40 protein-coding genes, 2 pseudogenes and 1 riboswitch (2 of these 43 cut by a window edge) are annotated in these 57,671 nt (G+C 73.2%); of the genes and pseudogenes, 24 read left to right on the top strand and 18 right to left on the bottom strand.

From position 1 onward, the window contains the following. Together ACZ6C1_RS19070 and ACZ6C1_RS19065 are read right to left on the bottom strand one after the other, a co-directional pair. A protein-coding gene (locus ACZ6C1_RS19070; protein ID WP_469242323.1) for a FecCD family ABC transporter permease crosses the window boundary here: on the bottom strand, positions 1-564 show its 5' portion. 396 nt of this gene lie to the left of the window's left edge; only the first 564 of its 960 coding nucleotides appear in the window; it begins with the start codon at positions 562-564; its stop codon lies beyond the left edge, outside the window. 139 nt (positions 565-703) lie between these two features. Next, positions 704-2,110: an MFS transporter gene (locus ACZ6C1_RS19065; protein ID WP_469242255.1), complete on the bottom strand. Its 1,407-nt coding sequence runs from the start codon at positions 2,108-2,110 to the stop codon at positions 704-706. A 164-nt stretch (positions 2,111-2,274) separates the two neighbouring features. Here ACZ6C1_RS19065 and ACZ6C1_RS19060 point away from each other — a divergent pair, with 164 nt between their 5' ends. After that, complete coding sequence (locus ACZ6C1_RS19060) at positions 2,275-10,170, top strand: amino acid adenylation domain-containing protein (RefSeq protein WP_469242254.1); 7,896 nt, start codon at positions 2,275-2,277, stop codon at positions 10,168-10,170. After that, positions 10,167-17,174: an amino acid adenylation domain-containing protein gene (locus ACZ6C1_RS19055; protein ID WP_469242253.1), complete on the top strand. Its 7,008-nt coding sequence runs from the start codon at positions 10,167-10,169 to the stop codon at positions 17,172-17,174. The genes ACZ6C1_RS19060 and ACZ6C1_RS19055 overlap by 4 nt, the downstream gene beginning before the upstream one ends. 82 nt (positions 17,175-17,256) lie before the next feature. On the opposite strand, the gene ACZ6C1_RS19050 is transcribed toward ACZ6C1_RS19055, so the two are convergent. Further along, positions 17,257-18,624, bottom strand: coding sequence for a lysine N(6)-hydroxylase/L-ornithine N(5)-oxygenase family protein (locus tag ACZ6C1_RS19050; RefSeq protein WP_469242252.1), 1,368 nt, complete (start codon positions 18,622-18,624; stop codon positions 17,257-17,259). Between the two features lie 649 nt (positions 18,625-19,273). Then, positions 19,274-19,774, bottom strand: coding sequence for a DUF1360 domain-containing protein (locus ACZ6C1_RS19045; protein WP_469242251.1), 501 nt, complete (start codon positions 19,772-19,774; stop codon positions 19,274-19,276). Positions 19,775-20,103: 329 nt separating this feature from the next. On the opposite strand from ACZ6C1_RS19045, the gene ACZ6C1_RS19040 reads away from it, so the two are divergent. Next, on the top strand, positions 20,104-20,667 hold the full coding sequence (locus ACZ6C1_RS19040) for a hemerythrin domain-containing protein (protein ID WP_469242250.1): 564 nt from the start codon (positions 20,104-20,106) through the stop codon (positions 20,665-20,667). Positions 20,668-21,013: 346 nt separating this feature from the next. Here the strand turns inward: ACZ6C1_RS19040 and ACZ6C1_RS19035 are convergent. Then, a pseudogene (locus ACZ6C1_RS19035) lies at positions 21,014-21,433 on the bottom strand (cupin domain-containing protein); the annotation flags it as partial. 169 nt (positions 21,434-21,602) lie between these two features. Here ACZ6C1_RS19035 and ACZ6C1_RS19030 point away from each other — a divergent pair. Both ACZ6C1_RS19030 and ACZ6C1_RS19025 read left to right on the top strand, forming a co-directional pair. Further along, a complete protein-coding gene (locus ACZ6C1_RS19030) occupies positions 21,603-21,797 on the top strand; it encodes a hypothetical protein (RefSeq protein WP_469242249.1) in 195 nt (64 codons plus the stop codon). A 44-nt stretch (positions 21,798-21,841) separates the two neighbouring features. After that, on the top strand, positions 21,842-22,561 hold the full coding sequence (locus ACZ6C1_RS19025) for a B3/B4 domain-containing protein (RefSeq protein WP_469242248.1): 720 nt from the start codon (positions 21,842-21,844) through the stop codon (positions 22,559-22,561). Between the two features lie 14 nt (positions 22,562-22,575). On the opposite strand, the gene ACZ6C1_RS19020 is transcribed toward ACZ6C1_RS19025, so the two are convergent. The 6 genes from ACZ6C1_RS19020 to ACZ6C1_RS18995 all read right to left on the bottom strand — a co-directional run bounded on the left by ACZ6C1_RS19020 (position 22,576) and on the right by ACZ6C1_RS18995 (position 28,605). Beyond that, the gene (locus ACZ6C1_RS19020) at positions 22,576-23,352 is read right to left on the bottom strand and encodes an alpha/beta fold hydrolase (RefSeq protein WP_469242247.1); all 777 of its coding nucleotides are present in this window, start codon (positions 23,350-23,352) and stop codon (positions 22,576-22,578) included. Positions 23,353-23,475: 123 nt separating this feature from the next. After that, positions 23,476-24,267: a hypothetical protein gene (locus ACZ6C1_RS19015; protein ID WP_469242246.1), complete on the bottom strand. Its 792-nt coding sequence runs from the start codon at positions 24,265-24,267 to the stop codon at positions 23,476-23,478. A 14-nt stretch (positions 24,268-24,281) separates the two neighbouring features. After that, positions 24,282-25,562: a CHAT domain-containing protein gene (locus tag ACZ6C1_RS19010; RefSeq protein ID WP_469242245.1), complete on the bottom strand. Its 1,281-nt coding sequence runs from the start codon at positions 25,560-25,562 to the stop codon at positions 24,282-24,284. Next, a complete protein-coding gene (locus tag ACZ6C1_RS19005) occupies positions 25,559-27,517 on the bottom strand; it encodes a hypothetical protein (RefSeq protein WP_469242244.1) in 1,959 nt (652 codons plus the stop codon). The genes ACZ6C1_RS19010 and ACZ6C1_RS19005 overlap by 4 nt, the downstream gene beginning before the upstream one ends. 129 nt (positions 27,518-27,646) lie before the next feature. Next, positions 27,647-27,883 carry a helix-turn-helix transcriptional regulator gene (locus ACZ6C1_RS19000; RefSeq protein ID WP_469242243.1) on the bottom strand — a complete coding sequence of 79 codons (237 nt, stop codon included), beginning with the start codon at positions 27,881-27,883 and terminating at the stop codon, positions 27,647-27,649. Positions 27,884-28,038: 155 nt separating this feature from the next. Beyond that, the gene (locus ACZ6C1_RS18995; RefSeq protein ID WP_469242242.1) at positions 28,039-28,605 is read right to left on the bottom strand and encodes a cupin domain-containing protein; all 567 of its coding nucleotides are present in this window, start codon (positions 28,603-28,605) and stop codon (positions 28,039-28,041) included. 185 nt (positions 28,606-28,790) lie between these two features. Here ACZ6C1_RS18995 and ACZ6C1_RS18990 point away from each other — a divergent pair, with 185 nt between their 5' ends. From ACZ6C1_RS18990 to ACZ6C1_RS18975, 4 genes are all read left to right on the top strand, one after another. Beyond that, positions 28,791-29,798, top strand: a complete 1,008-nt coding sequence (locus ACZ6C1_RS18990; RefSeq protein WP_469242241.1) for a hypothetical protein — start codon at positions 28,791-28,793, stop codon at positions 29,796-29,798. Between the two features lie 70 nt (positions 29,799-29,868). Then, positions 29,869-30,369: a hypothetical protein gene (locus ACZ6C1_RS18985; RefSeq protein WP_469242240.1), complete on the top strand. Its 501-nt coding sequence runs from the start codon at positions 29,869-29,871 to the stop codon at positions 30,367-30,369. A gap of 5 nt (positions 30,370-30,374) precedes the next feature. Then, entirely contained in the window at positions 30,375-31,130 is a 756-nt protein-coding gene (locus tag ACZ6C1_RS18980; protein ID WP_469242239.1) for a trypsin-like serine protease, read from the top strand. Positions 31,131-31,241: 111 nt separating this feature from the next. After that, a complete protein-coding gene (locus ACZ6C1_RS18975; RefSeq protein ID WP_469242238.1) occupies positions 31,242-31,439 on the top strand; it encodes a hypothetical protein in 198 nt (65 codons plus the stop codon). A 58-nt stretch (positions 31,440-31,497) separates the two neighbouring features. Here ACZ6C1_RS18975 and ACZ6C1_RS18970 read toward each other — a convergent pair whose 3' ends face one another. Further along, positions 31,498-34,323 carry a SpoIIE family protein phosphatase gene (locus ACZ6C1_RS18970; protein ID WP_469242237.1) on the bottom strand — a complete coding sequence of 942 codons (2,826 nt, stop codon included), beginning with the start codon at positions 34,321-34,323 and terminating at the stop codon, positions 31,498-31,500. Between the two features lie 249 nt (positions 34,324-34,572). Further along, the gene (locus ACZ6C1_RS18965; RefSeq protein ID WP_469242236.1) at positions 34,573-36,297 is read right to left on the bottom strand and encodes a SpoIIE family protein phosphatase; all 1,725 of its coding nucleotides are present in this window, start codon (positions 36,295-36,297) and stop codon (positions 34,573-34,575) included. A 177-nt stretch (positions 36,298-36,474) separates the two neighbouring features. On the opposite strand from ACZ6C1_RS18965, the pseudogene ACZ6C1_RS18960 reads away from it, so the two are divergent. Continuing rightward, positions 36,475-36,847 (top strand): annotated as a pseudogene (locus ACZ6C1_RS18960) (SAM-dependent methyltransferase); the annotation flags it as partial. Positions 36,848-37,570: 723 nt separating this feature from the next. Beyond that, positions 37,571-38,044, top strand: coding sequence for an SMI1/KNR4 family protein (locus ACZ6C1_RS18955; RefSeq protein WP_469242235.1), 474 nt, complete (start codon positions 37,571-37,573; stop codon positions 38,042-38,044). 220 nt (positions 38,045-38,264) lie between these two features. Here the strand turns inward: ACZ6C1_RS18955 and ACZ6C1_RS18950 are convergent, their stop codons facing one another. Next, positions 38,265-38,774: a hypothetical protein gene (locus tag ACZ6C1_RS18950; protein ID WP_469242234.1), complete on the bottom strand. Its 510-nt coding sequence runs from the start codon at positions 38,772-38,774 to the stop codon at positions 38,265-38,267. Between the two features lie 110 nt (positions 38,775-38,884). Here ACZ6C1_RS18950 and ACZ6C1_RS18945 point away from each other — a divergent pair, with 110 nt between their 5' ends. Continuing rightward, entirely contained in the window at positions 38,885-39,988 is a 1,104-nt protein-coding gene (locus ACZ6C1_RS18945; protein WP_469242233.1) for an AI-2E family transporter, read from the top strand. A gap of 60 nt (positions 39,989-40,048) precedes the next feature. Beyond that, positions 40,049-40,693, top strand: coding sequence for a dihydrofolate reductase family protein (locus ACZ6C1_RS18940; RefSeq protein ID WP_469242232.1), 645 nt, complete (start codon positions 40,049-40,051; stop codon positions 40,691-40,693). 22 nt (positions 40,694-40,715) lie between these two features. Here the strand turns inward: ACZ6C1_RS18940 and ACZ6C1_RS18935 are convergent, their stop codons facing one another. Genes ACZ6C1_RS18935 through ACZ6C1_RS18925 form a run of 3 tightly spaced genes read right to left on the bottom strand, consistent with a single transcriptional unit; the run spans position 40,716 to position 43,551 of the window. Continuing rightward, complete coding sequence (locus tag ACZ6C1_RS18935; protein ID WP_469242231.1) at positions 40,716-41,516, bottom strand: ABC transporter ATP-binding protein; 801 nt, start codon at positions 41,514-41,516, stop codon at positions 40,716-40,718. Next, positions 41,513-42,526, bottom strand: coding sequence for a FecCD family ABC transporter permease (locus ACZ6C1_RS18930; protein WP_469242230.1), 1,014 nt, complete (start codon positions 42,524-42,526; stop codon positions 41,513-41,515). Before ACZ6C1_RS18930 ends, ACZ6C1_RS18935 begins: the two co-directional genes overlap by 4 nt. Beyond that, positions 42,523-43,551 (bottom strand): ABC transporter substrate-binding protein, encoded by a 1,029-nt coding sequence (locus tag ACZ6C1_RS18925; RefSeq protein WP_469242229.1) that lies wholly within the window; start codon positions 43,549-43,551, stop codon positions 42,523-42,525. The genes ACZ6C1_RS18930 and ACZ6C1_RS18925 overlap by 4 nt, the downstream gene beginning before the upstream one ends. A 39-nt stretch (positions 43,552-43,590) precedes the next feature. Then, a riboswitch (cobalamin riboswitch) is annotated at positions 43,591-43,787 on the bottom strand. Positions 43,788-43,941: 154 nt separating this feature from the next. On the opposite strand from ACZ6C1_RS18925, the gene ACZ6C1_RS18920 reads away from it, so the two are divergent. From ACZ6C1_RS18920 to ACZ6C1_RS18885, 8 genes are all read left to right on the top strand, one after another. Next, entirely contained in the window at positions 43,942-45,504 is a 1,563-nt protein-coding gene (locus tag ACZ6C1_RS18920) for an ABC transporter substrate-binding protein (protein ID WP_469242228.1), read from the top strand. A 2-nt stretch (positions 45,505-45,506) separates the two neighbouring features. Then, entirely contained in the window at positions 45,507-46,454 is a 948-nt protein-coding gene (locus ACZ6C1_RS18915) for an ABC transporter permease (protein WP_469242322.1), read from the top strand. Then, on the top strand, positions 46,451-47,308 hold the full coding sequence (locus ACZ6C1_RS18910; protein ID WP_469242227.1) for an ABC transporter permease: 858 nt from the start codon (positions 46,451-46,453) through the stop codon (positions 47,306-47,308). Before ACZ6C1_RS18915 ends, ACZ6C1_RS18910 begins: the two co-directional genes overlap by 4 nt. Then, the gene (locus ACZ6C1_RS18905; protein WP_469242226.1) at positions 47,305-48,873 is read left to right on the top strand and encodes an ABC transporter ATP-binding protein; all 1,569 of its coding nucleotides are present in this window, start codon (positions 47,305-47,307) and stop codon (positions 48,871-48,873) included. The genes ACZ6C1_RS18910 and ACZ6C1_RS18905 overlap by 4 nt, the downstream gene beginning before the upstream one ends. A gap of 42 nt (positions 48,874-48,915) precedes the next feature. Further along, entirely contained in the window at positions 48,916-49,683 is a 768-nt protein-coding gene (locus tag ACZ6C1_RS18900; protein ID WP_469242225.1) for a class I SAM-dependent methyltransferase, read from the top strand. 16 nt (positions 49,684-49,699) lie between these two features. Next, on the top strand, positions 49,700-50,734 hold the full coding sequence (locus tag ACZ6C1_RS18895) for a pyridoxal-phosphate dependent enzyme (RefSeq protein WP_469242224.1): 1,035 nt from the start codon (positions 49,700-49,702) through the stop codon (positions 50,732-50,734). A 98-nt stretch (positions 50,735-50,832) separates the two neighbouring features. After that, positions 50,833-51,654 (top strand): Rossmann-like domain-containing protein, encoded by an 822-nt coding sequence (locus tag ACZ6C1_RS18890; RefSeq protein ID WP_469242223.1) that lies wholly within the window; start codon positions 50,833-50,835, stop codon positions 51,652-51,654. Beyond that, positions 51,651-52,949 (top strand): MFS transporter, encoded by a 1,299-nt coding sequence (locus ACZ6C1_RS18885; RefSeq protein WP_469242222.1) that lies wholly within the window; start codon positions 51,651-51,653, stop codon positions 52,947-52,949. Before ACZ6C1_RS18890 ends, ACZ6C1_RS18885 begins: the two co-directional genes overlap by 4 nt. A 217-nt stretch (positions 52,950-53,166) precedes the next feature. On the opposite strand, the gene ACZ6C1_RS18880 is transcribed toward ACZ6C1_RS18885, so the two are convergent. After that, the gene (locus tag ACZ6C1_RS18880) at positions 53,167-54,549 is read right to left on the bottom strand and encodes a cryptochrome/photolyase family protein (protein ID WP_469242221.1); all 1,383 of its coding nucleotides are present in this window, start codon (positions 54,547-54,549) and stop codon (positions 53,167-53,169) included. Between the two features lie 269 nt (positions 54,550-54,818). On the opposite strand from ACZ6C1_RS18880, the gene ACZ6C1_RS18875 reads away from it, so the two are divergent. The 3 genes in view from ACZ6C1_RS18875 to ACZ6C1_RS18865 are tightly spaced (each overlapping or abutting the next) and all read left to right on the top strand, a layout consistent with a single transcriptional unit that may run on beyond the window. Next, the gene (locus ACZ6C1_RS18875; RefSeq protein ID WP_469242220.1) at positions 54,819-56,327 is read left to right on the top strand and encodes a phytoene desaturase; all 1,509 of its coding nucleotides are present in this window, start codon (positions 54,819-54,821) and stop codon (positions 56,325-56,327) included. Further along, positions 56,314-57,270, top strand: a complete 957-nt coding sequence (locus ACZ6C1_RS18870) for a phytoene/squalene synthase family protein (RefSeq protein ID WP_469242219.1) — start codon at positions 56,314-56,316, stop codon at positions 57,268-57,270. The genes ACZ6C1_RS18875 and ACZ6C1_RS18870 overlap by 14 nt, the downstream gene beginning before the upstream one ends. After that, positions 57,267-57,671, top strand: partial view of a DUF5914 domain-containing protein gene (locus ACZ6C1_RS18865; RefSeq protein ID WP_469242218.1) — the 5' end (the start) only. It continues 591 nt past the right edge of the window; 405 of the gene's 996 nt are visible here — the first part of the coding sequence; the start codon lies at positions 57,267-57,269; the stop codon falls past the right edge of the window. The genes ACZ6C1_RS18870 and ACZ6C1_RS18865 overlap by 4 nt, the downstream gene beginning before the upstream one ends.

Below are 57,671 nucleotides of genomic sequence, written 5' to 3'. Positions count from 1 at the left end.
GGCGATGAAGGGGAGGACGTCGGTGAGGATCGCGGCCGGTTGTCCGGTCAGTGACCCCACGGCCCAGAAGCGGTAGTCGCCGAGCGCGGCGGCGTCGAACAGGAGGATGGCGCTCACGAGGGACTGGAGCAGTGCGGAGACGGCGGCCCCGGCGAGGGCGAGCTTGGCGGGTGTCGCCCCACCGCTGCCTGCGCCGCCCAGCGCGTACACCAGGGCCATCGCCGCCAGTGCCCCGGCGAAGGCGAACCACACGAAGCCGTGCACGGCGGTGATGCCGAGCAGTCCGGTGGTGAGGACGACGCCGAGCGATGCACCGGCGCTGATGCCGAGGAGGCCCGGGTCGGCGAGCGGGTTGCGGGTCAGGCCCTGCATCAGGGCCCCGGACATGCCGAGCGCGGCGCCGACGACGATCCCGAACTCCGTGCGGGGCAGCCTCATCTGATGGACGATTCCCGATTCCTCGGATCCGTCCGGGTTCAGCAGCAATTCGAGGACGCGGTCCGGGGCGATCGCCTTGGTGCCCAGCGCCATGGAGAGCAGGGCGAGCAACACGAGCACGCCGATGCACGCCGGTACGGCGACGAGATGCGGGGTGGTGCGTCGCGGAACCGTCTCGGGCGGTCGAACGGGCGCCGCGGATCGGCCCTGCGAGGTGAAAAACACATGGAAAGGATAGCCATACCTAAGTACTTGCTATCAAGGCTCAGGGCGCCGCCGTTGCGTCACTGTTACTCCCTACCGCCGAGTCACCCGCCGTTTTGTCCGGTCGCGGGGTGGGGGCGTCGGGGCCTTTCCACAGGGCGCGGTAGCGCAGCATGACCAGGGCCAGGGTGCCGACGCAGACAGCGCCTCCGGCGGCGACGGTGGTGGCCGGGCCGACGACCGAAGCCACAAGTCCGGCCAGGACACCGCCGAGTGCGGGCGCGGTCATGGCCTGGGCGAGCCAGAGGCTGCTCACCCGCCCCTGCAGGGGATCCGGGGTGTGCCGCATCAACAGCGTGCGGCGCATGATCTCCGAGATGGTGTCGGCCACACCGCCGAGCGCGAGGAAGAGCAGACCGAACCCGAGGAACGGGCTGAGTCCGAACCCGAGGCAGGCCAGCCCCCACGCGGCGACCGCCCCGCACAGCACCCGCCACTGGTGGCGCGTCCGGCCGGTCCACCCCGAGGCGAGCGAGGCCACCGCGGCGCCGATCATCGGAGCGGTGGTGAGCAGACCCACCAACTCCGCCCCTCCGCCGAAACGTTCCTCGGCGAACTGCGGGTAGAGGGCGGTCGGCGTGGCGAAGAGGGCGGCGCACAGGTCCACGACCAGCACGGCGGCGACGACGTCGCTGCCCCGGATGAACGCGAACCCCTCGCGCAGCGAGTGGAGAACACCGGGCCGGGTCGCGGTCCCGGACACGACGGCCCCGGTCCCGTCCTCGTCGGGCTTGCCAGTGTCGTCCTTGGTCAGGGGCACGGCACCGGCGTCCGCGACGGGGGCGGACTCGGCCTCCGGCCCCGTCGGCGGCATCGGCCCGAGCCGGGTCAGCAGCAGCGTGGTGGCCGCCGTGCCGGCCGCCGCGAGCGCGAAGGTGGTGGCGAGCCCGGGGCCGGCGATCAGTACGCCGCCGAGCATGGGTCCGGCGATCGAGCCGAGCGTGGTGGTGACCGTCACGAGGGCTCCGGTGGCGGGGATGTGCTCCTCGCTCACCAGCGTGGGCACCACGGCGGTGAGGGCGGTCTCCGCGACGCCCTCCGTGAAGCCGAACAGGGCCCCCGAGACATAGACGACCCACAGCGCCGGGCGGTCGGCCGCCGCGTTCGCCGACAGGGCCGCGAAGGTGACGACGGCCCAGCCGCTACCCACCAGGATGAGGCCCTTGCGGTCCCTGCGGTCGGTGAGCACTCCGCCCACCATGAAGCCGAGCAGCAGGCCCGTGCCGAGGACCAGGCTGACGGCCCCGACCTGCGCCGACGAGCCGGTCCGCTCGTAGACCTGCACGACCACGCCGACCGAGGTCAGCCCTATGCACAGCAGGGCGAGGACGCGGGTGGCCAGTACGAGCCCGAGCGGGCCGCCCGCCCTCAAGGGGGACAGATCCAGGGCCAGTTCTCTGATGCGCAACGCCGGTCCTCCGCCTCGGGGCCTCGACCCACCGGGCGGCGGCCCGGCGAGCGGGCTCACGATAGCAAGATAAGGCTATCCTAAGTTATGGTTCGGCCCATCAGTCAGGCCTTGAGGGGACGTGAACCTTCTTGTCGGGTGCGAACATCGGCCACAGCAAAGATGTGAATGAACGACGCCGTGAGCTGTTGCGTCGTCAACTGGCTGCTCGCGGCATCGCCCGGAAGCCGGACAACGAGGATCAAACCACTCAGGGCACGGCATCGGCCCTGACCGAGGGACCGGCGCCGCTCTCCTCCGCACAGCGCAGGATGTGGCTGCTGCACCAGTTGGAGCCCCGTGGCACCGCCTACAACATATGTGTAGCGGTACGCCTTTCAGGGGAGTTGTCCGTTCCGGGGCTGCGGCAGGCCCTGCGGACCGTGATCGAGCGGCACCACGTGCTGCGTACCGTCTACCGCGCCGGGGACGACGGGGAACCGGTCCAGGTCCTCGCCCCGGACACCGAGCCGGTCATCGGCGAGACCGATCTGACGGCGGTCGCGCCCGAGGACCGGCAGACCGCCACGGACGATGCGGCGGCCCGCCTGGCGGAGCGCCCGTTCGACCTGTCGGTGGACACGCCCGTCAGGCTGGAGATCCTGCGGTTCGCGGCGGACGAGCACGTTCTGGTGCTGGTCGCCCACCACATCGCCTGGGACGACGGCAGCTGGCAGGTCCTGCTCCAGGAGGTCGCCTCCGTCTACAAGAACGATGCTCCGCCGGAACTGCCCCTCCAGTACGCCGACCTCGCCGTGCGCGAGGCGCAGCGCGCGCCGTGGAACATGGCGGACCTCGACCACTGGCGCGAACGTCTCGCGGCCCCGCCCGCCCCTCTCCCGCTGCCCACGGACTTCCCCCGCTCCCCCGCCCGCACCGAGAAGGGCGGGCGGCTGGTCCGTACGCTGCCCGCGCCGCTGCGCGAGCGGATGCACGCGCTGTGCCGCGCCGAGGGCGTCAGCCCCTTCATGGCCCTGCTCGCGACCTTCAACGCGCTGCTGCACCGGACCGCCGGCGCGCCCGACGTCCTCGTCGGCTCGCCCGCCGTCCTGCGTACGGAAGGCGGCGCGGAACGGCTGGTGGGCAACTTCGGCAACACGCTGGTGCTGCGCACCCTGGCCGGCCCGGACACCACCTTCCGCTCGTTCCTCCAGCACGTCCGCGAGGTGTGTCTGAGCGCCTACGCGCACCAGACCGTGCCCTTCGACACGCTGGTCCAGGAGCTGCGCCCGGAGCGCGCGGCGGGACACCACGTGTTCTTCGACGTGATGTTCTCGCTGCGCAGCGACGTCTGGGAAGGTTTCGAACTGCCCGGTGTGAGGCTGACCGAGTGTCCGGTACCGGGCGGCGCTGCCGCGTTCGACCTGGCGGTGTCCGCCGTCCTGGACGGCTCGGGCACCCTCACTCTCGACACCACGTACCGCCGCGACCTCTATGCGCGGTCCACGGTCGAGCGCCTGCTCGGCCGGTTCGAGCGGCTGCTGGAAACGGCGCTGGACGCCCCGGACACGCCGCTCGGCGACCTCGACCTGCTGGATCCCGACGAGCGCGAACAGGTCCTGACGACCTGGGGCAGCGACCGGCGGCCGGTGGAGGGCGCCACCATGCCGGAGCTGTTCCGGGCCCGGGCCCGCCGCGATCCCGGGGCCACCGCGCTGGTCTGGGAGACCGAGGGCGGGCGGGAACACCGGCTGACCTACGCGGAGCTGGACGAGCGCTCCGACCGGCTCGCCGGTGACCTGGCGGCGCTGGGAGCCGGACCGGAACGCGTGGTGGCCGTGGCCCTCCCGCGCTCCGGTGACTTCCTGGTGGCCGCGCTCGCCGTGATGAAGGCCGGAGCCGCCTACCTGCCGGTCGATCCGGAGTACCCGGCCGACCGCATCGCGCTGATGCTGGAGGACGCCCGGCCCGGCCTGCTGGTGACGGACTCCGCGTCCGCCGCCCGGCTTCCGCGGGGTGACGTTCCCCTGGTCCGCCTCGACGACGACACGCGGCCCAGCCGGGACGCGCGGGCCGCCGTACACCCCGTGACACCCGGTCACGCGGCCTACCTGATCTACACCTCGGGGTCCACCGGGCGTCCCAAGGGCGTCGTGGTGACCCATGAGGGCATCCCGAGCCTGGTCTCCACCATGGCGGAGGAACTCGGCGCCGGCCCGGGCAGCACGGTGCTCCAGTTCGCGTCGTTCAGCTTCGACACCTCGGTGTGGGAGTGGACCATGGCCCTGCTCACCGGGGCGACGCTCGTGATCGTCCCCACCGAGAAGCGGCTCGGGCCGCCACTCGCCGAGTTCTGCGCACGGCACGCGGTCACCCATCTGACGCTGCCCCCCGGCGTGCTGGCCACGCTGCCGGACGAGCGGTCGCTGCCCGCCGGGACGACGCTGATCGTGGCCGGCGAGGCCTGCCCCGCCGAGCTCATGCGGCGCTGGTCGGCCACCACCCGGATGTTCAACTCGTACGGCCCCACCGAGACCACCGTCGACGCCACCCTGTGGACCTGCGCCCCGGATCACTCCGGTCCCGTCGTGCCCATCGGCGGCCCGGTGCACAACACGGCCGTACGGCTCCTGGACGACCGGCTCCACCCGGTGCCGCCCGGCTCGCCCGGTGAGCTGTACGTCTCCGGTGACGGGCTCGCGCGCGGCTACCTCGGCCGGCCGGGGCTCACCTCGGAGCGGTTCGTCGCCGATCCGTTCGGCGAGCCCGGCAGCCGTATGTACCGGACCGGCGACCTGGCCCGCTGGACCGCGGACGGGGTCCTGGAGTACCTGGGCCGGGTCGACCACCAGGTCAAGATCCGCGGCTTCCGGATCGAACCCGGTGAGATCGAGCAGCTCCTGCGCCGTGACCCGGCCGTCGCGCAGGCCGCCGTCATCGCCCGCGAGGACCAGCCGGGCGACCCGCGTCTGGTCGCCTACGTGGTGCCCCCCGAGGGAACTGCGACGCCCGACACCGCCCGGCTGCGGGACGAGCTGGCGGCCACGCTGCCCGCGCACATGGTGCCCGCCGCCATCGTCGTGCTGGAGCGGCTGCCGCTGACCAGCAACGGCAAGCTGGACCGCCGGGCGCTGCCCGCGCCGGTGTACACCCGCACGGACGGCCGGGAGCCCGCCACCCCGCGCGAGGCGAAGCTGTGCGAGCTGTTCGCCACCGTGCTCGATGTTCCCGGGGTCGGACCGGACGACGACTTCTTCCTGCTCGGCGGCCACTCGATGCTCGCCGCACGGCTGATCACCCGCGTCCAGACCGAGTTCGGGACCCGGCCCGCCCTGCGCGCGCTGTTCGACGCGCCGACGCCCGCCGCGCTGACCCGCGTACTCGACGAGGCCGAGGGCCGGGCCGAGGACACCGAACACCCGCCGCTCACCGCCGGTCTGGCGGGCGAGCCCGCGCCGCTGTCGTTCGCGCAGCAGCGGCTGTGGCTGCTCCACCGCCTGGAGGAGCCGGGTCCGGCGTACAACATCCCCACCGCCCTCCGCATCAAGGGCCCGCTGGACCGCGCCGCCCTGGCAGGAGCCGTCGCGGACGTCGCCGTACGGCACGACATCCTGCGTACGGTCTTCGTCGAGCGTGACGGAGTACCGTGCCAGGTCGTCCTGGAGCCGGAGCGGGGCCCGCGACTGGAGGTGCGCCGCTCGACCGCCGCCGGTGTGGAGGCGGAACTGGCCGCCGCCGCGGCACACGTGTTCGCCCTCGCAGAGGAACCGCCGCTGCGCGTCGTGCTGTTCGAGATCGCTCCCGAGGAGCATGTGCTGCTGCTTCTGCTGCACCACATCGCCGGGGACGGGCAGTCACTGCCGGTACTGGTCCGCGACCTGGCCGACGCCTACCGGGCGCGGTCGGCCGGCCGGTCGCCCGACTGGCCCGAGCTGCCCGTGCGGTACGCCGACTTCGCCGTCTGGCAGCGGCGGTTGCTCGGAGACGCCGATGACCCGGGCAGCATGACCGCGCGGCAGGCCGCGTTCTGGAAGGAGGCCCTGCGGGGCGCGCCCGACGAACTGCGGCTGCCCACCGACCGGCCGCGTCCGCCCGAGTCGTCCAACAGGGGCGGGATGGTCCGGTTCACCGTCGAACCCGAACTGGCCCTCCAGGTGCGTACGCTCGCGGCCACGCTCGGCGTCACCCCGTTCATGGTCTACCAGGCGGCCGTGGCGGCCCTGCTGAGCAGGCTGGGTGCCGGCGACGACATCCCGATCGGCACGCCCGTCGCGGGACGCGGGGAGGAGTCGCTCGACGACCTCGTCGGCTTCTTCGTCAACACGCTCGTCCTGCGCACGGACGTCTCGGGCGCCCCGTCGTTCGAGGCTCTGCTGCGGCGGGTCCGGGACACGGCAGTGGCCGCGTTCGAGCACCAGGACCTTCCGTTCGAGCGGCTGGTGGAGATCCTCAACCCGCCGCGTTCCACCGCCCGTCACCCGCTGTTCCAGGTGATGGTGGTACACCAGAGCGGCACGGCGTCGCAGCTCCCCGTCGAGGGTCTGCGAACCCGGCCGCACGTGGTGTCCACCGGCACGGCGACGTTCGACCTGAGCCTGACGTTCATCGAGCGGTTCGACCCGGTCGGTGAGAGGGACGCGGTCAGCGGCTTCGCCGAGTACAGCGCGGACCTGTTCGACCCCAGCACGGTCGAGGAGCTGACCGGTCGCCTGGTGCGGCTGCTCGCCGCCGCCGTCGCCCGGCCGGACCTGCCCGTCGGTGACCACGACCTGCTGACCGAGGAGGAGCGGGGCACGCTGCTGGCCCGCCCCGTGCCGGCACCCGAGGCGCCCCTGCTGCACGAGGCGTTCGCCCGGCAGGCCCGGGCCACCCCGGACGCGGTCGCTCTGGTTCTCGGTTCCGGCTCCGGTGCCGTCGAGCGGATCGATTACGCCGAGCTCGACGCCCGGGTGGAGCGGATCGCCCGGCTGGTCGCCGCGCGGGGGGCGGGCCGGGAGCGGCTCGTCGCACTGGCGCTGCCGCGCCACGAGATGGTCGCCGCGCTGCTCGGTGTCCTGCGTGCGGGCGCGGCGTTCCTGCCGCTGGACCCCTCCTACCCGGTGGAGCGGCTGGCGCAGACCCTGGACGACGCCGCTCCCGTGTGCCTGCTGACCACGCGCGAGCTGGCGGACGGCCTGCCGCGGCGGCCGGAACTGCCGGTGGTGTTCGTGGACGCCGAGGCGCCGGAGACACCCGTGCCCCCGACGCCCGCCCGGCCCGGCGACGCCGCGTACGTGATCTACACCTCCGGGTCGACCGGGCGCCCCAAGGGCGTGGTGGTGACCCACGCGAACCTGGCCAACCTGTTCTCCGCGCACACCTCGACGCTGTTCCCGCCCGAGGTGCCCGAGACCGGCGGCCGCAGGCTGCGGGTGGGGCACATCGCCTCGTTCGCGTTCGACGCCTCGCTCGACCCGGTGCTGCTGATGGTGGGCGGGCACGAGCTCCACGTCCTGGACGAGCTGAGCTATCCGGACGCCGAGGCCGTGGCCGCGTACGTCGCGGAGGAGCGGATCGACTACCTGGACCTCACGCCCGCCCATCTCCAGCAGCTCATCAAGCACGGCCTCCTGGAGGAGGGCAGGCACCGCCCCGCCCTGCTGGGCCCGGGCGCGGACGCCATGCCGGACTCCCTGTGGCGGGAGCTCGGCGCCCATCCGGCGACGACGGCGTACAACTTCTACGGCCCGACCGAGTGCACCGTGGACTCGGTCGTCGCCCGGGTCACCGGTGAGGGCACGCCCCGCATCGGACGGCCCATCAGGGGCGCGACGGCGTACGTGCTGGACGAGCGGCTGCGGCCGGTCCCGCCGGGCGTGACCGGCGAGCTGTACCTCGCGGGCGCGGGTCTCGCCCGCGGCTACCTCGGACGGCCCTCCCTGACCGCCGAGCGGTTCACCGCCGACCCGTACGGACCGGCGGGGTCCCGCATGTACCGCACGGGCGACCTGGCGCGCTGGACCTTCGACGGGGAGCTGGAGTGCCTCGGCCGGGCCGACCACCAGGTCAAGATCCGCGGCTTCCGCATCGAACCGGGGGAGATCGAGGCCGTCCTAGGGCGGCACGAGAGCGTCGCCGAGGTCGCGGTGATCGCCCGCGACGACCTGCCCGGCTCGCGCCGTCTGGTGGCCTACGTGGTCGCGGCACCCGGCCACCCGGCCGAGCCCGCCGTCTGGCGGGCCCATGCGAGCGCCCTGCTGCCCGAGCACATGGTGCCCGCGCTGTGGGTGCCGATGGAGCGGCTGCCGCAGTCGGCCAACCGCAAGCTGGACCGTGCCGCGCTGCCGGTGCCCGAGCTGCCCGAACAGGGCGGTGGACGGGCACCGGTGACCGAGGTGGAGAGGCTGTTCTGCGACCTGTTCGCCACCCTGCTCGACCAGGAGACGGTGGACGCCGACGGCAACTTCTTCGAGCTGGGCGGCGACAGCATCATCTCCCTCCAGCTGGTCGGCCGGGCCCGGGCGGCGGGCTGGGCGCTCGGGCCCCGCGACGTCTTCCGCCACCAGACACCGGCCGCGCTGGCCACCGTCGTCCAGCGGGTGCAGGACGGCCCGGACCGGACGCCGGACGACGGGGTCGGGCGCGTTCCGGAGACGCCGATCATGGCGTGGCTGCGGGAGCTCGCCGAATCGGCCTCTCCCGTCGCCTCCGTCGACGGCTACAGCCAGGGCATGACGCTGCACACCCCGGCGGGGCTGACGTTCGACCGGCTCACCGCCGTGCTCCAGGCGGTGCTCGACCGCCACCCGGCCCTGCGGGCCCGCCTGGTGCGCGCGGCGGACGGCTCCTGGCAGCTCGACGCCCCGCCGCCCGGCGCGGTACGTGCCGGGGACGTGCTGCGGCGCGCCGAGGCGGACCCCGCCACGGAGGCCGCGGCCGCCCGTGACCGGCTGAGCCCCGCGTCCGGCGTCATGGTGCAGGCGGTGTGGTGGGAACCGGACGGCGCGGACACGAGCGGCCGTCTGGTCCTGGTCATCCACCACCTGGTGGTCGACGGCGTGTCCTGGCGTGTGCTGTGCGCCGATCTGGCCGCCGCGTGGCGGGGCGAGCAGGCGCCACCGGTCGGCACGTCGCTGCGCGCCTGGGGCGAGCTGCTGCGCGCGTACGCCCGGCGCGACGCGACCGTCCGGCAGGCCGACGACTGGGCCCGTGCCCTGGGCTCCGGTGGTACGCCGGTGGCGGGCCGCGCCCTCGACCCCGCCCGGGACACCGCCGCGACCTCCCGCAGGCACACCGTGTCCGTGGGCACCGACGACACCGAGGCGCTGCTGACCCGCGTGCCCGCGGCCTTCCACGCGGGGGTCGAGGACGTCCTGCTGACGGCCCTGGCCCTCGCCGTGGCCGAGCACCGGCGGGCGTCTTCGGGCAGTGGCGCCGCGGACCCGGGGGTGAGCGTGCAGCTTGAGGGTCACGGCCGTGAGGAGTCCGTCGCGGACGGCACCGATCTGGCCCAGACCGTGGGCTGGTTCACGACCGTGCACCCGGTGCGGCTCGATCCCGGGCCGGTCGACCTGGCCGAGGCCCGCGCCGGCGGCCCGGCGGTGGGGCGGGCGCTGAAGGCCGTCAAGGAGCAGCTGCGGGCCGTGACCGACGGCGGTCTTGGGTTCGGGGCGCTGCGCCACCTCAACCCGGAGACCGCGGGCCGCCTGGCCGGGCTGCCCGTACCCGAGATCTGCTTCAACTACCTGGGGCGGTTCGGCTCCGGCGGTGCCGGGGAACCGTGGCAGCCGGTGGCGGAGGACGACGGCCTGTTCCACGGAGTGGACCCGGCCCTGCCTCTCGCCCACGCCCTGGAGATCGACGTCCATGTCGCGGCCGGACCCGAGGGGGCGCGGCTGAGCGCCACGTGGTCGTACGCGGGCGAAGCCGTGGACGTCGACGTCGTGCGGTCCCTCGCCGACGGCTGGCTGGCGTACCTGGCCGCTCTGGTCGCCCACACCGACGAGCCCGACGCGGGGGGCTGGACACCCTCCGACCTCTCCCTGATCTCCCTCAGCCAGGACGAGATCGACGATTTCGAAGCCGACTGGAGGCTTTCGTGACTGCCCGCTCCAAGCTGGAGGACATCCTCCCGCTGACCCCGCTGCAAGAGGGACTGCTGTTCCGCGCGGAGCTCGACACCGACGGCCACGACGTCTACGTGGGACGGCTCACCCTGACGCTGCGCGGGCCGCTGGACGAGCCGAGGCTGCGGGCCGCCGCCCAGTCCCTGCTGGACCGCCACCCGGGCCTGCGGGCCGCGTTCCGCCGCAACCGGCAGGGCAAGGCGGCGGCGCTCATCCCCTCCCGGGTGCAGGTCCCTTGGAGCTTCACCGACCTGGCGGGGCTGCCCGACGGCGAGCGGGACCGGGAGGCCGAACGCCTCACCGCCCGGGACGGCGAGCGGGGGTTCGACCTCGGGCAGCCGCCGCTGGTCCGGTTCACCCTGCTGCGCCTGGCGCCCGGGCTGCACAGGCTGGTGCTCACCAACCACCACATCGTGCTCGACGGCTGGTCCCAGCCGCTGCTGGTCCAGGAGCTGTTCGCGCACTACGCGGCCGACGGCCGCCGCCCGCTGCCGCCGGCGGCCTCCCCGAGGGTGTACCTGGACTGGCTCGCCGCCCAGGACCGTGCCGCCGCCGAGGCCGCGTGGCGGACCGCGCTGGCGGACGTGGACGGTCCGGCCCTCGTGGCACCCGGCGCGTCCGAGTCGGTGACGGTCCCGCCGCGCAAGGTCGTCGTCGAACTCGACCGGGAGCTGACCGCCTCGGTCACCGCCGCCGCCCGGTCCCGCGGCCTGACCCTGGGCACCGTGGTCCAGGGCGCCTGGGCGCTCACACTGGGACGTTCCCTCGGCCGGGAGGACGTCGTGTTCGGCACCACGGTGTCCGGGCGGCCCGCGGACCTGCCCGGGGTCGAGTCGATGGTCGGCGTGTTCGTCAACACCGTCCCGGTACGGGTCACCCTGCCCCCGGACGAGCCGTTCGCGAAGGCCCTGGCCCGCCTCCAGGAGGAGCAGTCGGCGCTGGTCGCGCACCAGCACCTGGGCCTGGCCGAGGTGCAGCGCGTGGCCGGCGGACGGGAGCTGTTCGACACGCTGGCCGTGGTGGAGAACTACCCGTTCGACCCCGAGTCGCTGGCCGAACTCGCCCCCGGGCTCCGCCTGGAGGCCGCCGGCGGCGACGAGGGCGTGCACTACCCGCTGGCGCTGACCGTGCTGCCGGGCGCGTGCCTGCGGCTCGAACTGGGGTACCGGCCCGACGCGTTGGACGAGGAGCGGGTACGGGCCGTCGCCGAGCGGCTCCACCGCGCCTTCGAGGCGTTCGTCACCGCACCGGACGGCCCCCTGGGGCGCGTCGACCTGCTCGGGCCGGACGAGACGCGGCTGCTGACCGCGCCCGGCCCCGCCCACGCCGTACCGGACACCACCCTGACCGCGCTCCTCGCGGAGCAGGTGGCCCGCACCCCGGACGCGACCGCCGTGGTGTTCGAGGGCACGGAGCTGAGCTACGCCGAACTGGACGCCCGGGCCGAGCGGATCGCGGGCCGGCTCGTCCGGCAGGGGGCGGGGCCGGGCACGGTGGTCGCCGTCGCGCTGCCCCGCTCCACCGACCTGGTGGTGGCGCTGGCCGCCGTCCTGCGCGCCGGTGCCGCGTACCTGCCCGTGGACCCCGGCTACCCGGCGGACCGCATTGCCTACATGCTGCGCGACGCGCGCCCGGTCGCCGTCCTGACGGACACCGCGACGCTGGACCTGCTTCCCCCGGCGGAGGGTGTGCTCACCCTCGACGGTCCGGAGGCGGCGGCTCTCCCGCTCCCCGAGGGCGCGCCCCCGGTGTCCGTCTCCCCGGCGGATCCGGCGTACGTCATCTACACCTCCGGTTCGACAGGCCGCCCCAAGGGGGTCGTCGTGCCCCACTCGGCGATCGTCAACCGGCTGCTGTGGACGCAGGACGAGTACGGCCTGACGGGGGCCGACCGCGTGCTCCAGAAGACGCCCTCCAGCTTCGACGTGTCGGTGTGGGAGTTCTTCTGGCCGCTGATCACCGGAGCGACGCTGGTGGTGGCCCGCCCCGGGGGTCACCTGGACCCGCAGTACCTGGCCCGGCTGATCCAGGAACAGGGCGTCACCACCGCCCACTTCGTCCCGTCGATGCTGCGCGCGTTCCTCGCCGAGCCCGACGCCGCCGGCTGCACGGGCCTCACCCGGGTGCTGTGCAGCGGTGAGGCGCTCACGCCCGACCTGGTGCGCGGGTTCCACGGGCTGTTCGGCGGCTCGGTGGAACTGCACAACCTGTACGGCCCCACCGAGGCGGCCGTGGACGTCACCTCCTGGCAGTGCGCCGGCGACGGCCGGGACCGTGACGGTGTGCCGATCGGCCGTCCGGTGTGGAACACCTCGGCGTACGTCCTGAACGCGGCGCTGCGTCCGGTCCCGACCGGTGTACCGGGCGAGCTGTACCTGGCGGGCCCTCAGCTGGCCCACGGCTACCTCGGGCGGGCGGGGCTGACCTCCGAGCGGTTCGTCGCCGACCCCTTCGGGCCGCCCGGGAGCCGCATGTACCGCACGGGCGACCTGGCCCGGCGCGGCGCGGACGGGGTGATCGAGTATCTCGGCCGGACCGACGACCAGGTGAAGATACGCGGGTTCCGCATCGAGCCCGGTGAGATCGAGGGCGTACTGGCCCTGCACCCCGGCGTGCGGGAGGCGGCCGTGGTGGCCCGGCGCGACCTCGGCGCGGACGGCGACCCGGTGCTGGTCGCCTACGCGACGGGGGCGGCCGGTCCCGCGGAGCTGCGCCGTCACCTGGCGGCGGCGCTGCCGGAGCACATGGTGCCGTCCGCGTTCGTCGTGCTGGACGCGCTTCCGCTGACGCCCAGCGGGAAGCTGGACCGCCGCGCCCTGCCCGCGCCCCAGCTCGACCGGCCGGTCGCCGGCCGCCGCCCGCGCAACCCGTCGGAGGAGATCCTCTGCGACCTGTTCGCCGAGGTCCTCGGCGTGCCGGAGGTCGGCGTCGACGACGACTTCTTCGCCCTGGGCGGGCACTCGCTGCTCGCGACACGGCTCGCCAGCCGGGTCCGCTCGACCATGGGTGTCGAGCTGGCGCTGCGGACGGTCTTCGACGCGCCCACGGTCGCCGCCCTGGCGCAACGGCTGGGCACTCGCAGCAGCCGGCCGCCGCTGCGGGCCGGGATGCGGCCCGATCCGCTGCCGCTGTCGTTCGCACAGCAGCGCATGTGGTTCCTGTACCGGCTGGAGGGGCCGAACCCGGCCTACAACATGGCTTTCGCGGCCCGGCTCACCGGCGCCCTCGACGCCGCCGCGCTCCGGTCGGCGCTCGGTGACCTGACCGACCGGCACGAGGCGCTGCGCACCGTGCTGCCCGACGAAGCCGGTACGCCCCGGCAGGTCGTCCTCGGCGCGGAATCCGCACGGCCAGAGCTGCCGGTCACTCCGGTGACCGAGGCGGAGCTGGCCGGGCGGCTCGCGGACGCGGCGGCGCGGCCGTTCCGCATCGACGAGGAGGCGCCCTTCGCCGCCGAGCTGTTCGCCCTGGGTGCCGACGAGCACGTCCTCATCCTGGTGCTGCACCACATCGCGGCCGACGGCTGGTCCGCGCTGCCGCTGCTGCGGGACCTGGCGGACGCCTACACCGCGCGTGCCGGGGGCGAGCGGCCCGGCTGGTCGCCGCTGCCCGTCGGTTACGCCGACCACGCCGTGTGGCAGCGACAGCTCCTCGGTGACGAGGGGGACCCGAACGGGGTGCTGCACCAGCAGGCGGAGTTCTGGCGCAAGGCGCTGGACGGCCTGCCGGAGGAGCTCCCGCTGCCCACGGACCGGCCCCGGCCCGCCGTGCCGAGCCTGCGCGGGGCCACCGTCGACGTCGACGTCCCCCCGTCCCTGCACCGGGCCGTGCGGGCCTTGGCGCGCCGCTGCGACGCCAGCGTGTTCATGGTGCTGCACGCGGCGCTGGGGGCGCTGCTCAACCGGCTGGGCGCCGGTGCGGACATCCCCGTCGGGACGCCGATCGCGGGGCGCGGTGACGACGCCGTGGACGACGTCGTGGGCTTCTTCGCCAATACGTTGGTGCTGCGCACCGACACGTCCGGCGATCCGGGCTTCCGGGAGCTGGTGGCCCGTGTCCGGGAGACCGACCTGGCGGCGTACGCGCACCAGGACCTCCCGTTCGAGCGTCTGGTGGAGCTGCTCAACCCGGCCCGTTCCATGGCCCGCCACCCGCTGTTCCAGGTGATGCTGAGCCACCAGGCGAGGCCCTCGATGGACCTGGCGCTCGGGGACGTCTCCGTCCGGCAGGAGCCGGTGGACATGGGGACCGCGAAGTTCGACCTGGCCTTCGAGATCGTGGAGGAGCACGGTGTCGACGGAATGCGGCTGGGCGTCGAGTACAGCACCGACCTGTTCGACCACGACACGGTCGCCAACATGGCCACCCGCTTCCTGCGGGTGCTCCAGGCCGTCACCGACGACCCCGACCGGCCGCTGGGCAGTCTGGACCTGCTGTCCGCCGACGAGCGCCGCCACGTGCTCGTCGACTGGAAGGGCGACGTGGTCGAGGCGCCGGTCGCGACGCTGACCGAGCTGTTCACCCGCCAGGTGGAGCGCACGCCGGACGCCACGGCTCTGGTGTGCGGCGACATCGCGTACACGTTCGCCCAGTTGGAGCGGCGTACGGCGCGGCTGGCCCGCGTTCTGAGGGACCGGGGTGTGGGGCCCGAGCGGATGGTGGCGATGCTGCTGCCGCGTGCCGCGGACACGGTGGTCGCGCTGCTGGCCGTCATGCGTGCCGGTGGGGCGTACGTACCCATCGACCCCGGCTACCCGGCGGGGCGTATCGCGCACATCCTCGGCGATTCCCGGCCCCGGCTGCTCATCACCACCGGGGAGCTGGCCCACCTGGCCGGAGAGGGCGGGACCGAGACGCTGGTCCTGGACGCGCCGGAGACACAGGCGCTGCTGGCGGACGAGAGCCTGGAGACGGGCGAGAGCCTGGAGACGGGCGAGCTGCCGCACCCGCTGCCCCAGCACCCGGCGTACGTCATCTACACCTCCGGTTCCACGGGCCTGCCCAAGGGCGTCGTGGTGGAGCACCGGAGCATCGCCAACCTGTTCCACAGCCACCGCGAACTCCTCTACCGGCCCACCGTCGCGGCGGCGGGCGGGCGGAGTCTGCGGGTGGCCCACGGCTGGTCGTTCGCCTTCGACGCCTCGTGGCAGCCCCAGCTCTGGATGCTCGACGGGCACGCGCTGCACATCGTCACCGAGGACACGCTGCGCGACCCGGACCTGCTGGTGTCTTTCATCACCGAGCACCGCATCGACTTCATCGAGGTCACCCCGTCGCACGCGATGCAGCTCGCGGGCGCCGGACTCGTCCAGGACGGCCGCTGCCCGCTGCTCGCGCTGGGTGTCGGCGGCGAGGCGGTCCCGTCCCCGCTGTGGCGGGACATGCGGGCGCTTCGGGGCACGGCGGGGTACAACCTGTACGGCCCCACCGAGTGCACGGTCGACGCGCTGGCCGCGCGGGTGTCCGACGGTGAACGTCCGCTGGTGGGACGGCCGACCGCGAACACCACCGCGTACGTCCTGGACGCCCGGCTCCAGCCGGTGCCCGCCGGGGTGATCGGGGAGCTTTACCTGGCGGGGGCCGGCCTCGCCCGCGGCTACCTGGACCGGCGCTCGCTGACGGCGGAGCGCTTCGTGGCGGACCCGTTCGGCCCGCCCGGCACCCGGATGTACCGCACGGGTGACCTGGTCCGCTGGATGCCGGACGGCACGATCGACTACCTGGGCCGCACGGACGACCAGGTGAAGATACGCGGCTTCCGGATCGAGCTCGGCGAGATCACCGCCGCGCTGGCGGCCGATCCGTCGGTCGTCCAGGCGGCCGTGGACGTACGGGAGGACGGACCCGGGGGCAAGCGCATCGTCGCCTACGTCGTCCCCGCGGCGGGCGCCGTCTTCGATCCGGGCGCGCTGCGGGCCGAGCTGACCCGGATGCTGCCGGACTACATGGTGCCGTCGGCCTTCGTGGAGCTGGACGCGCTGCCGCTGACCGACCACGGCAAGCTCGACCGGCGGGCGTTGCCGGCGCCGCAGGAGGCGGAGCGGCGTACGGGCCGGGGCCCGCGGGACCTCACCGAGGCACTGGTCTGCGAGGTCTTCGCGGAGGTGCTGGAGGTGCCGGAGGTGGGCGTCGACGACGACTTCTTCGGTCTCGGCGGCCACTCGATGCTGCTGGTGCGGCTGCGGGACCGGCTGCACGACGCGACCGGGCTGCAGGTGGCGGTGGCGGACCTCTTCCGTCACCCGACGGCGGCCGCGCTCGCCGGGCGGCTGCGGACCGCGGCGGACGCGGGGCCGGGCCTGGACGTGCTGTTCACCCTCCGTCCGGCCGGGGACCGTGCGCCTTTGTGGTGCCCGGCGCCCGCCACCGGCCTCGGCTGGCGGTACGCGGCCCTGCGGGCCCATGTGCCGGACGACGTACCGATCCACGCCCTCCAGGCACCCAACCTGGCGGGCGGACCGGCGGTGGAGTCGCTGGAGCAGTTGGTCGACGTGTACCTGGCGGAGCTGACGCGGGTTCAGCCGCACGGGCCCTACCGGCTGCTGGGCTGGTCCTTGGGCGGTGTGGTCGCCCAGGCCCTGGCCTGCCGTCTGCAGGAGCGGGGTGAGGACGTCGGCCTGCTGGCGCTGCTCGACGCCTATCCGGGCGCGGGTGACGCGTCGGTGGAGGAGCCGGGCACGGAAACCGTGGACGCCGCGGTGGAGGGGCTGGGCCTGGTGGAGTCGGCGGTGACGGCGATGCGCGCGAACCACGCGGCGGCCGGCCGGCTGCTGTCGTCCTTCTCCCCCGCCCGGTACCGGGGCACCCTGCTCCACTTCAGGGCGTCGGACGCGCCGCGCCCGGCGGAGGACTGGGAGCCGTACACCGACGGGGAGGTCGTGGTTCACACGGTCGCGGAGGACCATGACGGTCTCCTCGACCCGGCGGCGGTGCGGCGGATCGCGGCCGTGCTGTCCGGGCACGACCGGGCGTGGCAGTAGCCGGCCGACGAAGGACGCCGCCCCCCGCACCGTTTCGGTGCGGGGGGCGGCGTCCTTCGTCGGGCGCGCTCGGCGCTCGGCCTCAGCCGAGGAGCGCGTCGATCTCCTTGTCCCGGTCGGCGCGCAGGGCCTCGGCGGTACGGCGCAGCAGGAGCGAGTCGCAGATCTCCCCGGAGCGCACGGCGAGCGTGGACAGCAGCGAGGAGGTGATGCCGTGGGTGTGCTCCGTACCACCCTGGAGGTAGACGCCGACGTCGACGTGATCGGCCATCAGGACGCGGTGGTCGCGGTCCACGCGCAGCCGGCCCCGGTCGTCGGCGAGGCAGTCGGCGGCGAGCTCACCGAGGAGGCCACGGGGGTCGACGGGGCGATAGCCGGTCGCCATGACGACGGCATCGCAGTCCAGGGACGTCTCCTGGCCGGTGGTCAGCGAGCGCAGTACGACACGGGCGCCGTCCGGTATCCGCTCCACACCCTGCAGCTCGGTGGTGTTGAGGATCCTCAGCCGCTCCCGGCCGCTGACCTTCTCCTGGTAGTGGGTGCGGTAGAGCTGCTCGATCAGCTCACCGTCCACCACGGAGTAGTTGGTGTTGCGGTGGTAGCCGTAGAGGTCCTGCTTGACGTTCTCCGGCGCGGTGAAGAAGTCGTCGACCGCGGAGGGGTCGAAGATCCGGTTGGCGAACGGGCTGTCGTCGGCGGGGCTGTAGCCGTACCGGGTGAAGACCGCGTTGACCTCGGCGTCGGGGAAGGTCCGGTGCAGGTAGTCGACGGCCTCGGCGGCCGACTGACCCGCGCCCACGACGACGAAGCGCCGGTACCGGGGGTGGGTCACTTCCGGGGCGCGGAAGAGCAGTTCGCGGGTGTGCCACACGTGCTCGCCCTGGGTGACGCCCTCGGGCAGGCGGGGGGTGAGGCCGGTGCCGACGGAGACGTTGAGGGCGCGCAGCACCTGCCGGTCGGCCGGGTTCGCCACGCTCTCGGAGACGACCTCGACGGCCTCGACGCGGTCCCCGGTGCGCACGGGCCTGACCTCGACGACGCGCCGCCCGTAGTCGACGTCCCCGGCGAACTCGGCGGCGCACCACTCGAAGTAGTCGTGGAACTCGATCCGCGTGGGGAAGAACGTCTTCTGGTTGATGAAGTCGGCGAGGCGGCCGCGCTCCTGCAGGTACATGAGGAAGGAGAAGCGACTGCTGGGATCCCGCATGCTGACCAGGTCCTTGAGGAAGGAGACCTGCATGGTGGCCCCTTCCAGCAGCATTCCGCGGTGCCACCCGAAACGCTCCTGCTGCTCCACGAAGCGGGCCCGCAGCGCGCGTTCGGGGTCCCGGCGGTTGTGGTCGGCCACCGCGATGGCCAGAGCGAGATTGGACGGGCCGAAGCCTATGCCGACCAGGTCGTGGGCGGTGCCGCCCTCAGCCTGGCCGCTGTCCTCGCGGCGTCCCGACATGCTGGTCCTTCCGTTGGATCCAATACTGGGCGGCCGTCGAGAACACAGCCACTCATCCACACGAACTACTAAGGTAAGGCGGGCCTAACTTCCCTCACTCCGCACGGGGTGTCAAGTCCGTCCGCACGACGTGACGGCCCCGGCCGCCGACCCCGATCTCCGCTGCCCGGCCTTCGTCTTGGCCCCGCCCCGGGGCGGTCGGGCGCGCGACTCCGCGTGGCCGAGCACGCGATCGCCGCAGAATCCGCCGCAGCGGTCGTGGCGCCAGTGGGAGAGGGGGCCGACGGTGAGCACGGCCGCGCGCGCGAGCGGCCCGCGCCTCAACAGCGCCCGGGCGATCGGGACAGGGGGACGCGGGGCATCCGGGCATGTGCGAGGAGCACGCGTACGGCGCCCCTGTGCGCGGAGGCGGCGTTGCGCCGTAGGGCGTGCGGAGTCATCCCGCGAAGGCGCCGCAGGGCGATCGGGAGAAAGCGCTCTCGAAGTGCTGTGTGAGGGCCGGTGTGAGCGGCCACCCGCCGACGCCGCCTATCACCCCGATGGCGAGCATGAGGCAGCAGCCGGCTTGCGTGACGCTTACAAGGCGGCTCGGGGTTGATTCGCCGGGCGGGAAACGCCGTTCGCGCGAACCGTCCGGGCCCGGGCCGGGTCACTCACCGCGAGTCACCTTCTCCATGAGTCCGCTGTACGCGAGTTGCAGCGCGTCGGCCCCGGCCACGGAGGCCGCGACGGCCAGAACGGCCCGGGTCGCGCGGGGCCAGAGGCAGCGCCCTGCGGTCAAGGTGGTGCTCACCCACACACTCATACAGAAAGGGCAGGTCAGCAGCTCGCCAACGGTGTGCCTCAGCCCGTGGCGCGGCCGTTCGCCCACCTCGGCGGGCCCCGTCGTGCCCTCGTACGTGGTGAAGGGCCTCCGCAGCGGGCTGGTGACGGCCCCTTTGGTGAGGAGGCGGCTGATCCGGAAGGTGGCGACCGCCGTCAGGACGATGTCCTGCGCGTCGTGCCGCTCCGGCGAGCGGCCGTGGCGGTGGACCAGGGCCGTGCATGCCCCGGCATAGGCGGCATAAGCGGCCAGTGTCGTCGCGTATCCCCCCATCGGCCGTTCCCCGGCCTTTCCGCCGGTCCTCGGTTCGTCCTCGTGCGTGCCCACCCGCACCCCTTTCCTCGGTCGGTCGGCGGGTGCCCCCAGGGGGAAGCGGTCAATCAGCCGAGCTGCCACCAATGTGGGTCCTTGGGCCGTCCGGGTGAGCGGCACGCCATGCCCGAGAAGCGTCCGGGCCACGGTGGAAGACATGGACGCCGGGCGCTGTCCACGCGTGGACGACTGCTGGACGACGGCTGTCCGCCGCCATGGCGGTGGCCCAGTCCGGTCTCGTCCCGTGTGGCCGACGACCCCGGGGCACCGGCATACGGCGACCGGCAGTGACCCGGACCTGAACAGACACCGCGTCGACCGGATGAACGGAAGGGAGCCCCACGATGGGCCACGGAGGAAACGTCATCGAGGAGCTGACGGCGGATCACCGCGAGGTGGACGCCCTGTTCGCACAGCTCGAAACGCACACCGCGGACGACCCCGAGCGCCGGGTGCTCGCCGACCGGCTCACCATGGAGCTGGTCCGGCACGCGGTGGCCGAGGAGCAGCATCTGTACCCGGTGGTCCGCCGGTACGTGGACGGTGGTGACGACCTCGCCGACAAGGAGATCGAGGATCACAGCGAGGTGGAGCGTCTCCTGAAGGAGCTGGAGGGCTGCCGGCCCGGCGACGCGGAGTTCGACCCCCTGGTGACCCGGCTGAGGTCGTCGGTCACCGAGCACGTCAGGGACGAGGAGGACCGCCTCTTCCCCCTGCTGGCCGAGGTGTGCCCGGTCGGCATGCTGGACGAGCTGGGTGAGAAGGTGCGCCGGGCGAAGGAGACCGCGCCGACCCGCCCGCATCCCTCCGCCCCCGACACCCCGCCGCTCAACAAGATCCTCGCGCCGGGATCCGGGATGGTCGACCGGGTCCGCGACATGCTCACCGGGCGGGCCAAGCGCGGCTGAACCGTGCGGGACGCGCCCGGTCGGGCCCGGCCGGGTCGCGGCCGGGCACCGCATCACCCCGGCGGATCGCGGAGCCCTGAGCCGGTGAACCCGTCGCCGTCCCCGCGGCTCGGTGTGCCGGGACCCCGTCGCGGGGTGCCTGCGGGCACCGTGGCGGTTCGGTGACGGCCCGGCGGCGGCGACGCGGCGGACCGGCGCACCGCCGCACGCTGGCGTTCGGTCGCACCGGCAAGGGGCGCCACCGGTCGCAGCTCACCCGTCGCCGGCACGCGCGGGGCGCGGTGACGGGCCAGGGCGCGCCGGGGGTTTCCTCGTGGGCGGGGAGCGGCGCTCCTGCCCGCACGGGTCAGGTGGTGGCGGCGGGGCCGGGGCCGGGCGGCAGGCGGACCGTCATGATCAGGTGGCAGGTTCCGGTTCCGGATCCGCGGTAGGTGTGGGGGGCGTCGCCGTCGAAGGTGGCGGTCTGTCCGGCTTCGACGGTGTGCTCGGTGCCGTCGACGAGCAGCGTCATCCGGCCGGAGGTGACGCTGACGGTTTCCACGACTCCGGCCTGGTGGGGGTGGCTGGGGTATTCCTCGCCGGGTTCCAGTTTCCAGCGCCAGACCTCGACGGGAGCGGGGCCCGAGGTCGTCAGCATGAGCTGGGCCTCGCTGCCCCGCGCGCCGGTCCACAGCGGCGCCACGGTGTCGGCGGTCACGACACGGACGCGGCCTTCGGCAGGTCCCTCCAGCAGGGCGGAGACCCCGAGGGTGTCGGCCAGCCGGACCTGACGTTGTGGGCGAGCGTCCGCAGCGCTGCGTCCGTCTCGGCCATCCGATCACCATCTCGTCGACGACCCCGAGGCCGAGGCCGAGCTGCTGCGCCGCCAGCTCGCCCACTTCCAGCCCGACGGCGACCACGCTCCCGTCGCCGTCGACCGGCCGCCCTACGGCCGGATGCTGCCCGGCATCCGCGGCCTGCGGCTGGAAGTCGCCGAGGTACGGGCCAAGTTCACGTACGACGACCACAAGCCCGTCGAACACCGCACCGCCGTCGCCGACCGGCTCACCGCCCGCAGCCAGGGCCTGGACGTCCCCACGGCACTCCAGCAGCGCCGCCGCCTGGACCGCATCGGCCCCTGGACGCCCTGACACCACCGCCCCGGACCACGACACACGAACGGAAAACCCCCCGCATGCCCGCCTTCCGCCTGTCCCCCGCCGTCACCGACGCCTTCCCCGACACCCTCGTCGCCCTGGTCACCGCGACCGGCCTGCGCGGTCGCGAACCCTGGCCCGGCACCACCGCCGCCGTGGAGGAACTCGAGCAGCGGCTCGCCGACGGCACCTGGCACCCCGCCGACGAGACCGACCCCCGCATCGAGGCTTGGCACGCCGCGTACCGTTCCTTCGGCACCAACCCCCGCCGCGTCCGCCCCAGCGTCGACGCGCTCGGCCGCCGCCTCGCCAAGAGGGGCACCATGCCGCGCATCAACCCTGCCGTCGACTCCTACAACACCGTCTCCGTCCGGCACGGCCTGCCGGCCGGCGCCTTCGACCTGGACCATGTCACCGGCGACATCGACATCCGCCACGCGGACGGCACCGCCTTCACCCCCCTCGGCGAACCCGGCACCCTCGAGAACCCCAAGCCCGGCGAGATCGTCTACGCCGACAGCACCGGCGTCCTCACGCGCCACTGGAACCACCGCGACGCCCATCGCACACGCGTCACCGAGGACTCCACCCACGTCACCTTCGTCCTCGAAACCCTCCGCGCCGCCCGCGACGGCCACCTCCTCGAGACCGCCGCGGACGAACTGCGGGACCTGCTCGCCCCGCACGCCGAACACACCACCGTGCACCACCTCGCCGCGGCGCGCTCCACGGTCGACGTGAGCGCCCGCACCGCGTAATGCCGCGTCACGGCTCACGACGTCGTACGGGCGGCGGCCACCGTCTCGCGCAGGAAGCCGGCCAGCAGGTCCGACACCTCGTCGGGCCGTTCGAGACTCGGCAGGTGACCGGCCCACGGCAGCTCGACGTGCCGTGCCCCGGGGAGCGACTCGGGCAGCCCGGCCGCCATCTGCCGGAAGTCGGCCACGTCGCGGCCGCCCGAGACGGCGAGACAGGGCGCCTCGATCGCCGACAGGTCGAATTCCATCTCGATCCGGCCCGCTCCCTCGGGCGCGGCCAGTTGCACCTCGAAAGCGTGCCGCTGCATGTCGCGCACCCGCTCCCGGGCCGCCTCACCGGCATCGGGCCCCAGCCAGGTGTCCACGTTCAGCTCCACGGCCCCGGCGACGTCACCGCCCTCCAGCAGTGCGTCCTCCCGATCACCGAACGCACGCAGCTCATCGCTGGTTTCGTGCCCGGGCAGCCCCCCGCACAGCAACGCAAGGGCGGTCACCCGCTCCGGGTGACGTGCGGCGATCTCCACCGCGACACGTCCGCCGTACGAGGAGGCGACCAGCGCCGCCCGATCGATGTCAAGAGAGTCCAACAGGTTCAGCACGTCGTCCGCGTCGTTGTGACGCCGGCCGGTCAGGGGTGTTCCGCCGAAGCCCCGGAAGTCGCAACGCACCACCCGGTACCCGGCATCGGCCAGCGCCGACCACTGCGGGTCCCACATCCTCCGGTCGCACACCCCGGAATGCAGCAATACCACTGCCGGGCCGTCCCCGGTCACATCGTGAGCAAGTGTCATACGCAGACAGTAGGCCCCCGCCGAGGATCGTCATAGCCAGTTGATCGTCACGGCCCGGCACCGGCCGAGCCGCCGGAAGACATCCGACTGCACCGGCCGGCTCCGGTGCGGCGCTGGGCGCACTCACGGCGACGCGACCTCGTCGAGGTCGAGGTCCTCGGGGTATTCCACCTCCGCCCAGTACGGACGGCCGGGCTCCCCCGCGTCCGGCGTCACGTCCGCCGTCGTGTCCTCGCCGCGCTCCACCATCTTCGGCTTGCCGACCCACGGGTCCTTCAACACGTGGCCGCGCCACATGAGCGCCGTCCGGGACGGGCTGTCCAGGGAGGCGGCGAGGCCCTGCTGGCTCTCCACGACGAACGAGGGCGCCAGAGCGACCGCCGTGGTGGGGTCGACGGCCGCCTCGGCGCGCAGCCGTACACCGGCCTCCGCCGAGCGGCCCGCCGACACGAGGACGAGGCTGGGGCCGCCGACCAGCACCTCGGTGATCACCACCCATTCGCGCCGCCATTCCTTCTCCTCGTACAGGGCGCGCACGGCGGTCTCCACGGACTTGAGGTCGGCGAGACGATGCACCGTCGCGTCCCGTGTGTGCAGGACGAACGCCCCCTCGCGCTGGAACCGGTAGTGGACGTTCCCGGTGGCGGTGGCGACCGCCGTGTCGACACCGGCACGGGTCAGACCGGCCGTCCTGTGCACCCCGTCGTGCGACGAGTGGTCGAGGTTGCCCAGGCTGCCCTCGACGTCCGGCGCCGCTTCGACACCGAGGGCGGCGAGGGTGGTGAGCTTCGTCCACCTGCGCTTGTGGAAGGTGCCGACGTCGCCGAGGTTCATGGGCGTGCCGGGCAGCCAGACGGGCAGGCGCTCGTAACGGCCGCGGATCTCGTGCCAGTAGGCGTCCGGCAGGGTGCTCATGGGTGGTCAGCCTTTCAGGAGGAGGGTGCGGACACGGCGGGGGTCGCGGTTCGGGGCAGCGGGGCCACCCTGAGCGTCGAGCTGCCGTGGAGGGAGTAGAGCAGGCCCAGCGGGTTGTGGCGGGACTGCAACAGGTCCCACTTGGCCGTGTGCAGGGCCTCCCCGGCGGTCCCACCGGTCAGCAGCGCCTGGTAGAAGCGGCGGGAGAAGGTGTCGGCCAGCCGGTCGGGGAGGTTGGCGGCGGTCGCGATGACGCCGCGGTTCTGGTTCTTGTGGAAGGGCGCGACCACCGACTCCAGCGACCAGGGGTCGTAGACGGCCGTGGCACAGGCGTTGAGGAAGACCAGGGGCTTGGCGGCGCCGTCGGCCGGTGCGGCCCGCCAGCCGCGCATCAGCCGCGCGAGGATCTTCGGTACCGGGATCTCGACATCCTCGCCCGACTCCGAGGCCAGGTGAAAGGCGAAGTTCCCCTCGTCGCCCGGGAAGCCGCCGGGCCGGGCCACGCAGTGGCAGGACATGTGCAGCACCTGGTGGGGGCGGTCGACGCGCCGCCCGTCCAGCCCGAGGCCCGGATCCGCCATGTGCTGGGCCAGGGTGGCCGGTTCGGGGAGGGGTTCCCCGGCCACGGGAGAGGGGCCCTCCAGCCGGATGGACGGCCGGCTGCGGAAGAAGCCGAGCTCCGCCCGGGCGCCCGGATAGCCGGCGTGCCACAGGAACCGCAGCGGGAGCCGTCCGTCCGTGGTGGCCAGGCAGGGGTCCTGTGTCGCACCCGCCTCCATGCCGCGTTCGACGACGGTGCACAGCCCCGGGAAGACCCGGGCCGCGTCGCACAGTCCGGCCACGTCCTCGACGGGGCCCTCCCAGTACGGGTCGAACAGCGGGAGCGCCTCCCAGGGCAGGTACTGGGCGTAGCCGGGCGCGATGTGCACGACCGGGATGACGGCCGCGTCCTCCCCCCGGGCCGGGCACCAGCGGGCCACCTTGCGCGCCAGTTCCGGCACGCTGTCGTAGGGTCGGCGCAGCGCGTTGAGGAGCAGGATGCGGCCGGCGTCGGCGAGTTCGACGAGGGCGTTGCCGGCCTCCCGGGGATCCAGGGTGCCGGGGCTCTGCCATGCCTTCTTCGCCTGCTCCAGGGCGGTGCTGAAGGCGGCGTGGTGCCGACGGAGCACCGTGGGTTCGGCGGTGTCCATCACGAGTGGCTCGGGGTCGCCGGGGCCGGTGAGCTCCAGCCGGTAGCCCTCGGCGTTGCTGAGTGCCCGCACGGTGATGTGCGGCGAGGCGGCCTGGAGTCTCACGACACCGCCGGGTCGTCGTGGTGGCGCGTGACGGCCTGGTTCACCGCCTGGTTCACCGCCTGGTCCACTTCGACGGTGACGGGCAGCGCCTGGACCAGCCGGCCGGCCGCGTAGACCGCGACCCGCACGTCGTAGGTCCCCGGTTCGGAGGCGGAGATCACCGACCGCAATTCCAGCTGGGTGTCGTCGACGGGGGCCCGCAGGGTACGACGAGCCGGGTCCACCTTCATGAACGGTGCGTCGACGACGACGTCGAGTTCGACGCTGTGCGCCGATCGTCCCGCCACCACCAGCAGTTCCTCGGCAATCCCGTCCCGGCGGCCGAGCAGTGCTCTGGGCTCCCGCTGGTGCACCGCGCCGAGCCCGAGCGCCACGACGAGCGTGGCCTCCTGGCCGGACCGGAGCTGCCACTGCGGTTCTCCGTCGACGTCGCGGACGCCGTGGGCCTGGTCCACGGCGACCGCGATCCCGCCGCGGAAGGCGATGGGCGCCGACGGCGTGAGCGCCTCACGGATGGCATCGCCGCCGACCTGGACCACGGACGACGCCTGGGCCGGCCGGTGCGCGTAGCCGAGGGCCGGTGGTGGCTCGGGCGGTGACGGCTCCGCGGTCCTGCCGTGTTCGTTCCTGCGCCGGACGGCCTCCGACAGCGCGAGGGCACTGCTGACGGCCGCGACGCCGACGGCCGTCATGGCCAGGGTGCCCGATACCGGCGCGGCGGCCGCCAGTGCGGCCAGCCCGCCCACGACCGCACCGGCCATCGGAATCCGTTTGTCGTCGGTGTCCTCGTGCTCGTCGGTGTCCTCGTCGGTGACCGGAGGCGTGGGCCGGTCGTCGTCCCAGGGCCCGGGGGACGCACGGGGCGGGTCCACGGCCACCGGACGGGACTGCGGTGGCGTCCCGTACACGTCGCCGGAGTGGAAGACGACGTCCGCCGTGCCGGAAACCACGTGCGACGCCTCGGACGACAGCCGTCGCGCGAACGGGCCCATGTTCTGTTGGACGTTCACGCCGCTTCCGGTGAACTCGTGCCGGCCCTGCGCCGCGTGGCGCCGCTCCCCCGGCGGCTCGGGGGCACCGGTGACGACTCCGTACCCCCACTGGGCGGACAGGGCGCGGTTGACGATCCGCTCCTCGCTCTGGTCGGACGGCGCCGGCAGGTGCAGCGCGTCGTACAGGTCAAACCGGTGGAGGTCGAAGGCAACCCTGAGCGTGCTCGCGTAGGCCACGGCCGCCCGTACCGCGCTCGGGTACGACAGCGCGACGACCACCAGGGGGGCCAGCCACGCCAGCATCGCCGCCACGTTCCCCCGGGGCCAGGCGACGACCGACGCCGCCGCGGCGACCAGGCCGTACACGCAGAAGGAGACGTACATGTCGAGCAGACCGCGACGGGTGTCGGCCTCCGTACGGACACGGCGCCCCAGCACCTGGTAGAGACGCGGCCAGGCGAGCGGTACGTCGAGCCCGTACGCCTGCTCGACGCGCTCGTGCGACGCCGCCAGCGCGTTCCCCAGCGCCGTGGGCCTGAGCATCGCGTCGTTCATGGGGTAGCGCTCGCTCAGCGAGGCGGCGAGCCTGCGGGCCTCGACCCGCACCTCCGGATCGTGCGCGGCGGTGACTTCCAGGTGGAGCAGCCGCCGGCGTTCACGATCCCGGTAGTAGCGCTTGCGGGCGCGCAGCCAGCGGGCGGCCCGCCCCGACCAGCGGTCTCCTTCCGCCAGCCGGGTGAGCACCGGCGCGTAATGCGTCAGGAACAGCGACGCCCCCACCATGAGCACGATCAGGCCCACCCACTGAGGCCCGGACAACCGACTGACGCGGTGCTCCAGGGCGCTCGTGGAGACCGTCTCCCCCTCGGCCAGGCCCAGGCACAGGGCGGACACGTAGGAGACCATCAACAGGGCGGGCAGCAGGGCGGGGGTGAGGAACCGGCCGGGCTGGGGAGCGTTCACACCCCCATCATGCCGTCGATGGGGGAACTCGGGTGTCCCGACGGCGATTTGACCGGACCGGCCTCTCGGCCACCACGGTGAGCGTCACCCCCGTGAGCAGCACCCTCATCGGTCTCGCCCTCATGAGCGTCACCCCCGTGAGGCCTTGGCACGCCAGTCCCGTGGCGACATCCCGTACGCCGCGCGGAACACCCGGCTGAAATGGGCGGGGCTCGTGAAGCCGAAGCGCTGGGCGACGGCGGCCACGGTCGGGCCGCCACCGCCCGGCCGGGCCAGCTCCCGGCGGCACGCCTCCAGGCGGCGGTGCCGGATCCACCGGCCGACGGTGGTGCCCTGCGTCTCGAAGAGCCGGTGCAGATAGCGCACGGACACGTGGTGCGCGGCGGCGATGGCGGGTGGGGCCAGGTCGGGGTCGGAGAGGTGGCGGTCGATGTACGCCTGGATCCGCAGCCGCAGTGCGGTGCCCCCGGTGTCGCCGCCGCTCCCGGGGTCCGCGCCGAGTCGCTCGGCGGCCAGAGTGGTCAGCAGTCCACGGCGTTGCGCGCGAGCAGGGCCCCGATCGGCGGCGGATAGGCGGCCGCGTCGGTCGCGAGCCGGACGAGGAACGAGGCCACCAGCGCCGCGGTCCCGGTGTCGGGCCGCATGCGGACGGCGGTCAGCCGCCGCACCTCGTCCTCCGACAGCCCCAGCGCGTGCCGTGGCAGCGCGAAGACCTGGAGCCGGTACGGCTCGGAGAAGTCCAGGGAGTAGGGCCGGGTGGGGTCGTAGAACATGAAGTCGCCGGGCGCGAGGAGCGCCTCCTTGCCGTCCTGGACGATCAGCCCCGGCCCGCCGTGCTGCACGCTGACGTTGAGGGTCTCCCGGTTGCCCTGGGCGATGAGGCGTTCGGTGCGGCGCGCGTGGTTGGCGTCGGCCTCGACCGTGGTGATCTGCACACACCCGAGCTGCCGGGTGAGGCTCATGGCGCGGAACGGCCCGTCCGCGGCCGGCTTGATCGCTATCGGCACACAGCTCTCCCTGAGCATTTCCTCCCAGTACGCCACCTGCTCACCGACCGGAACCGACGCCGTGGTCACGACATCACCCACTGCTCCCCCTGCCTGGCCACTCCGCCCCCACGCCCCCGTGTACACCACCGAATGTAACCACCGCACCCCCCGTCGCCTGAGTGCGCTCTCGGACAAATGCCCGTACGCGAACCGGCAATTCACGCTTCCCGCGCCGCCGTAGCTTCGGTGACGCCGCCCGACGAGGCGGAGTTACGGAGGAGCGGATGAGTACGAGGAAGGGGCCGGGCGGGGATCCGCGCCGCCCGGTCGACCGGCGCACCGTGCTGCGCGCCGCCGCGGCGGGCGCCACGGCGGCAGGCCTGGGACTCGGCGGTGCGGCCGTGCCCGCCCGAGCCGCCGGACCCGGGGGCATGCCCGCGTACCGGTACGTGCGCGACGCGCTGGCCGGGCCGCTGCGGTACAACCCGACGGGAGAGTTCATCTTCCCCACGATCCGTGGTGTGTACGACAAGATCAGCGGCGCGCGGGCGAGGTACCACCTGTACTACGCGCCGCACGAGGACCCCGGTGGCATCTGCGTGGCGTTCGCCGACTCGCTGGAGGGGCCGTTCACCGAGTACCCGTCCAATCCGCTGATCGACAACCGGCTGCCGGGGACCACGGTCAGCCATGTCTCCTCGCCGCACGTGATCTGGGACGCCCCCACCCGCCAGTTCTTCTGCTACTTCCACGGCGAGAACACCGTGACGCGGGTGGCGCGGTCCCGGGACGGCATCGTCTTCTCCGACGAGACACCCGTCCTGAGCACGCGCCTGGTACCCGGCACGTCGGAGACCTCGTACGCCCGGGTCTTCGAGCACGCCCTGCCGGGGCGGAACAACCGGTACGTGATGGTGTTCATGGGCGTACGGAGCCGGAGGCGCATCTTCTACGGCTGGTCGCCCAACGGCTGGGACGGCTGGCAGTTCAGCCCGGATCCGCTGGTGAACCCCGAGCCCGACGGGGTCACCGACATCGCGGCGCCCACGCTGGTCAAGCGGAACGGCACCGTGTACGTCGCGTACCACGGCGACGACGGCCGCATGCGCCTCACCGAGGTCGGTGACGGCTTCGACAAGGAGGCCCACCTCGGGGTCTTCCACGCCCCGGGCCCGGCCGACAACGGCCGCGTGGCCGCGCCCTCCTTCGGTACGGAAGGAGGCACGTCGTACCTGTTCTACGAGGCGGGCCCCCGTCTGAAGGGCCGCCTGTGCATCGCCCGCGCGGTCTGACCACCGCCGCGCGACGACAAAGAAGCACCTTTCCCACCCACCCGGTAAACACACGTGGAGGACGAGCATCATGCTGACGACGACACCGACGACCACGCCGACGCCCCAGGCACCCCGAGACGGCCGGAGCGGGAGGACGAAGCGCACGCGGGGCGGAGCCGCGGCCGCGGCGGCGACGGCTCTGGTCGCGGCCCTGTCCCCGACAGCCGCCCAAGCCGCGTCGACGTCCGCCTCGGCCACCGCCGCGGGCAGTTACAACATCATGATCTCCCACCGGGCCCACTTCGTCGCCGACTTCTGCCTGCTGTCCGACACCAGTGGCAATGCGCGCGCCCACTGCAGTGGCAACAAGGTCAACGGTGAGGACTTCCGGCTGGGTGTCATCCACAGCGTGGGCGACAGCGTCTGGATCGACGTGAATGTCGTCGCCGGACGCGACACCAAGGGCATCAACCTGCGCGGTCTGCACTACTGCCGTGTCAACGGCACCGCGATCAGCTTGTCCGTGGACTGCTGGAAGAGTCTCGCCCACTACCAGGACGGGGCACGTCCGACGCGGGTGTGGGGCTGATCCGGGTGAACTCCGCTCCACTGTCCAGGACATGGCCCGGGCGGCTGGTGATCGCTCTCCTCGCCGCCGTCGTGGCGGGCGCACTCCTCCTCGGGGGCGCCCCGCGGGCGCACGCCGTCTACGGTGGCGGCGAGGCCGGCCAGCAGCGGGGCGCCGCCCAGCTGTGGCTCGGGCCCGACACCGATCCGGCCTCGGACAAGCAGTTCATCTGTTCCGCCGGCGTGATCTCCAGCCGGTGGCTCCTCACCGCCAAGCACTGCATCACCGACCGGGGCAATCCGGCTGCCGGGCGACTGTGGATAAGGGCCGGGCACCTCACCCTCGCCAAGGGTGAGCGGCGCCAGGTCGCGGCGTACCACCTCACCGAGCGCAACGACCTCGCGGCGCTGCGCCTCTCCTCGCCCCTCGGCTCCTCGGTCAAACCCAACGAACTCATCCCCCGGGGCATCACGCCCGGCACCGGAGCGGAACTCGCGGTATCCGGCTGGGGTCGTACGAGCTATGACAACAACGACCCCGCCCGGAAGCTCAAGGTCTGCTCCGTGAAGGTGGACCGGGTGGAGAACGGGCCCCCGAGCTGGGTCTGGGCCAATGAGGACAGCGGCCACCCCATGAAGGGCGACTCGGGCGGCCCGGTGCTGCTCGGCACCAAACAGATCGGCGTCACCAGCGCCTACATCGAACTCACCGGCGGCGCGCGCATCGTCTCCCTGGGCACACCGGACGTCAGGGACTGGGTTCACCGCACGACCGGTGTGTGACTACCCGTAGGGGTGACAGTCCGCTTGTCCGGAGGCGGGCATGGGTAGCCAGGGGCCGACTCGCACCAACCGGCGAGTCGGCCCCACCGTCCTGCTCAGGAAGGAATCCATATGCGTCGCATCGCGGCAGTCGTCGTCGGAACCGTCGTGCTCCTCGGGGCCGCGGCTCCCCTCGCATCCGCCGTGCCCGACCCCGTCGCAGTGGTCGAGTGTGCCACCACGTCTGCCGGTGACCTGACCACCCTCGTCGACCCCTCCGCGATCGCCCTGCCGTCAGAGGTCCCCGGGGCCTCCTGCCTGGCGGTCTGAGGGTCCGGGCGGCGGCGCGACCACCGGCCGCCGCCCGGAGCGGTTACGGGCCGGTCGGTCAGAGGGCTTCGTCGCTCCACTGGTCGAGCAGGGCGTCGACGGACCCTCCGGGTTCCACCGCGCCGCCGTCGAGGAACTGTTCGGTCCAGATGACCTTGCCCTCGGGGGTGTAGCGGGTGCCCCAGCGTTCGGCGTACTGGGCGACGAGGAACAGACCACGACCGCCCTCGTCCGTGGTCTTGGCGCGGCGCAGATGGGGTGAGGTACTGCTGCCGTCGAACACCTCGCAGATCAGGGTGCGGCCGTGCAGGAGCCGGACGGTGATCGGATCGCCGCCGTAGCGGATGGCGTTGGTGATCAGCTCGCTGAGGATGAGCTCGGTTGCGAAGCCGATGTCCTCCAGCCCCCAGTCCGCCAGGCGCCGCGCGCACGCCGTGCGGACCGGGGCCACCGCGGCCGGGTCGCGGGGTACGTGCCACTCGGCGAAGTCGGCGGAGTCGAGGAGGCGGGTGCGGGCCACCAGCAGCACGATGTCGTCGCCGGGCTGGGCGGGAAGCATGGCCTCGGCCACCGCCGCGCACACGGCCTCCGGTGTGCGGTCGGTCCCCGACAGGGCGGCGCGCAGGGCTTCCAGGCCGACGTCCGGGTCGCGGCCGCGGTCCTCGATGAGCCCGTCGGTGTAGAGCACCAGCTTCGAGCCCTCGGGCAGGGTCAGCTCAGCGCTTTCGACGGGCAGGCCGGCGCCCAGGCCCAGGGGCGGGGAGACCGGCAGGCGGGGGAAGGTGACGTTCCCGCCGGGGTCGACGACCGCCGGCCCGGGGTGCCCCGCGGTGGCGGCGGCCACCCGTCCGGAGACCGGATCGTAGATGGCGTAGAGACACGTGGCGCCGGTGATGCCCTGACCGTCCTGCTCCTGGGCCGCGGCCTCGTTCATGTCGATGTGGGCCACCAGCTCGTCGAGACGGCTCAGCAGTTCGTCCGGGGGCAGGTCCAGGGTGGAGAAGTTGTGCACGGCGGTACGCAGCCGGCCCATGGTGGCCGCGGCGTGCAGTCCGTGGCCGACGACGTCGCCGACGACCAGCGCCACCCGGGCTCCGGACAGCGGGATGACGTCGAACCAGTCGCCGCCCACCCCGGCCCGGGCGGGCAGATAGCGGTAGGCCGCCTCCAGCGCGTTGCTCTCGGGTATCCCTCGTGGCAGGAGGCTGCGTTGCAGCGTGACCGCCATGGTGTGCTCGCGGGTGTAGCGGCGGGCGTTGTCGACCGCGACCGCCGCGCGCGCGGCCAGTTCCTCGGCGAAGGTCCTGTCCTCCTCCTCGAACGGTGCGGAGGTGCTCACCCGCCAGAAGTTGGCCACTCCCAGCAGCACGCCCCTCGCCCGCATGGGCACCGCGACGAGGGAGTGCGGGCCGGGGCCCATCGCGCGCCCCTCCCGTTCGGCTTCCTGGGTGGCCCGCAGGTCGTCGGAGGCCCTCGGGCCGGTCTCCAGGACCGCCCGGCCGCTGCCGATCGCGGTGGCGACGGGGCCGTGGGGCGAGAACCGGATCAGCTCGCCGACGGGGAGGGAGAGGTCGCCCCGGCCGCGGGCGGCGGTGCGGCGCAGCACGGTGCCGGTTCCGGGCAGTGGTTCCTCGCCCCGCAGGACGGCGTCCAGCAGTTCCACGGTGACGATGTCGGCGAACTGGGGCACGGACACCTCCGCCAGTTCCCCGGCGGTGCGCGTCACGTCCAGGGTGGCCCCCACCCGCAGCCCCGCGTCGTACAGCAGCTTCAGCCGCTCCCGTGCGACCTCCGCCCGGCCGGTGACCGTCGCCAGCTCCGTGGTGTCCCGCAGCGTCACCACACTGCCGGGCCGGCCCCCGTACGGAGCCGTGGGCCGCTTGTTGACCGCCAGCAGCCGGTCCCCGGCCGGACACACCGCGTCCGTGACCGGGTCACCCGATGCCAGCAGCCGCGCGGTGTCGCCCTGCAGGCCCAGGTCGGTCACCCGACGCCGCTCCGAGTCGGCCGGCAGGTCCAGCAGCCGGCGCGCCTCGTCGTTGGCCAGCAGCACCCGGCCGTCAGCGTCGGTGATCAGCACGCCTTCCCGTACGGCGTGGAGCACCGCGTCGTGGTGCTCGTACATCCGGGTCATCTCCGCCGGGCCCATGCCGTGCGTCTGCCGCCGCAGCCGCCGGGACACCAGTGCCGTCCCGGTCGTGGAGAGCGCCAGGGCGGCCGCGCCGGTGCCGAGGATGAGCGGTAGCTGCCGTTGGACCAGGTCACCCACGTTCTCCACGGTGATCCCGGACGACACCAGGCCGACGACGGAACCGCCGGCGCCGATCACCGGGACCACGGCCTGCACGGCCGAGCCGGTGCCCGAGGGCAGGGGCGGACCGCCGGCCTTCTCGACGACGGTGCGGCCTTCGAGCGCCGGCTGGATGGTGCCGACGAACTTCTCCCCGATGTACTGCGGGTCGGGATAGGTGAGACGGATGCCGTCGGTGTTCATGACGACGACGAAGTCGACGTTCGCCGCCTTCCGGGCCGCCTCGGCGCGTGGTTGCAGGATCGCGGTCGGGTTCGCGGTGTTCAGTGCGGCGGCCGTGCCGGGAGCGTTCGCGAACGTCTCCGCCGCCGTCACCGACAGGCGCGCCGCTTCCCTCTCGCTGGCGCGGTTCGCCTGGATCACCACGGCCGTCACCGCCGCCGCGACCAGCAGCAGCACGATCACGACCTGCAACAGGAACACCTGACCGGCTGCCGTGCGCAGGCTCAGCACGGAACGCAGTCCCGACCTCGAACCACGACGCGAGCCGTTGGACTCGCGCTGCTCGAAGCGGTCTCGTGACCGATGGTCCGGGCGCGAAGGCCCGTTTCCCTTCCTGGCCAATTGCTCCATCGCTTTCCACACCGGAGGAGACGTGCCGGCGTGCCCGTGCCAGGGGCGTGGTGCGGTGTCCGCGCTCCCGCGCCGGCCTCGCCGGTCGGCGCCGTGCCGCACTCGTCCATTGTCGGTGACTCCACGAGCCGACGCGCGGGTACCGCTCGCGTGGAAGGCCGGATGCGGGCGACAGCGGCCCGCTGGTGATCGTCCGTGGTCATCCTTGTGCGGGACGTGAAGGCGAGCCGTCTCCCCCGGGCGTCGGTGTCATGGGCTGTCGGCGGGGTGGTCGGGGACGCGCAGGGCGAGGATCGCGACGTCGTCGTCGTTGTCGGCGGGCCGTACGCGTTCCAGCAGTACGTCGCAGAAGACGTCGAGCGGCCGGCGGGCCAGCGGCGTGGCCTCGCGCCGGAGCCGGGCCAGGCCGTCGTCGATGGAGTGGCTGCGCGATTCGATCAGGCCGTCGGTGTAGAGGAGCAGCGTCGACCCCGGGGGCAGGGCGTGGACGGCGTCGGCGCGAGGAAGCGCGGCGCGTGTGCCCAGCATGATGCCGCCACCGGAGGTGAGGAGGCGCGCCCGGCCGTCCCGGTCCACCAGCATCGGTGGCGGATGGCCGGCGTTCGTCCACCGGAGCTGCCAGCCGCCGTCCTCGTCGCTCTCGACCCGCGCGAGGACGAGGGTGGCCGAGGCCGCCTCGGTGATGTGCTCGACGGCCTCGTCGAGCCGCTGGACGGCCTGGCTCAGGGGCCCCGCCTGGGACCAGGTGAAGGCGCGCAGCATGTTGCGCAGCTGCGCCATGCCCGCCGCGGCGTCGAGATCGTGGCCGCCGACGTCACCGACCACCAGCGCGGTCGCCCCGTCGGTCAGCGTGAAGGCGTCGTACCAGTCGCCGCCGACCTGGGAGGCGTGCGGCGCGGGCAGATACCGGGCGGCCATCCGCAGTCCCGGCACGGTGGGCAGATGCGGAAGCAGGTGGCGCTGCATGGTCTCGGCCACGCGCTGCTGGCGCTGATAGAGGCGCGCGTTGTCCAGGGCGAGACCGGCCCGGCGGGTGATGTCCTCCAGCAGGGACAGGTCGGCGGGTGTGAACGCCTCCGCCGTCTCGGAGCGGCCGAGGGTCAGCGCCCCGAGAACCTCTCGCAGGGTGCGGATCGGGGCGATGGCGGCGGAGTGTATGCCTGTCGCCTTGAAAAGGCGCTGCTGTTCCACGGCGATACCGGAGTCCGCCGCCCCGCTGTAGGTTTCCGGGCCTGCCAGTGTCGAGGCCGCCCCGCGCAGCGCGCGGGAGAGCGGCATCGGTGATTCCTCCGGTACCGGGGGCAGCGACCCCTCCAGATCGCGCCGGTGGACCAGGGCGCCGTCCTCGTGGTGGACCACGGCCGTGCGCCGCACGTCCCGGGCCTCGGTCAGCAGGTCGATCACCACCCAGTCGGCGAGGCGGGGCACGAGGAGCTCCACCAGCCGGTTCAGTGCCTCCTCCACGTCGAGCGTGGAGGTCAGGCGGGTGGTCGTCTCGGCCAGCAGGGCGAGGCGGGCGAGCTCCGTCGATGCCCCCGCGGTGGCGTGGGCGGCGCCCACGCGGCTCGCGTCGGCGGGCGAGGGTTCGCGGAAGACGACCAGTGCGCCTCGCCCGCCTTCCGCGAGTACGCACGGCACGACGAGCCACCACAGCTCCAGGAGCTCACCGTCCGCCCCCTCGAACCAGCCTTGATCGTCGTACTCGACGAGCCGGCCCAGGAACGCGCGCATCATGGGGCACTGCGCGCGTGGCATCGTCCCGCCGCCGCTGTCCCGGTGCAGCAAGGCATGTGCGTCCCGACCGACCAGCTCCGCGGCGGGACGTCCGAACAGGACCTCCGCCCGGGCGTTCGCCCTCGTGATCACGCCTTGTTCGTCCACGAGGTACGCGGCGGCCTCCAGACCGTCGAACACATCGGCCGAGGCCGCCCAGGCCTCACCACCGGCATTCCCCTCCGGATTCACCCGCTCCACGCCCGCACCTCCTCCCGCTCCGACCACCGGCTGCACCCGCCCACTCTGCCACGCCCCTCGCCCGGCACAGCCGGACGATCACCGGACCCGGGACGACGGAGGTGTCCCCCCTCACGGTTTCGAGGCGGTGCGACCGGGCACGGTCGCGGGCCCACGACCGATTCGTTCACGGCCACGGGGGTGCGGGTGCTCGGCGACGCGGTCGACCTGACGAGCGAGCGGACGCCCGGCACGCCGTACAGCGCGGTGATGCGGGCGATGTGGCAGGGGCTACGGGCCACCATCGGTACCGATCTGGGTGGCGTCGTACCCTGCGCTGCTGCGCGGGGCGGGGCTCGTACCCCTCGCCGCCGAGGTCCATGTGCCGCCGCTGCTGCCGGACAGCCCCATCAGCCGTTTCTGGGCGGACCCCTGGGAGCGGAGCAGAGGGGCGATGCTCGCCGCCGGCCTGGTCGACGACGCGGCCGTCGACACGGCGGTCCGGTACCTGGACTCCGACGAGTGCGCCGCGCTGTCGGCCGGCATGCTCACCGCTTGGGGATGGAAGCCCGGGAGGCTCCGCGCTGACACCGGTGGAAACCGGGACGACGCGTGTGAGGCCGTCGGTACGGCCACCAAGGCCGGTGCGGTGGAGACCTTCCCGCTGCTCGGCACGGCCGGCGACTCCGAGGTCTGGATCGAGGCGGGCAATGCCGCGGGGCTGCCCGGCACCCCCGGCGCGAGCCAGTACGTGGGCCGGAGCATCCACTTCACCGGCAGCCACCTGTACATCGGCATGCCCTACGGCCCCTCGCTGGGCGCCGTGCACGCACTGCCCTGGTCCAATGTGAGCGGCGGCACGAAGGCGGCCGTGACCACCTACCAGCCCGGCTCGGGCGGTCTGCCGTCGGTCGGCGCGCGGTTCGGTTACGCGGTCCGCTAGCCGGTAGGCGGGCCAGCACGGCAGTCACGGCGGGCGGCGCCCCCGCTCGGTGAGCCGGGGGCGCCGCTCGTCGGCGCGTCCAGCGCGGTGGCCGGACACCTCACGTCGCTGTGCCGCGAGCAGGGGACGGTGGGTCGACGCGGCGCGTGTCATGGACGGGCTCGGTACGGGCATCCCTGGAGAGGTGTCTGCCGCGGCTGCGTGACCGCGGTCCGGTCCTCCCTGAGTGAGGGGAGAGAATCCGGGCCCGCCCGCTGAGGCCGGAGATTCTGGAAGAGCCGGGCCCGGGCCAGGCGGCCCACCTGCAGGGGACACAGCCGTGGCCCCCGTCAGGTCTGGCACGCTGCTGCCATGACTGACGATCTGATCGGCACGCAGACACCAGTGCGGCGCATCACGGATCCGGAGCAGGCGATCGAGGCACTTGAGCGCGCTGTTCCAGGGCTGACGGATCACCGCAGGCCGGACCCCGCTGTTATCGACTGGGCGGTGCTCGAGCACGGGCTGCGTACTGCCCTGCCGGACGATTTCAAGCGTCTCGCGGAGAGATACGAGGCCTTCGCCGTCGGGGACTTCCTGCTCGTGGGCCTCCCTGACCCGGGCGAGGAGCATCACCGTCTTCGCGGCATCCGTGCCGATCTGGAAGGAGTCCTTCTGGACTGGTGGGAAGCGGACATGTCGATTGGTCTGCGGCCCCATCCCGCACCGGGCGGTCTCCTGCCGTGGGCCGAGTCGAACGAAGGCGACAAGCTCCTCTGGAGCACCACGGGTGACGACCCGCACCAGTGGCTCGTCACCATCGCCTCCCGGAACGGAGGCTGGTAACACTACGAAGGCGGCGCCGTCCAGTTCCTCGCCGAGTACTGCAACGGCACTCTGGAACCCTGGGGACTGCCTCCGATCGACCCCGAAGTCACTCCCTGCTGAGCACGGCTCGACCGCCCGCCGGCGCCGATGGGCCGCCAACACCGCTTGCGGGCCCACGCGACCACCACCACGCGCGCCGGGAAACACCCCGCTCCCACGGAACGCTCCTCACCACGGATCAAGGCGTGTCCCGCCCCGTACGCAGGCCGAAGACCGCGAGGTTCAGATCCTTCACGGCCTGCTGGGCGGCCGCCGCGTCCTCACCGTGATCGATGGCCTCGAGCGCGGCCGCGGCCGCGGTCCGCACCGCGTGCGGCAGGCCGTCGTCCGCGGCGATGCGGTAGGCGAGGGTCCGGCGCGCCGACCGCTCGCCGGCGGAGACTCCACCGCCGGTCAGGGGGAAGGCGGCCGCTTCGTACGTGGAAATGCCCAGGAGCACGGCGTGCGCCAGTCCTTCGGCGTAGCCATGGCCGTGGGCGTCCTTCGCGGCCTCGTCGAATCCGGCGAAGATCCGTCGGCGGATGAGGAGGGAGCCGATCAGGACGCCGGAGCCGGTCACGGTGCCCGCGATCGCCGCGATGACGGGCCCGCTCACGAGGAGGCCGCCGAGAGCGGCGAGTACGCCGCCGGCGAGGGTGAGTTCCACGGTGATGAGCAGGTGTACGCGGGTGACGGCGCGGGTGTTCATGCCGGGCATTATGCCGACCGGCCCTCCGCCCCGTGGGGCCGGCGACAGCCTGACGTATCCTGACCGGCCGCGATTGCGGAGCGCGACGGACGTACCCATAGGGTGCCCCTATGCCTGCTCAGTTGAGTTCCACGAAAGCCGCCGCCGCGCTGCGCACATCGGCACGTGTCTCCGTCGAAATGCTGTTGGTCCTCGTGACGGCCTCGGTGGCCCTGTGGCTGCTGGGCCGGATGTGGTCCATCGTCTGGCCCCTCATAGTGGGCCTGTTCCTCACCACACTGACCTGGCCCCTGGCCCGCTTCCTGCGCCGGCGGGGATGGCCCGCGGCCCTGGCCGCGTCGGTGGTGACCGTGCTGTTCCTGCTCGTGGTCTCGGGCATCGTGGCGTTGATCGCCGTCCCGGTGGCGTCGCAGTCCGGTGAGCTGGCCGACGGCGTGGTGGCGGGCATCCAGAGGATGCGCGAGTGGGCTGCCGGACCGCCGCTGCACATCGGCGACGACCAGATCACCGGTGCCTTCGACACGGCCGTGGCCCGTGTCCAGGACAGCATTGGCAGCATGGTCACGGCAGTGGTCACCGGGGTGAGCACCGTGATCAACGGTGTGGTGACCGCCGTCCTGGCGCTTTTCCTGATGTTCTTCTTCCTCAAGGACGGCCCGCGGTTCCTGCCCTGGCTCTCCCGTCAGCTCCCCGGCCGGCTGGCCACGGACGTCCCGGTCGTGGCCGCGCGGAGCTGGGAGACCCTCGGGGCGTTCGTGCGCTCCCAGGCGTTCGTGGGGCTGCTCGACGCCGTTCTCATCGGCATCGGCCTGTGGGTCCTGAAGGTTCCGCTGGTGCTCCCGCTCGCGGTACTGACCTTCGTGTCGGCGTTCGTACCGATCGTGGGTGCTCTCTTCGCCGGTCTGGTCGCCGTGCTGATCGCCCTGGTCTCGAACGGCCTGACCGACGCGCTGATCGTGCTCGCGATCATCGTGGTCGTGCAGCAGCTGGAGGGCAATGTGTTCCAGCCCATGATCCAGAGTCGCGGGCTCGGCCTCCACGCGGCGGTGGTCCTGCTGGCCGTCACCTTGGGCGGCAGCCTGGCCGGGATCGTGGGCAGCCTGCTCGCGGTACCGGCGGCCGCGCTGATCGCGGTGGTCTGGAACTACCTGCGCGAGCAACTGCGGGAGCCGGAGGCCGACGCGCCGCGCCCCGAAGCGGCCGTTCCCTCGTAGCGATGAGTTTGGATGGACCGAACAGTCTCACCACTGTTGTCGACAGCACAGGAGGGACACGTGGTGCAGCTACTGAGAGTCCAGAACTTCAACGTCTCGAGTGACGGGATCGGTGCCGGGGAGGACCAGACCCTTGAGAGGCCGTTCGGTCACGTCTCGCCGGAGAGGCTGTTCGCCTGGGCCGGCGCCACGGCGAGCTGGCCCATGCGTACCGAACCCGGTGGGAGCCGGGGCCTCGACGACTACTTCACCCGGGACTACGCGCGCAACATCGGCGCCGAGATCATGGGCCGCAACAAGTTCGGTCCCCAGCGCGGGCCCTGGCAGGACCATGAGTGGCGCGGCTGGTGGGGTGACGAACCCCCGTTCCACACCCCGGTGTTCGTCATGACGCACCACGAGCGTCCGTCGTTCACGCTCTCCGACACCACGTTCCACTTCGTCGGCGGGGACCCGGCCTCGGTCCTCGAGCAGGCCCGGAAAGCGGCGCGGGGCAAGGACGTCCGGCTCGGCGGCGGGGTCACCACCGTCCGGGAGTTCCTGGACGCGGACCTCGTCGACACCCTGCACGTGGCGGTCTCACCGGTGAAGCTCGGGTCCGGGCTACGGCTCTGGGAGTCCCCCGAGGAACTGCTCGACCGGTTCCACCTGGAGGTCGTGCCCAGTCCGAGCGGTGTGACACACCACTTGTTCTGGCGGAAGTGACACAAGGGCCCGCTCGGGGAGGTCAGCCCGGCCGGTGCGAGCGGGCCGGTGACTGCGCCAGGGTGCCGAGCACCCGTACGTGAGGGCGGCCGTCGGCGTCCGGGTCGGTGACTTCGGCCCGGACGCCGTAGACGTCGGCGATGAGCGTCTCGGTCAGTACGTCCCGCGGCGCGCCCGCGGTGACGACCCGGCCCTGGCGGAGGACCACGACGTGGTCGCAGTACATCGCGGCGAGGTTGAGGTCGTGCAGGGCGACGACGCTGGTGACGGCGAGGCCGCGGACGAGGTGCAGCAGGTCGTGCTGGTGCTGGATGTCGAGGTGGTTCGTCGGTTCGTCGAGGAGGAGTTCGCGCGGTTCCTGCGCGAGGGCGCGGGCGATGTGTACGCGCTGGCGTTCTCCTCCGGACAGGGTGTGCCAGGGCTGGTACGCCCGGTCGGCCAGTCCCGTGCGCTCCAGGGCGTCGCGCGTGGCCCGCTCGTCGCCCGGCCCCGGGGGTGTCCAGGCGCGGCGGTGGGGGATGCGGCCGAGCCGTACGACGTCGGCGACGGTGAGCTCGACGAGGGTGTCCGCCTGCTGTTCGACCACGGCCACGCGCCGGGCGACGTCCCTGCGCCGGAGGCTGTCCAGCGGGTGGCCGTCCAGGGTGACCACTCCGGAGTCCGGGGCCAGTACCCCGCAGAGGATGCGCAGCAGAGTGGATTTGCCGGAGCCGTTGGGGCCGAGGAGGCCGGTCATGGCGCCGGTGGGCGGGGTGATGGCGACGCCGTCGAGGATCAGTCGTCCGTCGGCGGTGTGGGAGACGTGGTCGGCGCTGAGGGTCATCGTCGGGTTCTCCGGGTCCGGTACAGGACGAGTACGAAGGCGGGGACGCCGACCAGGGAGGTGACGACGCCGACGGGGATCTCCTGCGGGTCGATGGCGGTCCGGGCGAGGGTGTCGATCCACACCAGGAACACGGCTCCGCCCAGCGCGGTGGCGGGGAGCAGCCGGCCGTGTCCCGGGCCGGTGAGGGCGCGGGCGGCGTGGGGCAGCACCAGCCCGACGAAGCCGATGGCGCCGGCCGAGCTGACGAGGGCGGCGGTGAGCAGGGCGGTGACGCACAGCAGTGCCGTCCGGGCGCGGGCCACGTTCACGCCCAGGGTGGCCGCCGCGTCCTGTCCGAAGGCGAACGCGTCCAGGGTCCTGGCATGGCCGAGGCAGACGGCGAGGGCGAGTACGAGGGCGGCGAGGCCGAGCCAGACGTCGGTCCAGCCGGCGCCGCTGAGCGAGCCCAGCAGCCAGAACAGCACGCCTCGGGTGGTCTCCGCGTCGGCGGAGGTGACCACGATGAAGGAGGTGAGTGCGGAGAACAGCTGCATCGCCGCGACACCGGACAGCACGACCCGGTCGGTGGTCCCGCCGAGGGTGTGGCTCAGCAGCAGCATCGCCGCGAACGAGCACACCGCGCCGGCGAAGGCACCCGCGGAGACGGACAGCACTCCCCCGCCCACGCCGAGGACGACCACGGCGACCGCGCCGGTGGAGGCTCCGGAGGAGACACCGAGGACGAAGGGGTCCGCGAGCGGGTTGCGCAGCAGGGACTGCATCACCGCTCCGCACAGCGCGAGTCCCGCGCCGCACACGGCGGCCAGCAGGGTACGGGGCAGCCTGAGGTTCCAGACGATCCCGTCCCTGATGGGTGTCAGGGTGGGGGCGTCCCCGCCGAGGTGGGCGGCGACGACGGACCAGACGTCGGCGACACCGATGTCCGCGGGGCCGATGGTGATCGCCACGGCGACGGACGCGGCGAGCGCCGCGAACCCCGCCGCCGTGCGCAGCAGGGTGGTCGTCACTTCGCCAGACCGAACCGGCGCAGTCCGGCGGCGACTTGTTCGATGCCTTCGACCGTGCGGATGGTCGGGTTCATGGCCTGGCCGCTGACCAGGACGTACCGCCGGTGCTTGACGGCGTCCATGTTCCTGGTGACGGGGTTCGACTCCAGGAACTCGATCTTCTTCGCGGCGCTCTCCCCCGTCTGTGCCTTGCGGGTGAGGTCTCCGATCACCAGGACGTCGGGGTTGCGGTCGGCCACGGTCTCCCAGTTGATCTGGGGCCATTCCTCGGTGGTGTCGTCGAAGACGTTCTTGGCGCCGAGTTCGCGCGTGATGATGCCGGGGGCTCCGCAGCAGCCCGCCATGTAGGGCGACTTGGCGTCGGAGAACCAGTACAGCAGGGTGACGTCGGAGGCGTCGAGGCCCGTGGTCGCTCGGGTGACGCGGGAGGTGAGCCGCGCGACCAGTTGGTCGCCGCGCTTCTCCTCGCCGAAGACCCGGGCGAGGTCGCGCACTTCCCCGTAGACCGTGTCCATGGTCAGCGGCTTGGTGCGGACACCGTCTCCCGAGCCGCTGTTGTCCTTGCCCTCGCAGTCGGACGGCGAGAGGTAGGTGGGCACCCCCAGCTTGGTGAACTGTTCGCGGGTGGCCACGCCGCCCTTGCCGAGGGTGGAGGCGAACGACGCCGTGACGAAATCGGGTTCGGTGTCGAGGACTCTTTCGAAGGAGGGGTTGTTCTCGGCGAGCCGCTCCACTCCCGCGTTGGCCTTTTCCAGGCCCTTCATGACGGGGTCGGTCCAGGTGGCGGTTCCGGCCATCCGGTCGGCCAGGCCCAGGGACAGCATGATCTCGGTGGTGCCCTGGTTGAGCGAGACGGCCCGCTGTGGGCCCTTCTCCGGGATCTCCACCTTCCGGCCGCAGTTGTCGAGCACCCGGGCCCGGTCGGAGGAGGGCGACGGGGACCCGGCGGGGGCGCCGCATCCGGTCAGGAGGAGGGCCCCGCACGCGAGCAGGGCGAACGAAGGCGTGGGGCGCGTGAGGGGCACGGCGATGTCCTAGCGTCGAGGGCCCATGCGCGGGGCCCGTCCGTACGGAACGTGCCAGCAGGTCTTCGGACTCGGGGTCATCCGGGCGAGGCGCCTTCCCGGGCCGGGGGATCCGGCCCAGTGGCTTTGCTGCCACGCCCGTCGCCCTCACCGCTGCGCGTCAGTTCCGGATTCCCACCGGATTCCCTGACCCACGTGCATACGCACGGAGTTCGACTGGCCCGCGCAAGCTACCACAGGCGTCGAGGCATGATCACGCGACCGACGGATCATCAGACGATGTTGACAATCATTTTCATATAGTCGATGCTGCTCACGCCCCCCACCGTCCGTCCTCCGTCCGGCGCGGCCGCGGTGCGGGGGCCCACTCACGTGATTCCTGGGAGCAGCATGTCCATCTGGCACAACCGTCGAGAATTCCTCGCCCTCACCGGTGCCGCCGCCGGTGCCGGCGCCCTGGCGCTCACCGGGTGCGGTGGCGGCGCCGGCAGCGGCGGAGCGGCCGCGGGCGACAAGGCGAAGCCCCGGCGCGGCGGTCAGTTCCGGGCGCTGTTCACCGGGGGTGGCGAGCAGGAGACCATCGACCCGCACGCCGAGGCCCTCGCCATCGACATGGCCCGTACCAAGGCCCTCTTCGACCGGCTCGTGGACCTGGACGCCACCATGAAGCCGGTGCCGCGCCTCGCCCGGACATGGGAGTCCAACGCCGACGCGACGCTGTGGCGGTTCACGCTGCGCGACGCGCTGTTCCACGACGGGAAGCGGCTCACGCCCGAGGACGTGCTGTTCACCTTCGGCCGCATCCTCGACCCGAAGGCGACCACCCACTTCGCGCAGAGCCTGCTCTCCGTCATCGACCTCAAGAAGAGCCGGAGCGCCGGGAAGAACGTCGTGGAGGTCGCGCTGAAGCAGCCCGGCGCCGAGTTCCCCGCCCTGCTCGGCACGCTGGGCACGGCCGTCGTCAGCTCCCGTTACGCCGACCCCGCCAAGCCCGTGGGGACCGGGGCGTTCAGGCTGAAGTCCTTCCGGGCCGGGCGCGCCTTCGTCGCCGAACGGTTCGACGACCACTGGGACGGCGGGGCCTACGTCGACGAGCTGAGGATCCTGTCCGCCGACGCCGACGCCCGGGGCAACGCCCTGCGGGCGGGCGAGGCGGAGTTCGGCTACGAGATGACCCCGACCTTCGCCCGGACCGTACAGGCCGACGCATCGGTGCGGATCCTGGCGGCGAAGGGCAGCACGGCCCACGCCATCGTGATGAAGTGCGACCAGGAGCCCTTCGACAACCCCGACGTCACACGGGCGTTCAAGCTGCTCGCCGACCGCGAGAAGCTGGTGCGGGTCGTCCTGGCGGGCCAGGGCGTGGTCGGCAACGACATGTTCGGCAAGGGCTACCAGTACTACCCCGAGGACATTCCGCAGCGTACGCGTGACGTCGAGGAGGTGCGTGCGCTGCTGAAGAAGGCCGGCGTGCTCAACAAGACCCTGTCGATCTACACCTCCTCGGCCGCCAACGGCTTCGTGGAGGCGGCGACCCTCTTCGCGGAGCAGGCCGCCGACGCCGGTCTGCGGGTGAAGGTCACCACGGGTGCGTCGGAGACGTACTTCAAGGACCAGCTCACCAAGGGTGCGATGGGCAGCCACCGTTCCGGCGCGATGACGATCCCCAACTACATCAACGACCGCCTGCTGACGAAGTCGGCGTTCAACGCCTCCGCTTGGCGCCGCAAGGACTTCGACGCCACCTTCGCCAAGGCCCAGTCCACCACTGACGTGGCCGAACGCACCGCTCTGTACGGCCGGTTGCAGCGCACCCTCCACGACGAGGGCGGCCTGCTGATCTGGGGCCACCCGGACTGGCTGAACGGTGTCTCGTCGCGGGTCCGGGGCATCGAGGCGGCTCCGCCCAACACCCTGGGCTCGGCACGCTTCGACAAGGCGTGGCTGGCCTGACGATGCGCCGGTACGCCCTGACGCGCGTCGCGCTCGGTGTCGTCCAACTCGCCCTGCTCGCCGTGCTGGTCTTCGTGCTGACCTCCCTGTTGCCGGGAGACGCGGCCGACGTCCGCAACAACGAGGACGCCGACGCCGAGCAGGTGGCGGCGCTGCGCGAGCGACTCCACCTGGACCGCCCGCCGCTGGAACGGTTCACCGACTGGGCGTCGGGGGTCCTCACCGGCGACCTGGGCACATCGCTGGTGAGCGGCGGTCCGGTGCTGGACATCCTGACCGGAACGGTCGGCACCACACTGGTGCTCGCGGCGGTCACGCTCGCCGTGGTCGTCCCCTTGGCCGTCGCCCTCGGCATCGTCTCGGGCCTGCGCGAGGGCGGCCGCCTGGACCGGGCCGTCACGTCCGTCACCCTGGCGCTGAACGCCGTACCCGACTTCGTGCTGGCGCTGCTGCTGGTGACCGGGCTGTCGCTGAAGCTCGGGTGGCTGCCCGCCACCTGGGTCGGCGTCGGCGCGGCGGACCTGCTGGCGCGGCCCGCGCTGCTGGTCCTGCCGGTCACGGTGGTGGCCGCCCGCATGGTCTGCCTGCTGTCCCGCCAGGTGCGGGCGGGCATGGTGACGGTGCTGCGGGCCGGTTACGTCGCCCAGGCCCGGCGCCTGGGCGTGCCGCGCCGGACGCTGCTGCTGCGCCACGTACTGCCCAACGCGGCGGTTCCCGGCATCCAGGAGCTGGCGAGGGTGGGCGACAACCTGGTCGGCGGCGTACTGATCGTCGAGGCGGTCTTCGCGATCCCCGGGGTGGCGACCGCGCTGGTGCGGGCGGTGGAGGCGCGGGACGTGCCCACCGTGCAGGGCCTGGCCCTGATGGTGGCGGCCGCGGCGCTGTTGTTCAGCCTCGCCGCCGACCTGCTCTCCCATCGACTCGTACCACGGACGGAGGTCCTTCGATGAAGGCCCTGCAGCGACCCGGCTTCCGGCCGGGGCACGGCAGGATCACCCCGGCCGCGGCGCCCCTCGGTGCCGTGCTCCTCGCGCTGCCCCTGGGGGTCGCCGTGCTCGGGCCGCTGTTCGCCGACGCGCCGGCCGCCGGGGTGTCCGCCCCGTACGCGGCAAGTGACGCCGGACACCTCCTCGGGACCGACGGGCTGGGCCGGGACGTGCTGGCCCTGCTGCTGCACGGGGGGCGCAGCGCGCTGGGCATGGCGCTCGGCGCGGTCGCCGTCGCCTACCTCGCCGGGGGGATCGTGGGTCTGCTGGCGGCCTCGGCGCGCCGCCGGTGGGCGGACGAACTCCTCATCCGTCCTCTGGACGTGCTGTTGCCGCTGCCGACCCTGCTGGTGATCAGCGTGGTCGCGGTCGGCTGGCGCGGTTCCCCCCTGGCCATCGCCCTCGCGGTCGCGGCCGTCAACGTCCCGCCGGTGGCCCGGCTCGTGAGGGCGGCGGCACTGGACGCGGCGAGCAGCCCGGTCACCGAGGCGCTGCGGCTCCAGGGCGAGTCGCGCATCCGCGTCCAGCTCGACCACATCGCGCGCTCCGTGATCGCCCCGGTGGCCGCCGACATCGGTACCCGTATCACGCTCGCCGTGTTCCTGGTGGGTTCGGCGAACTTCCTCGGGCTCGGGCTCAGCCCGACCGCGCCCGACTGGGCGGTGAGCATCTCACGCGGCCGCGAGGGTCTGCTGCTCCAGCCGTGGGCGGTGCTGGCGCCCGCCGCGATGCTCGTCATGTTCACCGTGGGCCTCAACCTGCTCGCCGACCGCCTGCTGGGCCGCTCCCGCCGCCGTACTCGGGAGGCCGTCCGATGACCCCGCTCGTCACCGTCCGGGAGTTGACGGCACGCGCCGGGGACACCGTGCTCCTCGACGCGGTGGACTTCGACCTCCACGAGGGCCGGGTGACCGCGCTCGTCGGCCCGTCCGGCAGCGGCAAGACGACCGCCGCCCTGGCCCTCCTGGGCGAGGCGGGGCCGGGCGTACGGCTGAGCGGCCGGGTCGTCGCCGACGGCGTCACGGCCGTGGACGAGGACGGGGTGACCGCACGGGCCGCCGCGCTGCCCGGGCGCGTCATCGCCTACATGCCCCAGCACCCGGGGAGCGCGCTCAACCCGGCCCGCCGCACCGGCGCCGTCCTGGCCGAGCTGGCCCGGCTGCACCGCCCGGGTACCGCACCGGCGACGGCGGTGACCGAGGCGCTCCGGTCCGCCCAGCTGCCCCCGGGGCGGGACGTCGAGCGGCGCTTCCCCCACCAGTTCTCGGGCGGGCAGCGCCAGCGCGTCGCGCTCGCCCAGACCCTGGTGTGCCGGCCCCGCGTCCTCGTCCTGGACGAGCCCAGCACCGGTCTGGACACGGTGGCCCGGATGCGGCTGGCGGAAGAGCTGGCGGCCCTCGTACGCGGCGGGCTCGCGCTCCTGCTGCTCAGCCACGACCACGACCTGGTACGGGCACTCGCCGACCACGTGGTCGTCCTGCGACGCGGACGGGTGGTGGCCTCGGGTACTCCCGCCGAGGCCCTGCCCGCCCGCCCCGGCCCGGCCACCGTCCGCCACATGCCCCGGGGCCCCGGTCGCCCACCCGTCCTGGAGGTACGCGGCCTCTCCGCGTACCTGCACGGCCGTGGCCGCGGCCCGGTGCTGCAGGGGGTGGACCTGCGCCTGTCCGCCGGAGCGTGCGTCGGTGTGGCCGGGCTGTCCGGCAGCGGCAAGACGACCCTGGCCCGGTGCGTCGCCGGGCTCCACGAACGCCTGCGCGGCCAGGTGCTGCTGGACGGCGTGGCGCTCCCCGTCCTGCGGCGGCGCACCACCGAGCAGAAGCGGCGTGTGCAGTACGTCTGGCAGGAGGTCCGCGCGTCCTTCGACGAGCGGCATCCGGTGGTCGAGCAGGTGGCTCGTACCGCCGTACGGCTCCGCGGCGGCGCGCCCGCCGAGGCTCTGGAGGAGGCGCACCGGCTGCTGGGCCGGCTGGGGCTGGACGAGGAGACCGGCGGACGGCGCGCCGCCGGGCTGTCCGGCGGTGAGTTGCAGCGTGCGGCGCTGGCACGGGCCGTCATCGCCGCGCCCGACGTCCTGGTCTGCGACGAGATCACCACGGCCCTGGACCCGGCCGCCACCGAAGCGGTCCTCGCCGAGCTCGCCCGGCTCCGCGAGGAGCACGGCACCGCGCTGCTCTGGGTGAGCCACGACCTGGAACTCCTCGCCGCCGTCGCGCACCACGTCGTCGTCGTCGACGGCGGCCGCGTCGTCGAAACCGGCGCGCCCGAGCAGGTGCTGCGCGCGCCACGGGCCGGCCTCACCCGGCGCCTCGTACGCGCCATGGATCTCGGTACGGGCCCGACGGCCGCGGAGACGACCGCGCCGACCGCGTCCGGTTCCTGACACCACCGGCTTCCCCCCGAACACCCCGACCACGGAGGACACATGACCGACCGGCCCGCAGCCGGCCCAGCGGCGTCACGGGACGACGCCCGTGCCCTGCTGGAATCGCTCCCCGACACGCTTCCCCGCGACGAGATCCTGGCGATCAACAGCTCCCCGTCCGACATCCACACCACGCGGACGTACGCCTACAACGGCTGGACGTTCACCCTGCCGCCGGGCGTCTTCAGGCCGGGTGACACCAGCCGCATCGTCCACGACCGGCTGCTCGACGGCACGATCCCCGTCAAGGGCAGGTCGTACGCGGCCATGGGCGCCGGCCTCGGTGTCGAGGCCGTCGTCGCCGGCACGCTCGGAGCGCGGGAGATCTACGCGGCCGACGTCCACCCGGACAGCGTGGCGACGGCCGCCGACCACTACCGGCGCATCGTCGGTGACCGGCCGGGGACCGTCTTCCGGCCCCTGGTGTCCAACCTCTTCGAGGAGTTCCCCGACTCCGCCCGGCTGGACGTCGTCACCTTCAACCCGCCCGCTGTCAGCACCAGGACCAGCGACGACCCGACGGTGGTACGCAACGTCTGCGTGGGCGCCGGGATCGTCACACGCTTCTTCGACCAGATCGTCACGCGTGACCTGCTCGCACCGGAGGGCGAGATCCACCTGGTCGTGTCCAACACCGCCGAGCTCAAGCGGATCGTCGCCCACGGCATGGACGCCGGATTCCGGCCCGAGATCCTGCACCGCCGGACGTGGGAGGGCGACAACTGCCAGGCGTACCTCTTCAAGCTCATCCGCCGCGACGCCGCCTGACCGGGAGGACAACGACATGCACGAGCACATAGCCGAGGCCGTCAAGGAACCGGACGTCGTGACCGTCCCGCCGGGGGCGATCTGTCTGCGCTTCGAGACGATGAAGCTGTACTCGGCCCTCGGCGCCGTACGCCACTTGCTGGAGACCGGGCAGGTCGTGCCCGGTGACACCCTCGTCGACAGTTCCAGCGGCATCTACGCCCACGCGCTCGCCCTGGCCTGCCACCGCTACGGCCTCCACTGCCACATCGTCGGCTCGACGACGGTGGACCGCACCCTCCGCGTCCAGCTGGAGATCCTCGGCGCCACCCTGGAACAGGTCCGGCCGTCCAAGAACCTGCGCCTGGACCAGAACCTGCGCGTCGAGCGGATCGGTGAACTGCTGCGCGAGAACCCGCACTACCACTGGATGAGGCAGTACCACGACTCCATCCACTACCTCGGCTACCGCGATGTCGCCGCCCTCATCCGCAAGGAGGTGCCGGAGGGCCCGCTCTCGCTCGTCGGGGGCGTGGGCACCGGGGCGTCCACCGGCGCCATCGCCACCTACCTGCGCGAGGCGGGCCTGGACGTGACGCTCGTCGGCGTACAGCCGTTCGGCAGCGTCACCTTCGGCGCCGAGCACGTCTCCGACCCGGACATGATCATCGCGGGTATCGGCAGCTCGATCCCGTTCCGGAACGTCCGGCACGACCTGTACGACCGCATCCACTGGGTGAACTTCGACTACGCCATGTCCGGCGCCGTGGAACTCCTGCGGGCCAGCGGGATCTTCGCCGGACTGTCGGCGGGGGCCGCGTACCTGGCCACGCTGTGGGAGCGGCAGCGCGACACCGACAGGACGTACGTCTTCCTCGCCGCCGACACCGGGCACCGGTACGTGGACAGCGCCTACGCCCACCACACCGACGCCGTGGGTCTCGGATCGATGCGGCCCCATGAGGTCACGGCGCAGGAGGAGTTGCGGCACCCGTGGTCGGCGATGGACTGGCCGCCGAGGGACAGCGCGCTGCTGCGCGGCGCTCCCGTCCTGGTGCCCGAGAGGGCCTAGCGTCCCCGGCCGGGCGTCCCGACCGCTCCTTCGTACCGTCCTCGTTCTCACCGCCGTTCCCCTTCCCCTTCGGCCAACACCCACCGGAAAGAACCGACATGTCTCCCTCACAGCCGTACTCCGTACCCGAACTCCAGCAGGCCGTCCTCGACGGCGCCTACGGGCCACCGCCCCGGGAACTGGCCGTGTCCAGCGCCTTCTGGCTCCACCACACCACCCGGCTCGCCGGCAGCCGGGTCACCTACCGCAACAGCTACCTGCTGATGAGGTCCGGCGACGCCTTCGGCGCCTGTTCCTTCGAAACCGGCGAGGTCGCCCCCGACTTCTGCGCCGACGCCTCCGGGCACACCCTCGACAGCCTCGTCCGGCACGACTCGGCGCCGGTGCGCATCGCCGCGCTCGACGCCTATCTGGGGCGCGTCCAGCCGCACCGGAGCGCCGCGAACGCCGAGACCGTCACCCTGCCCACCGGGACGCCGGAGGAGCGCGCGCAGGCCAGGGACGCGGCCGTCGCGGGTCTCCTCGACATCACCCCCGGGGCGAAGGTCGCGCTGATCGGTGTCGTCAACCCGCTCGTCGCAGCGATACGCGAGCGGGGCGGCGTACCGCTGCCCTGCGACTTCAACCTGCGCACCACCAACTGGGGCGACCCCGTCACCGACGACATGACGCAGGTCCTCTCCGAGGCGGACGCCGTGGTCGCCACCGGCATGACGCTGAGCAACGGCAGCTTCGACCGGATCGTCGAGCACTGCCGCAAGCACGAACTCCCCCTGGTGATGTACGCCCAGACCGGCAGCGCCGTCGCGCGCGCCTTCCTGGGCGCCGGGGTGACCGCCCTGTCCGCCGAGCCCTTCCCCTTCTCCCAGTTCAGCGCCGACGCCACCGCGCTGTACCGGTACCGGGCGGAGCAGGCATGAGCAGCGAGACCCAGGGCACCGAGGCCCCCGGCAAGGCCGCCGGCGCGGCCGTGGGGCAGGCTCCGGCGGACGGCGGAGCCGTACCGGGCGATCTGAGGATGACCCGCCTCCTGTGGCCGTTCATGCTCGCGTCGGCCGTCGGGCTGGTGCCCTTCACCATCTACAGCACCTTCCTCGTGCCCATCGCCGGGGCGGCGGACGGCGGTGTCGCCGCGCTCGGCCAGTTGCGCGGCCTCGGCGGACTCGCCGCCCTGGCCGTGGGCACCGCGCTCGCCCCGCTGATCGACCGCGTACGCAAGGAGTGGGCGGCCGCGGGCGGACTCGCCGTCCTGGCCGTCTCGGCCGCACTGGGCGCGACCGGTGACTTCCTGCTGCTGGCGGCCTTCTGTCTGCTCGTCGGCGCCGGTACGGCGGTACTGAACCCGGCACTGACGGCGGCCGCCGCCGACCGCTTCGACAACGACGCCGCCGCGGGGCGCGCGGCGACGCTGATCACCGCCACGCAGTCGTTGACGGCCCTCCTCGCGGCGCCGCTCGTCGCTCTGCCGGCCCTGCTGTGGGGCTGGCAGGGCGACCTGTGGGCCATCGCCGCGGTCTCGTCCGTGCTGGCCCTGTACTTCCTCCTGCGGGGCCGCCGTCGCCACGGTGCGGACGGCGGGGCGCCGAGCGCGGCGGAAGGGGCGGGGAAACCGGGGTACCTGGAGTCGTTCCGGCTGCTGGGAGCCCTCCCCGGAGTGGTCCCGCTGCTGCTGGTCGCCATGCTGCGGACGGCGGCGTTCATGGGCTACCTCGCCTACCTGGCGGCCTTCTACGACGAGCGCTTCGGGCTCGGGCCGGAGACGTTCGCGGTGGTGTGGACGCTCAGCGGCACGTCGTTCTTCCTGGGGAACCTGTTCGCCGGACGGCTGCTGAGCGCCGAACGGCCGAGGATCGCGGGCGAGCGTCTGATGGCACTGGCGCTGCTGGTGGCACTGTCCGCCCTCGTCGGCGTCTTCTTCACGCGGTCGCTGTTCCTCGCACTGCCCCTGACGGCTCTGGTCGGCGCCGGGCACGCGACGGTGGCGGCGTGCGTCACCACGCTGCTCGTACGACGCTGCGGTTCCCTGCGCGGTACGGCCCTGAGCGTCAACGCCGCGGGCATGAGCTTCGGGGTCTTCCTCGGTGCCGGGCTCGGCGGCGTGGGCCTGGCGCTCGGCGGCTACCCCGGTACCGCCGCGGTGCTGGGCGGACTGACGTCGCTGGCACTCCTCCTCGCCCGTGCGGTGACCCCGCCCCCTCCGGCCACGGGAGGCTGAGACGTCGCGGCCGCATGCCCGCCCACGGCATGCGGCCGGGGCGGTGCCTGCTGTCCCTCGGCACCTTCGCGCTGCTGCGGAAACCGGCCCGACCGGCCGCGCCGCGCGCCGGCCACGCGCCCGGAAAGCGCCGATGTCTACGGTGTGAAGAGCCTCCCGGTCACCCGGGACGGGTGACCGCGGAGCCGAGTCGGCCGCGGCGCGGGCGCCCGTGCGCTCACTCCCGGCCCCTGGCCCGCCTGAACCGGGCCAGGCCCTCGGCGAGGTCGACGATCGGGTCCGGGTAGCCGTTGCGGGCCCGGGCGCCGGACGGCAGTTTCCAGGGCTCGTGGACGGCCGGCCCCTCCAGATTGGCGAGTTCGGGCACCCACCGGCGCACGTAGGTGCCGTCGGGGTCGTAACGCTTGCCCTGGGTGACCGGATTGAGGACCCGGTTGGGACGGGAGTCGGTGCCGGTACCCGCCACCCACTGCCAGTTGAGCTGGTTGTTGGCGATGTCACCGTCGACCAGCAGGCCGAGGAAGTGCCGCGCGCCGACGCGCCAGTCGACGTACAGCGTCTTGACGAGGAAGCTCGCCGTGAGCAGTCGGCCGCGGTTGTGCATCCAGCCCTCGTGCGCGAGCTGCCGCATGGCGGCGTCCACGACCGGATAGCCCGTCAGGCCCCGCCGCCACGCCTCGATGTCGTCGGCCGCCGACCTCTCCGTGCGCCAGCGGTCGTGCTTAGTGCGGTAGTCACGGTCGGCGGCGGCCGGGCGCGCGGCGAGCACCTGCCGGTGGAAGTCCCGCCAGCAGAGCTGCCGTACGAACGCCTCCGCGCCCGGGCCGCCCGCGCGGCGCGCCCGGTGGACGGCCTCGGCCGCCGACACCGTACCGAAGTGGAGGTGCGGCGAGAGCCGGGAGGTGGCGTCGGCGGCAAGGTCGTCGTGGCGCTCCTCATAGGCGTCCACGCCGGTCCGCAGCCATGCCGCGAGGCGCCCGCGCCCTTCCCGCTCGCCGCCCGGGGCGAGACCCGGGGAGGTGCCGGGCACGTCGTCGCGTGAGGGGAGCGCCTCCGAGGGCACCGAGTCGGGCACCGTCACGCGGCGCGGGGCGGCGCCCGGTTCGCGCAGCCGGTGTGCCGTCCAGCGCCGGTGGTACGGGGTGAACACGGCGAAGTGGTCCGAACCCGCGGGGGTGAGCTCGCCGGGCTCCACCGCCGTGACGACGGTGTCGTGGACGAACAGGCGGCGGCCGTCGGCCTCCAGCGCCGCGCGGAGGCGGTCCTCCCGGCGGTGGGCGTAGCGGGTGTGCTCGCCGGACATGTGGACCTCGTACGCCCCGGCCCGGGCGGCGACCTCACACGTCTGGCGCACCACGTCACCGGATCGGACGACCAGGCGCCCGCCCCGCGCGCGCAGCCCCTCGTCCAGGTCACGCAGGCAGTCGGCGAGGAACGCCCTGCGGTTGGGAACCGCGAACCCGGCCCGCTCGATCGCGGCGTCGCGGACGAACAGCGGCACCACCTGCCTGCCGCCGGCGAGGGCGGCCCGCAGCGGCGGGTGGTCGTGCAGCCGCAGGTCCGAGGTGAACAGCACCACCGACACGCTCGAATGGGTCATGGGGGCTCCCTGCCGGATCGTCCTGCCTCTTCCACGTTCCTCCCCTCCCCCTGTGTTCCGCCCGGCGGGTACGACCGGATGCGTCCGCCGGTGGCGACCGGAGGACGGGCGGTGGCGGGACGGGGCCCGGACGGAAGCGCCCGGGAGGCGCTCCGCCCCGAACGGTGATCCACTGCGGGTACGCCGCCCGTGCGGCCGGGTGCATCCGTGGGGCGTGTCGGCGGAGAAGGGCTTCAGGTACGTGGCGTCGGCGCGCGAGGGGATGGCGGATGAGGACCGTTGCGGGGCGTACGGACCACGTGGTGGTCGTCGGTGCGGGGCTGGCCGGGCTGTCGGCGGCCCTCCACCTGCTCGGCGCGGGGCGCCGGGTCACGGTGGTGGAACGGGGCTCGGTGCCGGGCGGGCGGGCCGGGCTGGAGACGCGGGGCGGGTACCGCATGGACACCGGTCCGACCGTGCTCACCATGCCGGACCTGGTGGAGGAGGCCTTCGCGGCCGTCGGCGCCCGGATGGGCGACCGGCTGGACCTGGTGCCCCTGCACCCGGCCTACCGGGCGCGGTTCGCCGACGGCGCCACGCTGGACGTGCACACCGGCGCGGAGGCGATGGCCGCCGAGGTGGAACGGTTCGCCGGGAGCCGGGAGGCGCTCGGGTACCGGCGGCTGCGGGAGTGGCTGGAGCGGTTGTACCGGGCCCAGATGCGCCGGTTCATCGACGTGAACTTCGACTCCCCTCTCCAGTTGCTCGGCGCGGACCTGGCCCGGCTCGCGGCGCTGGGCGGCTTCGGGCGGCTGGAGGACCGGATCGGGCGATTCCTGTCGGACGAACGGCTGCGCCGGGTGTTCTCCTTCCAGGCGCTGTACGCGGGTGTTCCACCGGCGCGGGCGCTCGCCGCGTACGCCGTGATCGCCTACATGGACACGGTGGCCGGGGTGTACTTCCCCCGGGGCGGCATGCACGCCCTCCCCCGTGCGCTGGCGGACGCGGCGGCGGAGGCGGGCGGGGTGTTCCGGTACGGCGAGACCGTCACCCGCCTCGAACGTGCCGGGGACCGGATCACCGCCGTGGTCACCGACCGCGGCCGGGTGCCGTGCGACGCGGTGGTCCTCACCGCCGACCTGCCCGTCGCCTACCGGTTGCTGGGCCGCCGCCCGCGCCGCCCGGCCGGACTGCGCCACTCCCCCTCGGCGGTGGTCCTGCACCTGGGGACCGACCGCGACTGGCCGGAACTGGGACACCACACCCTGTCGTTCGGCTCGGCCTGGGCCCGCACCTTCCAGGAGATCACCCGTGCGGGACGGCTGATGTCGGACCCGTCCCTGCTCATCACACGCCCCACGGCCACCGATCCGTCCCTCGCGCCGCCGGGCCGGCATCTGCTCTACGTCCTCGCGCCCTGTCCCAACACCGACATCGGGCCCGGTGCCCGCGAATGGCGCGGTCTGGGGCCGCGGTACCGCGCGGAACTGCTCGCCCATCTGGAGCGGCGCGGCCTGCCCGGGCTGAGCGCCACCGTGGAGGAGGAGCTGCTGGTCACCCCGGCCGACTGGACCGCGTCGGGGCACGCCGCCGGCACACCCTTCTCGGCCGCCCACACCTTCGCGCAGACCGGTCCCTTCCGGCCGCGCAACCTCGTACGCGGCACCGACAACGCGGTGCTCGCCGGCTGCGGCACCACCCCGGGCGTGGGGGTGCCCACCGTGCTGCTGTCCGGGAAGCTCGCCGCCGCCCGGATCACGGGCGTGCGGCCACGACGGAGGTCGTATGACGGTGCGTGAACTCGACGCGGCGGGGATCTCCGACCCCGCGCTGCGCGTCGCCTACACCCGGTCCCGCCGCCTGAACGCACGGCACGGCAGGACGTACTTCCTGGCCACCCGGCTGCTGCCGCCCGCGCGGCGCCCGGCGGTGCACGCGCTGTACGGCTTCGCCCGGCGCGCCGACGACATCGTCGACGACCTGGGGGACGCGGCGACCAACGGTGAACGGGCCGCGTCCCTGCGGGACCTGGAGACCCGGCTGGACACCGCGCTGGCAGGGGCCCTGGTGCGTGAGCCGGTGGTGCGGGCACTCGCGCACACGGCAGCGGCGTACGCCATCGAACCGGTCCTCTTCAAGGACTTCCTGGCGTCCATGCGGGCGGACCTGGAGGTGACCGACTACGCGACGTACGACGAGCTGCGTGCCTACATGCACGGCTCCGCGGCCGTCATCGGACTCCAGATGCTCCCCGTGCTCGGCACCGTCGTACCCCGTCAGGAGGCCGCGCCGCACGCCGCCGCGCTGGGGGTGGCGTTCCAGCTGACCAACTTCGTGCGGGACGTCGGCGAGGACCTGGACCGGGGCAGGGTGTACCTCCCGGCCGACCTGCTGGCGGCGCACGGCGCACACCGGGAGCTGCTGCTGTGGAGCCGCCGCACCGGGCGCCGCGACCGCCGGATCGTCGCGGCGCTGGCGGCCGCGGCCGCGCTCACCCGTGACGTGTACCGGGAGGCCGCGCCGGGGCTGGCCATGCTGGACCCGGTGTCCCAGCCGTGCATCCGGGCGGCGTTCGTGCTGTACGGGGAGATCCTGGACGCGGTCCGCCGGGACGGCTGGTCCTCGGTGCACCGGCGCGCGGCGGTGTCCCGGCGGCGGCGGGTGGTGGTGGCCACCGGAGGGGTGGCGCGGGTCATGGCCGCCCGGCTCGCGGCGGCCGCGCGGAAGGAGGGGACGCCATGAGCGATCGGCGGCCCGGCGCGGGCCGGTTCCCGCTCACGCTGCGCCGGGGGGCCGCCCGGGACCGGCGGCGTCCGACCTGGCGGGAGGCGCGCCCGGCGCTGATCGCCGGGGCGTTGAAGCGGGCGCAGGCACGGCCTTCGGGCAACTGGTACGTGCTGGGCGCCGCGCGTGAACTGGCGCCCGACCGGCCGATGGGGGCGACGGTGGCCGGGGTGGAGGTCGTCGCCTGGCGCGGTGCGGACGGCCGGGTGCATGCGGGCCCGGGGGCCTGCCCGCACCTCGGAGCCCCTCTCGGCAAGGCGCGGGTGCGGTGCGGCACGCTCGTCTGCCACTGGCACGGACTGGCCCTCGACGGCGGGCCGTTCGCCGGGTGGGAGCCCTTCCCCGCGCACGACGACGGG

The organism is Streptomyces sp. NPDC041796 (genome assembly GCF_055590785.1).
This window is presented reverse-complemented; position numbering and strand designations above follow the sequence as displayed.

Coding starts and splice junctions, on each gene's coding strand:
- ACZ6C1_RS19025 (WP_469242248.1), top strand. CDS start 21,842: ATGCCCGCCTTCCGCCTGTCCCCCGCCGTCACCGACGCCTTCCCCGAC.
- ACZ6C1_RS18915 (WP_469242322.1), top strand. CDS start 45,507: ATGCGCCGGTACGCCCTGACGCGCGTCGCGCTCGGTGTCGTCCAACTC.
- ACZ6C1_RS19050 (WP_469242252.1), bottom strand. CDS start 18,624: ATGTCGGGACGCCGCGAGGACAGCGGCCAGGCTGAGGGCGGCACCGCC.
- ACZ6C1_RS18955 (WP_469242235.1), top strand. CDS start 37,571: ATGACTGACGATCTGATCGGCACGCAGACACCAGTGCGGCGCATCACG.
- ACZ6C1_RS18900 (WP_469242225.1), top strand. CDS start 48,916: ATGACCGACCGGCCCGCAGCCGGCCCAGCGGCGTCACGGGACGACGCC.
- ACZ6C1_RS18950 (WP_469242234.1), bottom strand. CDS start 38,774: ATGAACACCCGCGCCGTCACCCGCGTACACCTGCTCATCACCGTGGAA.
- ACZ6C1_RS19040 (WP_469242250.1), top strand. CDS start 20,104: ATGGGCCACGGAGGAAACGTCATCGAGGAGCTGACGGCGGATCACCGC.
- ACZ6C1_RS19020 (WP_469242247.1), bottom strand. CDS start 23,352: ATGACACTTGCTCACGATGTGACCGGGGACGGCCCGGCAGTGGTATTG.
- ACZ6C1_RS19015 (WP_469242246.1), bottom strand. CDS start 24,267: ATGAGCACCCTGCCGGACGCCTACTGGCACGAGATCCGCGGCCGTTAC.
- ACZ6C1_RS18920 (WP_469242228.1), top strand. CDS start 43,942: ATGTCCATCTGGCACAACCGTCGAGAATTCCTCGCCCTCACCGGTGCC.
- ACZ6C1_RS18945 (WP_469242233.1), top strand. CDS start 38,885: ATGCCTGCTCAGTTGAGTTCCACGAAAGCCGCCGCCGCGCTGCGCACA.
- ACZ6C1_RS18875 (WP_469242220.1), top strand. CDS start 54,819: ATGAGGACCGTTGCGGGGCGTACGGACCACGTGGTGGTCGTCGGTGCG.
- ACZ6C1_RS18890 (WP_469242223.1), top strand. CDS start 50,833: ATGTCTCCCTCACAGCCGTACTCCGTACCCGAACTCCAGCAGGCCGTC.
- ACZ6C1_RS18970 (WP_469242237.1), bottom strand. CDS start 34,323: ATGGAGCAATTGGCCAGGAAGGGAAACGGGCCTTCGCGCCCGGACCAT.
- ACZ6C1_RS18880 (WP_469242221.1), bottom strand. CDS start 54,549: ATGACCCATTCGAGCGTGTCGGTGGTGCTGTTCACCTCGGACCTGCGG.
- ACZ6C1_RS19030 (WP_469242249.1), top strand. CDS start 21,603: ATGCTGCCCGGCATCCGCGGCCTGCGGCTGGAAGTCGCCGAGGTACGG.
- ACZ6C1_RS18905 (WP_469242226.1), top strand. CDS start 47,305: ATGACCCCGCTCGTCACCGTCCGGGAGTTGACGGCACGCGCCGGGGAC.
- ACZ6C1_RS18910 (WP_469242227.1), top strand. CDS start 46,451: ATGAAGGCCCTGCAGCGACCCGGCTTCCGGCCGGGGCACGGCAGGATC.
- ACZ6C1_RS18935 (WP_469242231.1), bottom strand. CDS start 41,516: ATGACCCTCAGCGCCGACCACGTCTCCCACACCGCCGACGGACGACTG.
- ACZ6C1_RS18870 (WP_469242219.1), top strand. CDS start 56,314: ATGACGGTGCGTGAACTCGACGCGGCGGGGATCTCCGACCCCGCGCTG.
- ACZ6C1_RS18885 (WP_469242222.1), top strand. CDS start 51,651: ATGAGCAGCGAGACCCAGGGCACCGAGGCCCCCGGCAAGGCCGCCGGC.
- ACZ6C1_RS18895 (WP_469242224.1), top strand. CDS start 49,700: ATGCACGAGCACATAGCCGAGGCCGTCAAGGAACCGGACGTCGTGACC.
- ACZ6C1_RS18985 (WP_469242240.1), top strand. CDS start 29,869: ATGCTGACGACGACACCGACGACCACGCCGACGCCCCAGGCACCCCGA.
- ACZ6C1_RS18975 (WP_469242238.1), top strand. CDS start 31,242: ATGCGTCGCATCGCGGCAGTCGTCGTCGGAACCGTCGTGCTCCTCGGG.
- ACZ6C1_RS18990 (WP_469242241.1), top strand. CDS start 28,791: ATGAGTACGAGGAAGGGGCCGGGCGGGGATCCGCGCCGCCCGGTCGAC.